Annotated in this window: 24 protein-coding genes and 4 pseudogenes; 8 read left to right on the forward strand and 20 right to left on the reverse strand. The window is 69.4% G+C overall.

What is annotated here, in order from left to right; all coding sequences use genetic code 11:
- Positions 1–250: hypothetical protein (locus ABZ570_RS21715; RefSeq protein WP_358066398.1), on the forward strand; the 250-nt coding region annotated here is incomplete at its 5' end.
- Between the two features lie 1,115 nt (positions 251–1,365).
- Here the strand turns inward: ABZ570_RS21715 and ABZ570_RS21720 are convergent.
- The 3 genes and pseudogenes from ABZ570_RS21720 to ABZ570_RS21730 form a co-directional block, all read right to left on the reverse strand.
- A complete protein-coding gene (locus ABZ570_RS21720) occupies positions 1,366–2,124 on the reverse strand; it encodes a hypothetical protein (protein ID WP_358066401.1) in 759 nt (252 codons plus the stop codon).
- A 715-nt stretch (positions 2,125–2,839) separates the two neighbouring features.
- On the reverse strand, positions 2,840–3,793 hold the full coding sequence (locus ABZ570_RS21725; protein WP_358066404.1) for a hypothetical protein: 954 nt from the start codon (positions 3,791–3,793) through the stop codon (positions 2,840–2,842).
- Positions 3,794–3,897: 104 nt separating this feature from the next.
- A pseudogene (locus tag ABZ570_RS21730) lies at positions 3,898–4,089 on the reverse strand (hypothetical protein); the annotation flags it as partial.
- Positions 4,090–4,987: 898 nt separating this feature from the next.
- On the opposite strand from ABZ570_RS21730, the gene ABZ570_RS21735 reads away from it, so the two are divergent.
- Both ABZ570_RS21735 and ABZ570_RS21740 read left to right on the forward strand, forming a co-directional pair.
- Positions 4,988–5,781 (forward strand): IS5 family transposase gene (locus tag ABZ570_RS21735; RefSeq protein ID WP_358066465.1). Its coding sequence is split into 2 segments (ribosomal slippage): positions 4,988–5,321 and positions 5,321–5,781, totalling 795 coding nucleotides; the frame shifts between segments, so codons are not numbered across the junction.
- A gap of 245 nt (positions 5,782–6,026) precedes the next feature.
- Positions 6,027–7,238: a hypothetical protein gene (locus ABZ570_RS21740; protein WP_358066407.1), complete on the forward strand. Its 1,212-nt coding sequence runs from the start codon at positions 6,027–6,029 to the stop codon at positions 7,236–7,238.
- A 161-nt stretch (positions 7,239–7,399) separates the two neighbouring features.
- Here the strand turns inward: ABZ570_RS21740 and ABZ570_RS21745 are convergent, their stop codons facing one another.
- From ABZ570_RS21745 to ABZ570_RS21785, 9 genes are all read right to left on the reverse strand, one after another.
- Positions 7,400–10,159, reverse strand: a complete 2,760-nt coding sequence (locus ABZ570_RS21745; protein WP_358066410.1) for a DNRLRE domain-containing protein — start codon at positions 10,157–10,159, stop codon at positions 7,400–7,402.
- A gap of 21 nt (positions 10,160–10,180) precedes the next feature.
- A complete protein-coding gene (locus ABZ570_RS21750) occupies positions 10,181–11,578 on the reverse strand; it encodes a DNRLRE domain-containing protein (protein WP_358066413.1) in 1,398 nt (465 codons plus the stop codon).
- 11 nt (positions 11,579–11,589) lie between these two features.
- Entirely contained in the window at positions 11,590–12,648 is a 1,059-nt protein-coding gene (locus ABZ570_RS21755; RefSeq protein ID WP_358066417.1) for a dihydrodipicolinate synthase family protein, read from the reverse strand.
- The gene (locus tag ABZ570_RS21760; protein WP_358066420.1) at positions 12,648–13,691 is read right to left on the reverse strand and encodes an NAD-dependent epimerase/dehydratase family protein; all 1,044 of its coding nucleotides are present in this window, start codon (positions 13,689–13,691) and stop codon (positions 12,648–12,650) included. Before ABZ570_RS21760 ends, ABZ570_RS21755 begins: the two co-directional genes overlap by 1 nt.
- A complete protein-coding gene (locus ABZ570_RS21765) occupies positions 13,672–15,222 on the reverse strand; it encodes a beta-N-acetylhexosaminidase (RefSeq protein WP_358066423.1) in 1,551 nt (516 codons plus the stop codon). The genes ABZ570_RS21760 and ABZ570_RS21765 overlap by 20 nt, the downstream gene beginning before the upstream one ends.
- A complete protein-coding gene (locus ABZ570_RS21770; RefSeq protein ID WP_358066426.1) occupies positions 15,219–16,037 on the reverse strand; it encodes a sugar phosphate isomerase/epimerase family protein in 819 nt (272 codons plus the stop codon). Before ABZ570_RS21770 ends, ABZ570_RS21765 begins: the two co-directional genes overlap by 4 nt.
- Positions 16,034–17,062, reverse strand: a complete 1,029-nt coding sequence (locus ABZ570_RS21775; RefSeq protein ID WP_358066429.1) for a Gfo/Idh/MocA family oxidoreductase — start codon at positions 17,060–17,062, stop codon at positions 16,034–16,036. The genes ABZ570_RS21770 and ABZ570_RS21775 overlap by 4 nt, the downstream gene beginning before the upstream one ends.
- 124 nt (positions 17,063–17,186) lie before the next feature.
- A complete protein-coding gene (locus ABZ570_RS21780) occupies positions 17,187–18,047 on the reverse strand; it encodes a carbohydrate ABC transporter permease (protein WP_358066431.1) in 861 nt (286 codons plus the stop codon).
- Positions 18,040–19,008, reverse strand: a complete 969-nt coding sequence (locus ABZ570_RS21785; protein ID WP_358066433.1) for a sugar ABC transporter permease — start codon at positions 19,006–19,008, stop codon at positions 18,040–18,042. Before ABZ570_RS21785 ends, ABZ570_RS21780 begins: the two co-directional genes overlap by 8 nt.
- Positions 19,009–19,151: 143 nt before the next feature.
- Between ABZ570_RS21785 and ABZ570_RS21790 the strand changes: the two genes are divergently transcribed.
- On the forward strand, positions 19,152–19,439 hold the full coding sequence (locus ABZ570_RS21790) for a transposase (protein ID WP_358066436.1): 288 nt from the start codon (positions 19,152–19,154) through the stop codon (positions 19,437–19,439).
- A gap of 21 nt (positions 19,440–19,460) precedes the next feature.
- A pseudogene (locus ABZ570_RS21795) lies at positions 19,461–20,288 on the forward strand (RNA-guided endonuclease TnpB family protein); the annotation flags it as partial.
- A 121-nt stretch (positions 20,289–20,409) separates the two neighbouring features.
- Here the strand turns inward: ABZ570_RS21795 and ABZ570_RS21800 are convergent.
- Both ABZ570_RS21800 and ABZ570_RS21805 read right to left on the reverse strand, forming a co-directional pair.
- Positions 20,410–21,729 carry a sugar ABC transporter substrate-binding protein gene (locus ABZ570_RS21800; RefSeq protein ID WP_358066439.1) on the reverse strand — a complete coding sequence of 440 codons (1,320 nt, stop codon included), beginning with the start codon at positions 21,727–21,729 and terminating at the stop codon, positions 20,410–20,412.
- A gap of 97 nt (positions 21,730–21,826) precedes the next feature.
- Positions 21,827–22,942, reverse strand: a complete 1,116-nt coding sequence (locus ABZ570_RS21805) for a substrate-binding domain-containing protein (protein WP_358066442.1) — start codon at positions 22,940–22,942, stop codon at positions 21,827–21,829.
- Positions 22,943–23,104: 162 nt separating this feature from the next.
- On the opposite strand from ABZ570_RS21805, the gene ABZ570_RS21810 reads away from it, so the two are divergent.
- Positions 23,105–24,319, forward strand: a complete 1,215-nt coding sequence (locus ABZ570_RS21810; protein WP_358066445.1) for a dipeptide epimerase — start codon at positions 23,105–23,107, stop codon at positions 24,317–24,319.
- 813 nt (positions 24,320–25,132) lie between these two features.
- Here the strand turns inward: ABZ570_RS21810 and ABZ570_RS21815 are convergent.
- Positions 25,133–25,720 carry an SHOCT domain-containing protein gene (locus ABZ570_RS21815; protein WP_358066448.1) on the reverse strand — a complete coding sequence of 196 codons (588 nt, stop codon included), beginning with the start codon at positions 25,718–25,720 and terminating at the stop codon, positions 25,133–25,135.
- A gap of 472 nt (positions 25,721–26,192) precedes the next feature.
- On the opposite strand from ABZ570_RS21815, the pseudogene ABZ570_RS21820 reads away from it, so the two are divergent.
- A pseudogene (locus tag ABZ570_RS21820) lies at positions 26,193–26,315 on the forward strand (integrase core domain-containing protein); the annotation flags it as partial.
- 128 nt (positions 26,316–26,443) lie between these two features.
- A pseudogene (locus tag ABZ570_RS21825) lies at positions 26,444–27,006 on the forward strand (IS5 family transposase); the annotation flags it as partial.
- 252 nt (positions 27,007–27,258) lie between these two features.
- On the opposite strand, the gene ABZ570_RS21830 reads toward ABZ570_RS21825, so the two are convergent.
- The 5 genes from ABZ570_RS21830 to ABZ570_RS21850 all read right to left on the reverse strand — a co-directional run bounded on the left by ABZ570_RS21830 (position 27,259) and on the right by ABZ570_RS21850 (position 44,291).
- Positions 27,259–32,856, reverse strand: coding sequence for a neuraminidase-like domain-containing protein (locus ABZ570_RS21830; RefSeq protein ID WP_358066450.1), 5,598 nt, complete (start codon positions 32,854–32,856; stop codon positions 27,259–27,261).
- 846 nt (positions 32,857–33,702) lie between these two features.
- Positions 33,703–41,394, reverse strand: a complete 7,692-nt coding sequence (locus ABZ570_RS21835; protein WP_358066453.1) for a SpvB/TcaC N-terminal domain-containing protein — start codon at positions 41,392–41,394, stop codon at positions 33,703–33,705.
- Between the two features lie 205 nt (positions 41,395–41,599).
- Complete coding sequence (locus tag ABZ570_RS21840) at positions 41,600–42,301, reverse strand: peptidoglycan-binding domain-containing protein (RefSeq protein WP_358066456.1); 702 nt, start codon at positions 42,299–42,301, stop codon at positions 41,600–41,602.
- A 1-nt stretch (position 42,302) separates the two neighbouring features.
- Positions 42,303–42,476, reverse strand: coding sequence for a hypothetical protein (locus tag ABZ570_RS21845; RefSeq protein ID WP_358066459.1), 174 nt, complete (start codon positions 42,474–42,476; stop codon positions 42,303–42,305).
- Positions 42,477–43,157: 681 nt separating this feature from the next.
- On the reverse strand, positions 43,158–44,291 hold the full coding sequence (locus ABZ570_RS21850) for a VCBS repeat-containing protein (protein ID WP_358066462.1): 1,134 nt from the start codon (positions 44,289–44,291) through the stop codon (positions 43,158–43,160).
- Positions 44,292–44,494: the final 203 nt, after the last annotated feature.

Here is a 44,494-nt window from a genome sequence, read left to right on the forward strand (position 1 = left end):
CTGTCCCCATGATCAGCCGGGGTCGATGCCGCCGCCCAGCAGGTTAAAGATCAAGCTAGCCGTCGCCGGCGCCAACGACGAACAACTCGATCACCTCTACGCGGCCCTCGGACAACACCTGCTGCCCGACGACCCAACCGATCGCTTCATCACCCTCTGCTCACAGCTGATCCACGACCCCAACCCAATGATCAGGACCGGAACCCAGCGGCTCCTCACCTGGATCAAACCGTGGGCACCGTCGGCATGACCGCCCCGGCTACCCTCACGATCGAGAACTTGGTCTAGCCGGACGTGTTACGGATCAAGTGACACTGATCCGTAACGCATCAACTGGAGCCCGACATCGCCGGCAGCCGGCCGGTGTGCTGGCACGAGACGTGGTCGCATCGCATCGCCCTCGGTGTCGCAGGCTCGGTCGGGCGTCGCATGCTGGGTCTACTGTGATCGCGTGACGCGCCAGCAACGCACCGAGAGTTCCGGCCCTCTTTCTGGTCACGTGCGGAAGGGGCGGCGATACCTTTCGCCGCTCGCCGCGACCGGCGTACTGCACATTGGCGATTGGGTGCGAGACGATCTGCCGGATTTGCTGTGGCCAGTCCTCGCGCTAGCCGAACTTGGATCTTCCGAGGCAGTGAGGTTCGTTCAGTGGCAGGGGGCGGTCCAGCGCGACCTTGCGGGACGAGCGGAGTCGAAGGTTCTGGCTGACGGCCTGGACGGCAGGCTGACAAGCCTTGACCGGCTGGTCGAGCAGGTCCCCGACGCCCAGCGCGTCATCAAGGACCGAGCCGCAGAGTATGGACTCCTGCCACAGTCCGTCGCTAGGGCCCTAGCTTCGTACCCTGAGCGACCAGCACCTTGGCTAGTGGATCTTGACCTTTCGCCGCCAGGTCAGGCTGAAGTGGATTTGCTGGCACGAGCAATCTCTGAGGCGATCCGCGATGGTCATCGAGAGGCGATCATCAAATGCCTCCCAATCTGGAGCGCGGTCCAAGCAGGCACTTTTCGAAGCAGTTCGGCCACAATCGACCTACTCAAGCCCTACCCAAACGATCCTGCCACTCGCTCGCAAGCGGACTCCGCTATCCGCGCCATGTGGGGTGCGCGAAAGGGTCTCTCCCTAACCGAAGAGGCAACGGGATTTGAGGCAGCAATTAGATGGGCGAAAGTGTTTTGGGGGATCAACTCTATGACGACGCGCTGCGTGAGAAGTCGGGATGGAAATGCCCAAGGATCCGGCGAACGAGATCGTGGTGGCGACTCCAGTCCCGGGACCGCCCCCGAGGATGGGGCACACCTGCGGCAATTCGCGATGGACTTGCTGTCGAGCTACGTTGAGGCCCTAGAGACGTCCCCGGCCCGCCTCTATGACCAGGAGCGGCAGGAGGTCCATTCGGGACTGAGGCCTTTGAGGAACGCAACTGAGTAGGCGCTGGCGAACAGTCCGCCCGCCAGGCTGGCATACCGGGTTGCCATCTTGATCCGCTGGTCGACCTTTATGTCCGCGGTTGCGCCTGGGTACTTGCGCTGGAGGTACTGCCAGTCGACATTTTGGGTGTACAAGCTCACCGCCTGCACGACGAGTTTGGTGAACCAACTGCCCGAGTGCAGTTCGTCTCGGCTCAGCCCGGCGGCGAAGTCCTGCATCTCAGCGTGTTCACGCTCGACGGCTTTGCGATCGGCATCGTCGTCGCCGCCGTTGACGGCCTCGATCGCACCTTCGGTCATGGCGAGTCCTCTCAGCGGTTCGGAGCCCAGCCAGAGTGCCACACGTTGGGCAACCTGTTCATCTGCCGCTCCGGGTGGGCTGGTGTGCATCGCCGCTGGTGGCGCAGCCACGGTGATCCGCGTTCGCTTGGCGGAAGGAACCCGGCTCTCCGTGGTCACGATCGACATCGACCCGCACAAGTCCCTCTTGACCGCTGTCGCCCTCGACGAGACCGGCCGCCTGCTGTCGACCAGGCGGATCACCACCAACGCCGCCGCCGCATACAAGACGCTGACCGACTGGGCCGCCCGCTGGCCGCAACGCCGCTTCGCTGTCGAAGGCGCCCTGGGCTGGGGCGGGGCATCGCGCAACTGCTGGCCGCCGCCGGCGAGCACGTCGTCGACGTCTGAGTTCACCCTGGCCGCTCGAGCTCGACTGCTGGACACCGGCGGCACCCGCAAGACCGGCGCCGCGGATGCCGCCAGCGTCGCTCACGCCGCCATGCGGCACCAGCGGTGGCCGGGTTCGTCGGCGCGGAGTTCACCTCGGCGTACGCGGCGGCGAAGTTCGGCCTTGAAGGCTGGATGGAGTCGTGACGCCGGAGGTCGCGCCGTTCGGGATCCGAACCATGATCGTCGAGCCCGGCTTTTGCCGCACCGACCTGCTCACCCCGGAGTCGACCCGCTACGCCGAGCGCACCAAGCAGACCGTGGACGCGTGGAAAGGCACGAACGGCCTGCAGGGCGGCGGCCCCGCCAAGCTCGCGGCGGCGCTGGTCCAGCTCGTCGGCTCCGCTGAGCCGCCGGTGGGCTGGGTGGCCGGCGCTGACGCCGTCGCTGCCCTGGAGCAGAAGGCGAAGACCCTGCTCGACCAGCCCGGCGCGCAGCGAACCTGTCCTCGTCGCTCGCGCACGACAACGCCTGAACGGCTACCTGCACACCGATCCGGAGGACCGGCGTCGCCACGCAACTGCGGCTGTACGACCTCAGCCGGCGGCGCACCGTGGCGGTGGCCGAGGGGGTGGGGCTGGTGTTCTGCCGGGGCGACGTGCTCTGGTGGTCCACCAGCGGGCGTACCGCCTGGCAGACCCTGGCCTGCGCACTGACCTGAGCCGGGCGGTGCCCCGGCCGGTCAGACGTTCACGTGGAAGTGCACCGCGAAGTAGCCGGTGTTCGCCGTGGAGTTGGACGCCTCCACGCCGACCCACCCGTGGAACGTCCCAGTGTCGCCGATCACCTGGAGCTGCGGCTTGCGGTGCGAACCACCGGTGTAGCAGGTGCTCGACGTCAGGCAGGTGCACCAGTGCTCGTAGAAGTTCCGCCGGCCCGCTCCCGCGAGGTAGTAGCGGATCGGGGCGGAGGTCGCGCCGTTCGGGCAGGACGAACAGGTGGCGGTCGGGGGGCTGAGCCAGCTCAGGCAGTTCCCGTTGCATCGGGCGAACGACCGGAGGTCCATCCCGCTGGGGCCGGCGGCACCGGTGCTTCCGCTGTAGCCGGCGTACCGGCCGGTGTACTGGGCCAGCGGGATGTTGCTGACCGGCGTGTACGCGTCGTTCGAGGCGGAACTGCCGAAGCCCCAGCCGACGGTGACCCCGTAGTTGGAGCTGACGAAGTCGAGCCGGGCCAGGTCGCTGGCGGGCTGGCTGACCGCCCAGGTTTCCTGGACGCCCCCGCTCCAGGTGATGGTGATGCTGTCACCGGAGTTGGTGTACGTGCCGCTCAGGGACTTCACGACGCCACCGGGCTGGAACCCGGCGGCCGTGCGCACCTCGCAGTCGTGGCCGGTGCAGCCGGTCGTCCGGACGCCCGTGCCGGCGGCCCCGACGGCGGTGGCCCGGTTCCAGTACCAGAAGCTCTCGGTCACCGTGCCGTTGCCGAAGAAGTAGTAGGTCGCCAGCCGGACCCAGACCGGATCGGTGGCGGGCGCGCCGGCGGCGGGGATGGCCCCGAGCGCGACGCTGTAGATGCGCCGCCCGCCGGGGTAGTCCACCGCCTGCGCGGGCGCCGGCAGGACGACCGCTCCCATCGTCAGCGCCAGCAGCGCGGCGGCGAGATACCGCCAGGTGATCCTCCGTCGACGCCCCATACGTCACTCCCCCCCTTGTGACCGACCGGTCAACATATCGTAGCTCATCGATACCGACCGGATGGTCCCGCGGCGCGGGACGCCCAGGGAAGCCGCGCCGGGTCAGGGGCCCACGGGTCGGTCCGACGTTCCAGGAGTTCGTGCAGGGTCTGCTGGATGGTCTCCCGGACCTGGTCGGCGAGGTTGAACACGACCAGTGGATCGTCGGCCGAGTCAGTCAGATGCGCGGTGGGGATCGGCGGGCAGAATTCGATCAGCCACTTGCTCGGCAGCGGCACCAGGCCCAGCGGCCCGATATCGGGTTGGACCGCTCGTCGATTCGAGCTGGGCGCGCTTGTTGCGGATGTGTCGCAGGCTCTCCTCGAGCGCGGCGACCCTCGCCGAGCCATTGGCATCCGCGGGCCTCGGTGAGTCGATCTTTCGTGTTGGCTTCGATGGTGTCCAGGCGCGGTGTCTGGGCGGGGTCCAGGCGGAGGAACGGGCAGCGGATGCAGGCGTGCTCGTGGACGCAGGGTGTGCCGTAGAGGCGGAAGCAGTTCTGGTCCGACCAGTTGGACCGGCCGGAGCCGCTGCCGTACGTGCAGGTGGAGCCGACGGTGGTGGCGAAGATCGACGCCGATGTGGCTTTTGAGCACGGGCGCTGGCGTCATCGGGTTCGGTATGCGCGCGTCCGGGCGGACATGTCGGTGTAGGACGTGCCGCTGCTGCTCGGCGAGGAGGAGGGCTACTTCGGCGACCTGGGATGAGCATCCGCGGGCCTGCCGATGAGCAGCAGGTGCTTCCGGATCCGCCGCAGGCACGCCTTAGCCTGGATCCACCGATAGGCATCGGGTTGCGTCGGCGCGGTAGGCAGGAAGATGCCCCTCTGACCTGGGAAAATGGGAGTTCTCGAAGCTTCCATCAGCCTGATCGAGAGGGCATCTGTCAGGTGCGATTGTTGCATGGCCGACGCGGCGTGGACGCGGTGTTTGATGATCCGAATTTGGTGTCGTGTGCCGGGTTGGTCCTGGTGATGCGCTTGGCCGAGCAGGTGGACCTTGCTGGCATGGTCGCCCGGCGGGTACGCCCTGACCTGTCGACCGGAGCCAACGCTGGAGGTAAGAGTTCCTAACAAAATGATCTCTGGGCCTGGCGTCCCTTATAGAGAGCGATCTACGATGTCGGGCCGTGAGGCGTGGTGAGCAGCCGCCGTGGATCGTGCCGGACGGGCTGTGGCAGCGCATCGAGCCGTTGCTGCCCAAACCTGAGCGCAACCCGCGGCACCCGGGACGCAAGCGGATCCCGGACCGACAGGTGCTGTGCGGGATCTTGTTCGTGCTGCACACGGGCATCCAGTGGGAGTTCCTGCCCCAACAGCTCGGGTTCGGCTCGGGGATGACGTGCTGGCGGCGGTTGGAGGAATGGAACCGGGCCGGGGTGTGGCAGCGGCTGCACGAGCTGCTGCTGGCCGAACTGCAGGCGGCCGGGAAGCTGGACTGGTCCCGCGCCGTGATCGATTCCTCACACGTGCGGGCCGCCCGACGTGGCCCAAAAGCGGCCCGAGCCCGGTCGACCGCGCCCGCCCGGGCTCGAAGCACCACGTCCTGACCGAGGGCGCCGGCATCCCCCTGGCCGTGTCGCTGACCGGCGGCAACCGCCACGACGTCACCGAACTGCTCCCGCTGATCGACAAGATCCCGCCCGTACGCGGGCGGCGCGGTCGGCCCCGCCAGCGCCCGGATCAGGTCTTCGGCGACCGCGCCTACGACCACGACAAGTACCGTCGGGCGGTACGTGCCAAGGGCATCCGCCCGCGCATCGCCCGCCGCGGTCAACCCCACGGCTCGGGTCTGGGTGTGTTCCGGTGGGTCGTCGAGCGCACGATCGCCTGGTACCACGGCATGCGACGGCTACGCATCCGCTGGGAACGCCGCGACGACATGCATGAAGCCTTCCTCGGCCTCGCAACCTGCATCATCACGTACCGACACGTCGTACGACTCTGTTAGGACCTCTTGGTGCGCACTGGGACTGTGGTGGATGTGGTCCAGCGCGTGGCGGAGGTCGTCGGGTAGGCGCGGCGGCGGTGATGGTGCGGGCGCCGGCTCGGGTCTGGTGGTGCGGTAGTGGCGGACGGTACGCACGAACCGGGGGTATCGACCAGCCGGTGGTCTGTTTCGATCCGGCGGCTGATGGCTGCATCGATCGTCGAGGGGTACCCCTTGGTGGGCTCACCTCGTGGAGAATTCGGCGGGTGCGACTTAATCTGGACAGCATCGACTGGGCGTCGTTGACGCACGCGTACGGAAGTGCCGAGGATGTGCCTGGCCTCATCCGTGATCTGCGGTCATCCGTCGCCGAGGTCCGCAGCGCGGCAATGTACGAGCTGTACGGCAACATTTACCACCAGGGCACCCGCTACGAGGCCAGCGCATACGCGGTCCCGTTCCTGCTGGAGATGCTGGCCGACCCCGCCACGCCCGCCCGGCACGAAGTCATTCAGCTGCTCTCCTGCCTCGCTGTCGGTTACACGCCTTACGACATACCCGCCAGCGGCTTCCCCATCGCCGAAATCCGCAACGACGTGGCCCAAGTTCCCGAGGAGACCTGGCGCCGCTGGTCGCAAGCGATGAAGGACTGGTACGAGGTCGTTAGTACAGGGCAGAGGCAGCCGCTTCCGCTCACCAAGCCCGAGCGGCGCCCGCTCGAGACCCGGCACGCGCTCGCCGCGTACGATGCCGTCCGGGCCGGCGTCCCGCTGCTGTTGACCTGCCTGGCTGACCCCGACGCCGAGGTGGTCGGGGAAGCGATCCATGCCTTGGCCTGGTTTTCGGAGGAGATGACGTCGATCCGCCCCCGCCTGCTCGAAATCGCCGCCGACGACCAGCGTCCGGCGCAGATAGTGGGAGCGGCGCTGATCGCGTTAGGACTGGTCGGCGGTGCGTTGACGCAGCCTGTAGCGGACCTGCTCGACAGGAACCTTGCGGGTACAGATCCCGACTTGAGATGGGCGGCTGCTGTGGCATGGGCGCAGCTGGCCGGTGAAGAGGTGCCGGATTCGGCAATAGCCGAGCTACGCGGATGGGCGGCCATTCGCCAACAGGACACCGGGCAGACAATCTGGGGAGCGAGCCCCAGCAACGTGGCACTCGAAGTGCTCGACGTCTTCGCCGCGCCGGTGGCCGAGGAGGTGCGGTCGGACCTCGTTGCGGCGGTGCTCGCCGAGCAACCCACGTCGAACTGGCACAACCATTTCAACGTGGTGCTGGGGTACGCGTTTCCGCAGATGGAATCGGATCACGGCCGCGGCTTCGGAGAACTGACGGCGGCGCAGCGGGCGGTGGTCGCCTGGCTCATCGATAACCCGCATGTGTTCGGCTCTTCGGGGCCTCAAGGCCCGCTCCGCCAACACGGCCTGCCGACGACTCACGAGGCGCTACGCGCTTACGCCGGCCTGGATGGGTAACAAACACAGTGGGTTGGCTGGACAGCGGATTGCAGGAGGGTCTTGGTGCGCTTCACCCCTCGCCTCGTGGCGTCCTTCCGCGTGCTGGCAGTGCTCAGCTCACGGCGGGGTTCTGGCGCCCATCGATGTTTGGGGAGGGACGGGCGCCAGAGCCACCGACGTCAGTAGATGATCAGGTACGGTTGCTGGTCGCTTTCTCGGCTGTCCACGGTGAGTGGTCGCCCGGCAGTCGTGTCGTCGGAGAGCCGCAGTGTCAGGGCTCCGTCGGCCAGGTTGGCGTTGACCGCGCCGGTGACGTCGACCGAATACCAGCCGGGGCGCTCCACACGGACGGTGCCGAGTACGCTGCTATCCGCGCTGGACGGGCGGCTGTTCCAGGTCACATCGCCCTCGGACCATGAGTCGTCGGCCAGCGCCCGCACCGTTACCGGTACGGCGCCACTGCCCGGGGTCACTGAGCTGACATGGAAGTACAGCCGGGCGGAGACAGTCGCAGTGCCTCGATAGCCGTCGAGTCCGGTCTTCAGGTAGGCGATGCGGTCGCCGTCCGGGCTCTGCGCGTTGGGTAGGTCAGCGACCTCCAGTTGGCTGGCCGAGCCGTAGGTGGTGTCCGCGTACGCACCGGCGCGTATGAAGGTGTCGGCGATCACCTGGGTTGTGGTCTGCCACCTGGTCTCGACGTTGCGGGCTTGGTCGTGGGCGGATGCCCAGTAGTAGCCGGGGGCGGTGATTCGCAGTGGTTGGAAGCCCACCTCGCCGGCGCGGGAGTCGATTGTCTCCGAGACGCCGGATGCCTGGCCGTCCGAGTTCGCGTTCATCGTCAGGTAGCGGCCCGCCATCTTGGTGAACCGGCCATGGATGGCCGCCGTTACCGGCTTCCCGGTGACCATCTCGGTCACGCGGATTCGCACGGTCGCTGGGCCGCCCGCGGCGGTCACTGTCAGCTCGGAGACGATAAGCGGTCGCAGGTCGGTGCTGGCGGTGGTGGCGGAGACAGGCGGCGAGGCCGGCCCGACGTTGCCGTGGATGTCCACGGCGGCGATGCGGTAGTGGTAGGTGGTGTCCGGCAGCAGGCCGGAGTCGGTGAAGGTCAGGCCGCGCGACTGCGCGGCGAGGTTTTTCGGGTCGGGCGTGAAGCGCGGGTCGGTGGACCGGTAGATGTTGTACTGCTCTACCTCGGTGTCGTCGAAGGCGCGGCCGTAGGCGAGGTCGATGCTCTGGTGGTTGAAGGCGCTCGCCGTCGGTGGCGAGCTGACCGCGCTGGGCGGGCCGGTGTCGGCCGGCAGCGGCGTGTACACGGCGTTGGGTCCCCACACCGACGGCAGCCAGCGGATGGAGTCGTAGTGGTGCATCGCGATGCCGCCGAATGCCGGGCTGTCGGCGAAGGCTTCGTACACCTTCTGCAGCTCGCGCTCGGCGACGGCGCGTCCTTCCTCGCGGAAGGTGATGGTTTCCGGGTCGCCGCTCCAGGCGATGTCGAGTGTCTCCACTCCGATGACGACCGAGTTCGGCTTGCCGATCGCCTCGGCGTACGTAATCTCGGACTGTGCCTGGGCGATGATGCCGACCGACCCGTCCGCGGTGTCCCGGTAGTCCATGATCGAGATGTAGTCGGTCATGTCCTGGATGTGTTCGCTGAGTGGTTTGGTGGCGCCCTTCCATGTGATGCCGGTGCAGCAGGTGTTGACGTCTAGCCAGCGCGGGATCGCCGGGCCGAACGCCAGCGGCGAACCGGCGGCGTTCCTGCGCTGGATCATCTGCTCCAGGACGTTGAGCCACTGCAGTTGCAGGGCCGGCTTTTCGGCTGCGAATCCGGGGTAGATGTAGGGCTCGATGTCGACGTTGACCCCGTCGAACCGTTCCCCCGGTCGGGAGGCGAGGTTGTAGTTGAGGATTTTTTCCATTTCTCGGACCGCGTGAGGGTGGTAGCGCTCCAGCCCGCCGAGGAACGGTGGTTGGGTGCCGCCGGCGATCGTGGCGTACACCGTGAAGCCCTGCGCGTGGGCCCAGCTCACGAAGTCCCGTACTTCGGTGCGCTTGTCGTAGAGCATGTCCAGGTCGCCGTACCGGTCCACGCCGAGGTAGAGCGTAGTGATCGGTCGCGAGCCGAAGGTGTCGACGTCGTGGGCCGTGGTCGAGAGCAGCCGGCGGGATCCCGGGTTCAGGATCAGGCCGTACGATGCCCGCTCCCAGATCCACATCGCCCGGTCCTGTGGGCCGACTCGTACGGGTTCGGCGGCGCCGGCGCCGACCGTGACGTAGACGGTCGGGCTGTAGCCGGTGTTGCCGTGCGCGTCGACGGCTCTGGCTTCGATGCTTGCCATGGCGTCACCCAGTTCGCGGGGATCCCACAGATAGGTGTAGGTGCCTCTCGCCCCGGCCGCCTGTAGCCAGGGCCCGCCGTTGACGCGTACTGACACCTCGCGTACGGCGTTACGCGCGGCGACCGAGACGCGGACCGGTGTCGGGTGCCGCACCGTGCCGCCGTCCCCGGGACTGGTCACCGTCACGATCGGGACGTTGGCGGCAGGGTTGTCCACCTGCAGTGTGACGAATGGGGACCAGACGCCGTACCGGGTGTCGGTTCGCTTGGCGCGCACCGCGATGTCGATTTCACCGTCCACGCCGGTGGTGTCCAGGTCGTAGTACCAGGTGCCGGTGTCGTCGCCGTCCGGGTCCACGGTGTGTACCGGGGGTGTGCTGCGTCCGTCGAGCACGATGCTTAGTTCGTACGCGTCGGTGTAGGTCCCGGACAGGCGGACCGTCCCTGCGGGCACGGTGTTGCCGTTGGTATGCGAGTCGATGGTGACCGAGGGGCCGGCGGCGGAGGCGGGCTGACCGGGCGGTAGCAGCAGTGCGGCCAGCACGGCGGCGGACAGCGCCAGCCGGGAGCGCCAGGATCTGCTTCGGGTCAGGGACAAGGGGTGCTCCTTTCTAGGGGGTCAGGAGATGAGGAGGTAGGGCTCGGTGCCTGCGCCGTACTCGCGGGAGTCGATGACCACCAGCCGGTCGGTGACCGAGTCGTCGGCGAGTCGGAAGGTGATCTGGCCGTCGTTGAGGTTGCTGTTCACGGCGCTGGTGACGTCGATCGTGTACCAGCCGGGTGCCGTCACCTGCAGCGTGCCCAGCAGGGTCGCGCCCGCGGTGGGCCGGTTGTTCCATGTGATCGTCGGCTCGGACCAGTTGTCGGCGGTGAGCGCGCGGACGCTGATCGGGACCGGACCGGTCCCCGGGGCGACCGAACTGACGTGTAGACAGAGCCGGGCGGTGGTGGCCTGCCCGCCGGGAAGGCGGGCTTTCAGGTAGGTCAGCCGGTTCACGTTGGGATCGGCGATGTTGGGGGCGTCCTTGACCTCCAGTCGGGTGGCCGACCCGAAGTTCGTGTCGGCGTGCGTGCCGCTTCGCGCGTGTGCGTCGGCGGCGACCACGGTCCGCGGCACCAGGGTGTCGCGGCGCGGGATGCCGTCTGCGCGGAGCCCGGCGACGGCGGATTCGACCTCCGTCGTGGTGAGCGAGGCGTCCCGGGCGTGGTAGACCCAGTCGACGTCGAGGAAGTACCTGCGGTTCGTTGACGAGGAGATTAGGCCGCCGTTGGCGAACCACACGGCGTACTTGAGGAACATGAACGCCTCGGGGGTGTATTCACCGCGGTGGCTGGCCACCAGCACGCCGTCGATGTAGTACCGCACCTCGCCGCCGGTCACGTCGAGTTTGAGCAGGTGCCATCCGTCGTGGCTGCGGGACAGGAGGGTTTTCAGCGCGCGGGGATCCCACGGGTTGTCCTGATACGTCTCCCAGGTCACCATTTGCAGCGCGGTGCCGGCCGACCCGAGGCCCCCGTTGGGGAGGTATTCGTACTCGAGTTCGCTGTAGTTCGGGTCCAAGGGGTAGTTGAGCTGCGAGATGGTGTAGAAGGTCTGGACCACCTGGTCGCCGTCCGGTCCGCTCTGCGGGGCGTCGGAGAACCGGATTCGGGTCGCGTAGGTGCCCTCGAAGAACCGCTGCTCCTGGGCGACCGACGCCTGGGTGGTCGTCTGGCCGGTGCCCTGGCTGGTGGCGGCGAGCCGCATCACCCGGTCGGCACCGGAGCCCACCATGGAGACGTTGTCGGCGCTCCAGGTGGCACCCGACACTCCGGGACCGCCGCCACCGGTGCGCGCCGTCCAACCGGACGCGGCGAACGCCGGGTCCGCGGGGTGGGCGTAGCTGAAGTCGTCGAAAAACCCCTGGGGCGTTGTGGCGGTGGGTGCCGGCGCCGGGTGTGTCCCGGAGGGTGTCAGCGCCAGCGGCACCGACGCCACCGCCAGCATGGCGGCCAGGGCGGTGTGGGGGACGATCATGGCTGCTCCTGCTATGTGTCGAGCCAGCGGTCCAGGTGCTCGGCGACAAACGCGTCGTCCTGCAGGTCGGGATAGGCCCGGATCACGCGGTCGAGTTCCGCCGCCTGCCTGGGCGAGAGGCGCTCCTGTTCGTCGAGCAGCCGTACGTTGTCCAGCAGGCCCTGGCGCCGCAGCACCTCATGGATACCGGCGACGCAGCCGGCGAAGCCGTTGGCGACGTCGAAGACGGCCGCGTTGGCGTCGGTCAACCTCGCGGCCGTCGTGAGAAGTTCCTCGTCGAGCTGTCCGGTCCGTGCCGCTTCGCGGGCCTGCTCGAACAGCTCGACTGCGCGGCGGGTCCACACGGCGTACTGGCCGAGCAACCCGCCCACGATTCGCTTGCTGACCTGGCCGCCGTTGACCGGGAAGCGGTACGTGGTGAGCAGGTCGACGAGGATGTTGTCGTCGTTGCCGGTGTAGAGCGCGATTTCCTCCGCGCGTGAGGACTCGCAGACCGCCCGGACCACGTCGAGGGTGCGGTACCGGTCGAACGGCGCGATCTTGATCGCCGCCACGCAGGGTAGTTCGGCGAGCCGAGCCCAGAAGTCGTACCCGAGTGTGCGACCCCCGACCGCGGGCTGGAGGTAGAAGCCGAAGACCGGGAGCACCTCGCCGACCGCCGCGATGTGCGCGATGAGTTCGTCGTCCGTCAGCTCCGCCAACCCTCGCAGGATCACCATGGCGAGGTGGTAACCGAGGTCGGCGGCGAGCTTCGCCTCGGCGACGGCCTGGTCGGTGGTGCCGGAGACCCCGGCGACCAGCACCACCGGCCGGTCGCGCGGCGTCTCCCGCACCGTGTCGACGGCGATCCGTAGCACCGGTTCAAGAAGCCCGGCCTCCCGGATCGCGAACTGGGTGGTGTGCACTCCGACCGCCAGACCGCCCGCCCCGGCCTCCAGGTAGTACCTGCTCAGCGCGCGCTGTCGGCGCTGGTCAAGCTGCCCCGTGGCGTCAAGCGCGAGCGGATGAGCCGGGATCACGACTCCCTCGCGCAGCGCCGCGCCGACGTCCACCGGTAGTGCTGCCGACATTAGAAACGCCCCTCTCGCTCCTGGAAGTGGGTGTCCTTGCCGTGGGTTTCGCCGCTGGCGAGCACCCATTCGGCGGTCCACTCGATCAGCGTGCGCAGTGGAACGCCGGGGTAGCCGAACAGCTCGTTCGCCCGGGCGGCGTTGGAGAGCAACGCGGTGGTCTCCTCTGCTCCGGTGAATGTCGCGGGCACCCCGAACAGCTCGCCGAACCTCTGCGCGATCCAGCGCACGGACGCGGTCTCGGGGCCGGCCAGGTTGAGCACCAACGGCGGCGCCGCGCAGTGCTCGAACAGCCGGAGGGTGGCGGCGTTGACGTCGCCCTGCCAGATCACGTTGACGTTGCCCATCCGCAGGTCGACGGGCTCGCCCCGGTACACGGCACGCGCGATCTCCAACAGCACTCCGTACCGCAGTTCCACCGCGTAGTTCAGCCGTACGATCGCCATCCGGATGCCATACCGGTGGGAAAAGTGCTCGAACACCCGCTCGCGGCCTAGGCATGACTGTGCGTACTCGCCGACCGGGCCCGGTGGCGTCGCCTCGTCGGCGCCGCCGCTGACCACCGGCACCAGGGGATAGACGTTGCCGGTGGAGAAGGCGACGATCCGCGAGTCGCGGAACCGCTCGGCGACCCGGCCGGGAAGGTAGGTGTTGAGCGCCCAGGTCTGATGCTCGGCGCCGTCGGTGCCGAACTTCCGGCCAGCCAGGTACACGATGTTCGCCACGTCCGGCAGGCCGGCGAGCGCCGCGTCGTCGAGCAGGTCGGCGCGGAACAGCTCCACTCCCCCGTCGCGCAACCGCTCGACCAGCTCGGGTCCGGGATTGCGGGCCACCCCGATGACCCGGGCCTGCCGGCCTGCCCGGTCCAGGGCGCGCCGCGCCATCAGGGCCAGCTCGGGTCCCAGCTTTCCGGCGACGCCGAGGAGCATGAGGTCGCCGTCCACCCGCGTGAGGCTTTCCACCACCTCCTGGCTGGGCGTCGAGAGGGCGTCCCGCAGGGCGGCCACGGTGCGGGTCGGGGCGTCAGCCGGGTGAATGAGCATCGGTCGCTACCTCCTTCAGGGGTGGCTGTGGCGCGGTGCGGGGTGCCGGGACAGCGTCGAGCGGCTGGTACGTGACGCCCGCCGCGGCGAGGCGGGCCAGGTGCGACTTGAGCCGGCCGCGGAAGCTGGCGTAGGAGTGCCGGGGCGGGGTGGACCAGACGGTTTCGCTGAACGCGCAGAGCCGGGGAAAGGCCATGCGCTCCACGTCCTGCGGCCGTGGCATGTACTCGGTCCACAGTTGGCACTGTGCGCCGAGCGCCCCGGCGGGCTGGTCGGCGTCGAACTCGTACACCCGCTCCAGCGGTGTGTAGCCGCCGATCGCGAGCGGTTCGGTGTCCCGGTCCTGGCTCTGGTAGTAGTCGAGGTAGAGGTGCTCGTGGGAGGCGAGCACCACGTCGTGGCCGTCCTGGTGGGCCGCCCGGGCCGCGCCGTCGCCCCGCCACGGCATCGCGATCGCGTTCGGCACCCGCAGTGCGGTGTCGGTGTCGGTGTCGTACCAGAAGACGGGACGGCGGCCGCGGGCCGTGACGTGCCTGGCGAGCTGCCCCACGTGCCAGCCGAGCAGGGCCCGCTCGTCGGGCAGTCCCAGCTCTGCTACGCGCGCCGTGACGGCCGGGTTGGCCCGCCACTGCCCGGTGGGGCACTCGTCGCCGCCGAGGTGCAGGTAGTTTCCGGGGAAGAGCGCCATCACCTCGTCGAGCACTTCGCGGTAGAACTCGAGCGTCGTCTCGGAGATGTCGAGCACGTGCTCGCTGATGCCCCAGTCGGTCCAGACGTCGAGCTGCCGGCGGGTGTTGCCGAGCTGCGGGTACGCCGCTATCGCCGCCTGCGAGTGTCCGGGGCCTTCGATCTCGGGCACGACGGTGACGAACCGCGTCGCGGCGTACGTCACGATTTCCCGGATGTCCTGCTGCGTGTAGTAGCCGCCGTGCCGCACCCCGTCGTACCGGCGGGGGGTCTGCCGGGCGTGTCCGATCAGGGTGGCGGCGCGCCACGCCCCGATCTCGGTCAGCCGCGGGTAGCGCGGAATCTCCAGCCGCCAGCCCTGGTCGTCGGTGAGGTGCAGGTGCAGGACGTTGAGCTTGTGCAGCGCGAGCAGATCGATGAAACGCAGCACGAACTCCTTGGGCATGAAGTGCCGTGCCACGTCGAGCATCGCGCCGCGCCAGCCGAACCGGGGGGCGTCAGCAACCTCGAGGTACGGGAGGCTGACGGTCTGGCCGGACGCGCCGTCCGGCATCAGCTGGCGCAGTGTCTGGGCGCCGTAGAACACCCCGGCGGTTGCGCCTCCGGTGATCTCCACACCCCGCTCGTCGACGGTGAGCCGGTAGGCCTCCGGTGCGAGGCGGTCGTCGAGGGCCAGGCGCACCGGGGCGTTGGGCACCACGGCGCGGGTGAACCCGGGCACCTGTGCGAGCCAGTCGGCGACCCCCTCGGCCTCTGGGGCGGCCGCGACCGGCACCGGCCCGGTGACCCGCAGCGTACCGGGATGGCGGCGGACCGCTGCGGGATGCGGGATCAAGGAGGTCATTCCGCCGCCTGGTGCGCCGCGAGCACCGCCCGGAACGCGCCCAGCGCCTCGTCCAGCGGTGGTGCCTCCGGGAACCAGGCCCTTTCCCACTCGAGGGACAGCCAGGCCCGATAGTCGAGGCGGTCCAGCTCGGTGAGGATCTGGCCCAGCGGGACGGTGCCGTGCCCCGGCAGCACCGGAGCCAGGTCGTCGGTCGCGTGGACGTCCTTGAGCTGCACGTGCCGCAGCCACGGTGCCAGCGCGTCGGCCGCCTCGCGGGGGCTCTCCCCCACCCGCCACGGGTTCACCGCGTCCCAGAGGGCTGCCACCGCGGGCGAGCCGACTTCGGCCAGCACCGCCGCGACGGCGCGCGCTGAGCAGAACACGTCGTGGGTCTCCAGCAGGACCGTCACCGGCCCGCCCTCGATCCTCCGGGCCACCTCGCCGAGTCGCTGCACCGCGGCCGGATGCGGGTCGGCCTGGCCGTCCCGGCCGCCGAAGACCCGCACGTAGCTGGCGCCGAGTTGCTCGGCGATCTCGACGTGGTGCAGCAGGTCGGTGACCGGATCCCCGTCCGGCGCCGCGATGCGCACGTAGGAGGCGACGCAGATCGGCTCGACGCCGGCGTCCGCGAACTGCTTCCCGATCTCGCGCAGCGTCGCGGTCGGGGTGTCGGGCGCGACCGGCTCGCCCTCGGCGCAGCGAAGCTCCACCCCGTGGCAGCCGGTACGCCGGGCCAGCTCCAGCACCTGTTCCACCGGCTCGGCGGAACAGCCGAGGGTGCTGAACGCGAGCCGGCCCGCCGCCCACGCGGGTACCGTGTCGATGCCGCTCACGCCGCCACCTCCGTGTTCAGACCCGGGATCCGCGCGGAGTCGGCGCGTTCGGCCGACGCGTACAGCGCGAGCGCGGTGGCCACGACCGACTGCCCGTACGCGGCGTCGACCGCCGGCGCGCGGCCGTCGCGGCAGCTCGCGACGAAGTCGGCCAGCTGCTCCCGGAAGGCCGCCACGATGTCGTCCTGCTCGGGCGTGACCACCTGCACCGCCTCGTCCCCTCGGTAGGTCCACAGGCCGTCGCGTCGGGACAGCCGCAGCGCGCCGTGCTCGCAGACCACCTCGGTCTCGTCGTGGAACGGCAGGCCGGTGCCGGTGACCGAGAGCACGACCCGTACCCCGTTTGCCAGCTTCAGCAGGCCGACCGACTCGGTTTCGACCTCCACGCCCGGCTGGTTCCAGACGTATCCGTGGACGCTGGTGGCGGCTGCGCCGCCGAGCCACTGGGCCTTGTCGATGCTGTGGGTGCCGACGTTCATCAGGATGCCGCCGCCGGCGAGTACCGGGTCGAAGAACCAGTCCGGCCGGGACCCGCGTTCGTACCGCGCGGTCCGCCGCTCGGTGATCACCACTGGCCGGCCGAGACTGCCCGACCGCAGTATCCGCCACGCCTCGCGTACGCTCGGCAGGAAGTGCAGCACGTGCCCCACGGCGAGCCGTACCCCGTGGGTCGCGCAGGCGTCGATCATCCGCTGGCCGTCCTCGAGGGTGGTGGCCATCGGCTTTTCCACCAGGACGTGCAGTCCGGCCGCGGCGGCGTCCACGGTGATCGGTGCGTGCAGCGAGTGCGGGGCGGTGATCAGCACGCCGTCCAGGCCGCCGGCGGCGAACATCGCGGTGTGGTCGGTGTACGCGCGGGCCCCGAACCGGGCTGCGAGCTGTTCGGCAGCCGAAAGCCGCACGTCGCAGACCGCGGCGACCTCGACCTCGGGCAAGTCGGCGGCGGCGTCGAGGTGCAGCGCGGCGACGCTGCCCGCACCGATCACCCCGACGCGGAATGGTCGGTTCCCCCATGTTTCGGTCACTGCACGTTCCTTTCGGTCAGGACAGGTGTTGTCGGTAGGGACGAAGGCGGTCAGGGTGGACCGGCCGCTCGGGGCGGTTTCTCCCCTGCGCTTCGTCGAGGTCAGCGCGGCAGGCGGCCGCTGATCAGCCCTTGAGACCGCTGGCCATGGCGCCGCGGACGAAGTAGCGCTGGGCGAGCAGGAACAGCAGCAGCATGGGCACGAGCGACATCAGCGCGGCGGCGGTGACGAGCTGGTCGTTGCCCATGAACTGGCCCTGCAGGCTCATCACCCCGATGGGCAGGGTGTACTTCTCCGGTGAGGTGAGGTAGATCGTGGGCTCGAGCACGGCGCCCCAGGACGTCATGAACGTGAAGACGCCGAGGGTCGCGAGTGCGGGCTTGGCGAGCGGCATGTGGACCCGCCAGAACACCTGCCACGGGTTGGCCCCGTCGAGCGCCGCCGCCTCCTCGAAGTCGCGCGGGATCGCGAGGAACGTCTGGCGCATCAGGAAGATTCCGAACGGCGTCGCCAGCCAGTACGGCACCACCAGCGGCAGCATGGTGTCGAGCCAACCGAGGTGCTTGTACAGGATGAAGTTGGGGATGATCGTGACGACGGTGGGCAGCATCAGGGTGCCGAGCGCCGCGGCGAGCAGCACGTCCTTACCCGGCAGTTTCATCCGGGCCAGCGCGTGGCCCACCATCGGGCTGGTGACCACGTTGCCGACCACGGCGAGGGTTGCGATGAGGAAGCTGTTCCAGGCGTACAGGCCGAAGGGCGCGCGTTCCCACACCTGGCTGTAGTTGGACCACGTGGGCGGGTCGGGGACCCAGATCGGCGGCACCGCGACGTACTGCGCGAAGTTCTTCAGCGAGTTCGCGACGGAGGCGACGAACGGGACGACCATCACCGCCGCGCCGAGGCCGAGGAACAGATACGCGATCCACTGCCCCGGCCGGCTGCGGCGCGGCCGGGCCCGGCCGCGCTGACCGGTCTCAGGCATAGTGCACCCACTTCTTCTGCAGCCGGAGCTGGACCATCGTCAGGACGAAGATCAGCGCGAACAGCACCCACGCAACCGCGGACGCGTAGCCCATGTTGAAGAACCCGAAGCCCTGCTGGTACATGAAGAGCACCGTCATCTCGCTCGCCCCGTTCGGCTGACCGGCGGGCTGGCCCCGCATCGGTCCGGTCATCACGTAGACCTGCTCGAACGCCTGCAGGGTGGTGATCGTCGAGAGGACCAGGACGAGGAAGGTCGTTCCGGAGATCCCCGGCAGGGTGACCCGGCGGAACCGCTGCCAGGCAGACGCGCCGTCGATCTTGGCGGCCTCGTACAGCTCCTCGGGGATGTTCTGCAATCCGGCGAGGAAGAGCACCATCATGTAGCCGACGCCCTTCCACACCGCGACCAGAGCGAGTGTGGGGATGACGAGCACCGGGCTCTGCAGCCAGGTCGCCGGGGGCAGGCCGAGCCACCCCAGTACGGTGTTGGCCATCCCGAACTGCGGGTTGAAGACCGCGTCGGCGACGTACCCCACGACGACCCACGACGACACGACCGGCACGAAGTACGCGCTGCGGAGCCACGAGATCCATCGCAGGCGCTGGTTCAGCGCGACCGCGAGCAGCAGCGCGAGGATCGTCTGGGTGGGCACGAACAGCACCGCGAAGTAGGCGGTGTTGAGCAGTGACCGCCAGAACGCCTCGTCGCTGAACAGGCGGCGGAAGTTGTCCAGCCCCACCCACCTCGGGGAGGAGAGCGTGTCGTAGTCGGTGAGGCTGAAGTAGGCCAGCGCCAGTACGGGCCACGCGGTCAGCACCACCAGGTGTGCCAGGTACGGGAAGGCGAACACGGTCGCCCAAGCCCGCTGACCGAAGCCCGGCCGCTCGCCCCCGTCTCTCCTTCGGTCACCGAGGGAGGGGCGACGCCCCTGTTCCACTCGGTCCTCGATGGTCGTCACAGCGCGCCACCTCCTCCCTCGGCCTGGCGGGGCTGACTCATTCGGAATTGCGGCGTGGAAACCCGGCCGTTCAGGGCCGGGAGGACACGCTGCCCCCTCCCTTCGATGATCGTCTTACATGGACGGTTGTTAGGGTGTGGGGCGTGGGTGAGGTGGTGAAGCGGGTTTACAAGTACCGCTTCTACCCGTCTCGCGAACAAGCAGAGCAGCTGAACCGCATCTTCGGGTGCGTACGTCTGGTCTACAACCGGGCGCTGGAAGCCCGCACCCGGGCGTGGGCGGTCCACCGCCAGCGCACCACCTACGTTCAGTCGTCGGCGTGGCTGACCGAGTGGAAACGCACCGATGATCTGGCGTTCCTGAACGAGGTGTCGTCGGTGCCGTTGCAGCAGACGCTGCGGCATCTGCAGACCGGGTTCGTGGCGTTCTGAGAAAAGCGGGCCCGGTATCCGAGGTTCAAGTCCAAGCGCAAGTCTCGGGCGTCGGCGGAGTACACCCGCTCCGCGTTCCGCTGGCGTGACGGTCAGCTCACCCTGGCCAAGATGAACGCGCCGCTGGCCATCGTATGGTCGCGGCCCCTGCCCGAGGAAGTGGAGCCGTCCACGGTCACGGTGTCTCGGGATGCTGCGGGCCGCTGGTTCGTGTCCCTGCTGGTAGAGGACCCCACGGTGAAGCCGCTGGCGCCGGTCGCGGGCGAGGTTGGTGTGGATGCGCGTATCACCAGTCTGCTCACCCTGTCCCACCCGATGCCCGCGGTGAGCGACGAGCAGGGCAAGGTGGCCAACCCGCGTTACGGGCAGGCCGACCGGCGCAAGCTCGCCAAGGCGCAACGGAACCTGGCCCGCAAACAGGACGGTTCCGCAAATCGGGCGAAGGCCCGACTGAAGGTGGCCCGGATTCATGCCCGTACCGCCGACCGGCGTCGGGACCACCTGCACAAGCTGACCACCCGACTCGTCCGTGAGACCCAAACGGTCGCGATCGAAGACCTCAGCGTGTGTAACATGCTCCGCAATCGCCGTCTGGCCCGTGTCATCTCCGACGCGGCCTGGGGTCAGTTCCGCAGGATGCTGGAGTACAAAGCCGACTGGTACGGGCGTAAGGTCATCCCCATCGACCGGTGGCTGCCCACGTCCAAAACCTGCTCGGGGTGCGGTTGGATCAACACCGCGCTCGCCCTCAACGAGCGCTCCTGGACGTGCGCGGATTGCGGGGTCGAGCACGACCGGGACATCAACGCTGCCAAGAACATCCTCGCCGCCGGGCTGGCGGAGAGGTAAAACGCCTGCGGAGCTGACGTAAGACCTCAAGGGAAAATCCTCCCGGAAAGGCAGTCGGCGATGAAACAGGAAACCTCACGGGCGACCGTGGAAATCCCGGCCCTTCAGGGCCGGGAGGATGTCAATTGTTCGCGTAGAACCGGTCGATGATCTGTTGAGCATCCCGTTGGGCGTCGGTCAGCGCGTCACCGACGGGCTTTTCCTTGGCCAGCGCTCGGTCGATCTGGTTCGCCACGGCCGTGGTGTACTCGGTCCACACCGGGTTGAGGCCGAGGTCGTCGGCTTCGGCGAGGGCGTCGAGGAAGGCCTGCCGGTTGGCAGGCGGGGTACCTGGCTTCAGAAATGCGTCGGACGCGGCCACCTTCTTGTTGATCGGGATCGCCTCGCCGATCCCGGCCCAGGTGGTCTGTGGTTTCTCAGAGGCGAAGTAGGTGATCCACTTCCAGGCGGCGTCGGCCTTCCGCTGGTTCGCGGCCTTGTTGATCACCCAGGAGTTCGCGATCGCCACGTGGCCGCGGCCCGCCGGGCCCTTCGGCATCGGTGCCACGCCGAGGTCGATCTTGGCTTCGTTTGCCGGGATGGTGCGGGCGTAGATGCCGAACTGCATGGCCACGCGGTTGCTGGCGAACATCGTGTGTGGGCTGCCCAGCGCCTTGGTCGTGACCACGTCCGGGCCGGCCTTCTCGGTGTACATCGCGTTCAGCATCCAGTCCAGCCCCGCGCGGCTCTGCGGGCTGTCGATGACGACCTTGCGCCCCCCGTCGGCGACGATGTCGCCGCCGAATGCCTTGATCATCGGCCACCAGCTCTCGGTGAAGCCGGGCGAGTAGACGCGCATTCCCCACACGTCGGGCTTGCCGTCACCGTTGGTGTCCCGGGTCAGCTTCTTCGCGGCGGCGGTGAGGTCGTCGTACGTCCAGTCGCCGGTCGGCTCGGCGACGCCCGCGTCGGCGAACATCTTCTTGTTGTAGAGGAGCACCGGGGTCTGTGCGCCCTGCGGGAAGCCGTAGAGGTGGCCGTCGGAGTCGCGGTTGAGGTCCACGCCGTAGTAGTCGTCGGTGTTGATCGTCTTCACGAAGTCGCTGAGGTCGCGCAGGCTGTTGCGGCCGGCGTACTCCTGCACCAGCACCCCGTCGGAGAGCCACACGTCAGGGCCCTTGCCGCCGGCGAGCTGGGTGCGTAGCCGCTTGAAGAAGTCCGTGTACGGCGCCGCCTCCAGCTGCAGCTTGATGTCGGAGTTCGCCTTCATGAACTCGTCGGCGAGCGAGCGCATCGTCTTGTCGGCCGGGCCGCCCGCCTCCGCGTAGTAGCCCAGCCTGATGGTCACCCGGCCGCCGCTCTCCTCGGAGCCCGCGCCGCAGCCGAACATGGTGGCTGCGAGCGCCACGACACCTGCCAGGGCGACGAGACGCCGGCCTGGCGAGAAGCGTTGCATCCTCATCGTGGTTCTCCTTGTGTTGGTCGCCCGGCGGGCAGCGGCCTCGGGTGAACGGCGGTCACCGCCCGGACGGTGTGCCCGGCCTTCGGCCGGTCACGGACTACCGGTCGCGGGTGGTGGCGCCGCACGAGGCCCGGATCGCCAGGCGTGGTTGCAGTTGGATCTGGTGGACGGGAGCCGAGGCGCCCTGCTCGATGCGTCGCAGCAGCATCTCGGCGGCGAGCTTGCCTACCTCGGTCTTCGGCGGGGAAATGGCGGTGAGCGGCACCTCGCCGAGGTCCGCGACCTCGTCGTCATAGGCGATCACCGCCAGCCGGTCGGGCACGGTCAGGCCGAGCCGGCGGGCGTGCGGCAGCAGTCCTGCGGCGTCCCGGTCGCCGAGGCAGAACACTGCGGTGATCTCGTTGTCCTTACAGGTCTGTGCGTATGCCGCGAGCTCGTCGGGCGACCACTCCTCGCGCCGCGCCACAGCGGCCGGGATCCGCGGCAGGTTGAGGTCTCTGACCGCGCGGTCGAAGCCCTCGGCCACCATGTCGGCGGTCGCGGTCCGGATCCGGCCGAGGTGCCCGATCCGCTGGTGCCCCAGCTCGACGAAGTGCCGTACCGCGGCGTAGCCCCCGCCGAGGTGGTTGGTGCACACGTACGGTGTCGCATCGTCCGGTGCCGGATCCGGCGGCCGCCGTTCGACCAGCACGTACGGGACCGGCAGCCGGTGCAGCCGGTCGACGTACCGCTGCGGGTTCTCGATCAGGTGCAGGTTGGGTACGAGCAGCAGGCCGTCGACGTCCGCGGCGAGCAGTTGGTTGATCTGCTGTGCCTCCAGGTCCGGGTCGTACTCGGAACTGGAGAGGATGATCCGGACGCCGGCAGCGGTCATCACCCGCTCGATCCCCTCGATCACCCGCGGGTAGAAGTACGAGGTGGACGGTACGAGCACGCCGACGAAGCGGGCGCTGCGCCCGACCTGCGTCGGTATCGCCACCACGTAGGTGCCGGAGCCCTGACGGCGGCGTACTAGCCCTTCGTCCACCAGCAGGTTGATCGCGCGCCGGACCGTGTTGATCCCCACCTCGTGGGTCTGCGCGAACTCCTGCTCGGTGGGCAGGCGCGCGTCGACCGACCACCGACCCTCGGCGATCTGTTGCCGGAGGTGGGCTGCCAGGGCTCGGAATTTCGTCCCTTGAGGGAATGAATCCAAACCATCGTTGCCGGTCATGGCTGTCGATTCTTAAGGAGTAGGCATCTCTGCGTCAATCCTCTCTTCACAAGAACTTTCCCTGCTTCACAGGGCTCGCTCGAGCGGTAAGCTTCCGGATGCCAGCGATCGCATGGCATGAATTCATTCCTAAATAGATGCCTGGAAGAGGTGGAGTACGGCATGCCGACTCATGGGCCCGCGCGCGCCGGGGCACTCGACGATCTCCTCGTGGAGCGGGTGGAGACCTTTGTGGTCGAACTCCCGACGATCCGTTCGTTCGAGATCGCCGGCGGGACCGTCGCGACGGTCGGGAAGCCCAGCCGGCGGGTGCTGGTGAAGGTGACCGCGGGCGGAGTCGCCGGCTGGGGTGAGGCCACTCCGACGCCGTCCTGGACCTACGAGACCACTGAGAGCATCGTCACCACGATCGACCGCTACCTGGCACCCGCGATCCTCGGTGCCCCGGCGTGGAACCTCGACGCGATCGCCGCCACGTTCGACCGGGTCATCAACCGCGGCTTCACGATCGGCGCGCCGATCGCGAAGTCGGCCGTCGACATCGCCCTGCACGATCTCATCGGACGGGCGGTCGGCGTCCCGCTCGGGGCGCTCTGGGGCCAGCGTCGCGCCGAACGGATCCCGCTCGGCTGGATCATCTCCGCCAAGACCCCCGAAGCGGTCGCCGACAGCGTCACGGAGGGCCGCGCCCTCGGATACACGGCGTTCAAGGTCAAGATCGGGCTGGCCGAGATCGAGCAGGACATCGCATTCGTCGAGGCCGTACGCGAAGCGGCGCCCAGCGCGGCGATCTGGGTGGACGCCAACCAGGCGTACCAGGTCGACCAGGCACTACAGGTCGCCCGCCGGCTCGCCGACCTCGACGTCACCGCGTTCGAGCAGCCGCTGCCGGCCAACCAGATCACCGGCCTACGGCGGCTGCGGGAGCACTCCCCCGTGCCGGTCGCGCTCGACGAGAGCCTGCGCCACCCCAGCGACCTCGCCACCTTCGTACGCCTGGACGCGGTCGATGTCGCGATCGCCAAGGTGCAGCGCAGCGGCGGCCTCGCGCTCTCCCGGCGCCTGTGCGCCCTCGCCGAAGACAGCGGGGTACGCCTGATGGGCTCCGGCCTCACCGACTCCGACCTCGGCTTCGCGGCGTCGCTGCACCTGTTCTCGGCGTTCGGCATCGACACGCCGGTCGACCTCAACGGCCGGCAGTTCATCCAGTCCACCTACACCGGAGGCCGGACGGTCGAGGTACACAACGGGCTCGCCGCGGTACCCACCGGACCCGGCCTGGGCGTCGACGTGGACGAAGCCGCGGTACGCGCCCTGGCCGTCGACGTACTCCGCGCCGATGCGCAGGCCAGAACCCCGGCACAGCCGGTCAGGTAACGCCGAGTAGGTCCAGCGGGCGGCTGATGTTGCCGGCATCGTGCCGCTGCGCCGGATCACGGCCTCTGCTCTGCGAGCGTGGAACGACGAAGCGGTTGAGCGGCGCTTCCTCAGAGAGGATTTGATCGCGATCGGTGGGCCAGAAATGCCCGACCTGTCGGTATGGCCGGGAGATGAGCCGGTCCTGCGAATACTCAGGGCGGCGCTGCCTGAGCGGCCGGAGCGGGCATTCCCCGTATTTGTGAGGTACTGGCGATCTTTCAGGCTGGACATGAGGCCTAACGATGTGGTCGTTGTGCCGATGCGACGGGGCCGCGCCGCCGTAGGGGTGATCGTCGGAGACTACCGGTTCCAGGCTGATGAGGACGACCCCTTACCTGCGGCATCGCCGGCAAGTCCGGTGGACGGCCGAGATAGACAGATCGGTCCTCGACGACAGCGTGCGCAAGGTTGTAAACGCACCGGGCACGCTGGCCCGGCTCCCGTCGGGGTGGGCTTGACCCGTTTCGGCGGACATGATCGATGTGTTGATCTCACGGTACGTTGATCGCCGCTGCAGCAGCATGGAGATCCTGGTGGCGTCACCGCTTTGAGGGTGACCATTGGCCCTGCGGCGCGCTCGTCACCTCCCATGTAAGCTTGGTCACTGCCGTAGTAGCCGCCGTCTTGTCCTCGGTCGTCGTCATAGCCAAGCCTGAATGCCGCAGACCTCCATGGAGCACCAACGGCGGCTACCTGCCCGCAAAATGCCCAGGCAGAGCAGCATTGGGCTCGTTCGCAGCGCGTCGAAATCCGGGATCACGGAAGATCGATTTACAGCCTCGACAGTATCTCGGCCTTCTTTGCGGCAAACTCCTCCTCCGTGAGGATGCCCGCATCGCGCAACTGGCCGAGCTGACGCAGCTGTTCAATCGGATCCGGTGCTGCAGCGGGTTGTGGCATCGGGGTGGCCGGAGCAGGCTGTGGTGCGGGCGCCACGGGTGGCAGTCCAGCGTAGATGCGGGTGTTCATTCGCTGCTGCTCGATCAATCGTGCATCCTGCACGGCCTTGTTGATGATCGGCAAGGCGTTACGTGGATCCGGAACGTCCTCCAGGGTGACCCACTCCACACCGTTTGAGCGCTGCACCTGCACAACGATGTTCCCGACACCGCGGCTCTTCTGCACCATCGATTGGCGCAAGTCCACGTCGAGCACATGAGCAAGCGGCACCTGCTGCGCGTTCGTCGACAACACGCCCTTTTCAAAGAACAGCATCGTGGCTGTTAACTTGTACCGGCCTCCCCCGATACCGGTAAGCGGCTGGCCCTTGGCTGCCCACAAAACTCCTGGTTCGAACTGCGGCTGGGGTGGCGACGGTGCGGCCTGCGGTGGCGGGGCAGAAACGGGAATGCCGGTCAAGGTGACCACGTGAGGTTGCGCGTCTTGCCTCGTCACCTCTGAGGGAGTCCGCAGCGCAGGCAGATTAGAGGACCCTGAGCTCACCGGCCTGGGCGGGCGGCCGTCGTCGATGAAAAGCTGCCAGCCCTCCGGCGGAGCCGGCCACGAAGGGTCCGGCTGCCACCCGGCCGGCGGAAGCCAACCTTCGGGTGCTGGTGGCCAGCCCGGTGGAGTATTGAACCGAATTGCCATGAAGTGGAGCAGCCTTATCTGACCTTTTCCAACCGATTGCCCGGTGAAGCCTACTCGCCATGAGGCCTCCTGTGACTCCGCCGAATGACTGGTCCCAGACGGCGGGTGTCCACTCACCACCACCGCTCGCACATTCCTAACAGGACGAACTGGCCGAGCTTTGCACAATCCGGACGGTACAGGCCCTTTGACAGACCCAGCATGCGCACGATCGTCACGTGGAAGAGGTGGTCCGGAGGTGCCGTGGCGCAGCCTCGCCCAGGTCGAGCTGGCCACCGCCGAATGGGTCGACTGGTACAACCACCGGCGGCTGCACTCCACCCAAGGATACCTGCCACCAGCCGAGTACGAATCCGTGTTCTACGCTCACCACCAACCCGACCAGGAAGCCCTGGTCACAGTCATAGCCGCCATCAAACCCCGGGCGGTTCACTCTGCAGCGTCCCCTGTTCGGCACCGAGGTCAGCGGCTGGCGTCAGGCAGCTCCAAGGGCTGCACGAGGTCCTGCTGAGCAAGCTTCGGGCCGCCGGTCAACTGGACATGTCCCGGGCGGTGATCGACGGCTCCCACATCCGGGCGCTCAAAGGGGGCCCAAAACCGGTCCGAGCGCGGTCGACCGCCGCCGCCCGGGCTCGAAACACCACGTCATCACCGACGCGGGCGGCATCCCCCTCGCCGCGACCCTGACCGGCGGCAACCGCCACGACGTCACCCAACTGCTGCCCCTGGTCGACAAGGTTCCCCGGATCAAGGGCATCCGCGGTCGACCACGGCAGCGACCCGAGCGGATCTACGCCGACCGGGGTTACGACTACGACATCTACCGCCGCCAGCTCCGCGACAGGGGCATCACCCCGGTCATCGCCCGACGCGGCGTCGCCCACGGCTCCGGCCTCGGCACCCGACGGTGGGTAGTCGAACAGACCATCGCCCTGCTGCACTGGTTCCGCCGGCTACGCATCCGCTGGGAGATCCGCGACGACATCCACGAAGCCTTCCTCACCCTCGCCTGCGCCATCATCTGCTGGCGACGACTCCAACGCTCAAAAAGTTAGGAGCTCTAACGCCACCCGGGCGTCGCCGGCCACGCGGGGCAGCGGCACCCGCGCCTCGACCACTGACGCTCCGCGCGTTTTGGTGTCAGCGACCCACGTGGGCCATCGACGGGCTGGCGGAACACTTTCTGGTTCGACCGTTGCGCGGGCCAGCCTATGACCCGGCCGTCCTGCGCCCCGCACACGGTCCAGGTGCGGTGTCTGGTGCCGTAAGGTGCACCCGGATGTCGTCGGTCATGCGGTCCATTCCGTTCATCCGGGCCAGGCGGGAGCCTGGCCAGTCCAGCCGACGATGATAAGTACGTCCTGCAGCCCTCCGCCGCCGTTGAACAGCGCGTCGTTGCGCACGGTCAGTTGCCACTCTCCCACCGGGCTGGCGCCGAGTAGACCGGTCCAGGCCGGCGCGTTCGCGAGCCGGGAGCTGGCGTACCCGTTGGTGGTGGTGGCGTCGCCGCCGCTGGTTCCCCGCCGGAGTCCGACGACCGTGGCGGGGACGGTGGCACTGTCGATGAGGTGAACGCCGACGGCCGCGGTTGTCACCGACGTCATGTGCATCGGGAAGTCGACGTCGCGGAGCGTGAGCGTGATGGTTCGGTCGCCGGGCGTCTGCGGATTGTTCAACGCCCACCACTGGTCGGGGAAGTCCCGGGCCAGGCTGAAGATGCAATCCGCGGTGCGGAGGCGATCTGAGTTGAGCCGCTCGACGACCTGGCTGCGGTAGCCGGCGTCGGCGAGTGCCGTGTACTCGACGGTGAGCAGCACGTCGGCGATGGATCCAAAATCGAACGGGTTGGCGGCCTTCGGCAGCTGCAGCTGCCAGGTCGTGTCCACACCGGACCCCTCGAACGGCAGCAGCATGTCGGCCTGCATGTCCATCTCGAAGACGCCGTTTGCGTTGACCGGCGAGGTCAGAGCGACCTGGGTCGGCTCACGGCGCAGGACGATGTCGGTGAAGCCGCCGCTGGTCGGCGCCGTGACCCGCGAGACGCCGTTGGAGGCCAGGGTGGCGCGGATGCCCCGGTTGGGTGGGACGAGGGCGACGACGCTGAGCCGGACCTGGCGGATGAGGCGCAGGTAGTGGCCGGGGAAGTCCCGGTCGAACAGGGCCATCGGGGTGCTGAATGCCAGCTGCCCGGTTCGCTGGAAGTCGGCGAACTCTGCCGGCATGAGGGCGCTCAGTGACAGCGTCTGTGAGAGGTTCATGCGGCGCTGGTCGGTGGTGAAGGCGTACTGGTCGAGCTGGCTGAGGTCGTCGGCGAGCCGTCCGGCACCGGTCAGCCCGCCGCGGTCGACGGTCTGCCCGGCCGCGTTCCAGTATGAGTCGCCGATCACTCGTTGGGCTGGTTCGGCGCGCTCGAAGGCGAGTTGGGCTTGGGCCAGCCGGGCGACGGAGGTGGCCTGCTGGAGCAGGCTGCGGTAGATCTGGCCGAGGGTGGTCGCCATCCAGCGGTAGAGGTCGGCGTTGGTGAACTGCGTGGTGAGCAGTGTCAGGGTCGCGGCGGCCTGTGTGTTCTGCAGGGTGGCGAGGGCCAGCTCGCGCTGGGCGATGTCGGACTGATCCTTGGCGATCTTGACCTGGGCGGCGGCGATGAGGGAGTCCTGGGCCGCGGATGCCTTTTGCAGGCGCCACTCGGAGCGGCGTTGTTCGACGCCGGCCATCAGCTGGTTGGCCTGCATCTGGGATTCCATGTTGTTGAGGACGAATGAGGTGACGCCGCGGGTGATGTGGCCTGCGGCGACGACGCTCTGCGCAAAGGCCACGCCGCCGAGGCTGAGCGCCTGCTTGTCTATGCCCATTGCGGTCGATGCGGCGTTGGCGACGCCGATGGCTGTGTCGGCGGCCGCGATCACGTTCTTCGCGTCGCGTATCGCGGGGTACTGCTTCAGCAGCGTCTGCTCGTAGACGTTCGGTGGGGCGTCGATGCGGCGCTGGTACTCGGCGGCGAGCGTGTCGGCCCTGGTCTGCTGTGCGACGGCGGCGTCGATGGCGTCGTTCGCCGCGGTGACCTGGGCGGTGTGAACGGCGACCTGCGCGCCGGCGACGTCGAGGGCGTTCTGGGCGTCGGTGAGCTGCAGGGTCTTCGCGTCGTACTTCTCCAGCGCCGACAGGTACTCCGACTCGACCTGCGTGGCCAGGGCGGTCAGCTGCCGGGCTCGCTCGACGAGGGTCTTGTACCGGTATGGCGTGGGCTGGTTGATCCCGGTGACCGTGGACGCGTTCTGCACGCGCGGCAGGCCGGCGATGTTGCGGCCCTGGCGGACCTTCGCGAGCTGGATGGCGGCACGGGAGTTCAGCTCCCCGAGTATCGGCAGCGGCAGCGCGGACTCGCCGGGGTTCGACGGCTGCAGCGCCTGCAGCGCAGGGTGTCCCAGCAGCTGTTGGGCGGTGGTGTAGAGGGTGCGGGCGCGGGCCACCGAGGTCTCGGACTCCCGGGTGAACTCGCTGTCGGCGGAGTCGAGCAGGCACCTGATCGTCGCCAGGAGGGTCGCCCGCAGATTCGGGAACGTGCGCCCGAGCACGAACGGGTCCAGTCGGGTCAGCCATCCGGGTGAGAAGGTGAGGTCGGGCCGGATCGGGGTCGTGGGCAGCTTGTTCACCGCCGTGAGTTCGGTGTTCATCGCGGCGAGAATCGACCCGGCGCCGGTCTGCGGCAGGTCGTAGGAGTACAGCATCCAGTACCAGTCGAGCGCCGCCAGGTACTCTCCGGAGGTTTGCAGCTGCTGTGCCAGCAGCATCGGCACCGCCCACAGCGTCTCCCGCGCCTGGTCAGCCGAGAGCGGCAGAGCGGCGAGCGAGTTCTGCGCGGCCCGGTTGCGCTGCCCGACCGGATAGCTGAAGGTCGGGAAGCCGGAGATGACGGCTCGGCAGCTGGCAAGGTAGGCATTGGCTTGCGCGATCGCGTCCGAGGGCCGGAACTGCCCCGATCCGCGGATTGCCTGCCACAGCGCCGTGAGCGGCGTGTTCGCCCCGGTCAGCAGCAGGGTCGGATCCCGGTACTGCTCGGGGAAGAGGAACGCCTGCGTTGCCGACTGCCAGCTCCCGTACTGGCCGATCCACCGCCAGGAGGCGTCAAAGGCGGGCTGTCCCTGTGTCAGGGTCCAGCCCTTGGCCGGGTGCCCGGTGGGCAGCTGCCCGGACCGGATGGCGAAGAGTAGTGACTGCACGCTCTCGGTGGCCTGGTCCAACCGGGTGGTACGCAAAGACCCTGCCGCCTTCATGTCCACCTGGAACTGCTGGGTCAGCTGCTCGGCGACGTCCCCGGAGAGACGTTGGGCGGCCGCGATGTCGGCGACCAGGCCGTCGCGCAGGATCGGCAGGGCCGCCTGCTCAGCCGCTGCGACCGCGTCGGCCGCCGCGTCCAGCAGCGACTGGCGCTGGGCGATGCGCGTACGGAGCAGGTTCTGCCAGTCGGTGCGGGCCAGCGGGTGCACACGGTACGCGTTGGTCGCCGGTGACGGTTCGGCCACCACGAACTGGTCGGGCCCGACGACGATCGGGGTGGACCCGGGCAACGCCCGTGATTCCTCGGTTCGCCACGTCGGGTAGAGCAGCTGTTTGCGGGCGCCGACCAGGACGGCTCGGGCGCCGTCCCACTCCGGCGCGGTGACCGGGCCGGTCGCGGCGAGCCGGGCGATCTGCCGCAGGTACGCGAAGCCGGACTGGGTGAGCCCGACACCCGCAAGCGAGGTGCTGATGTCGCCGCCCTGCCGCTGGGTGTTCTCCAGCGCGGCGAGGTCGACGCCGGGTGTGGCCTTGGCAAGCATGGCCGCCAGACCAAGCGCGGGTGTGGCTGCGCCGGTCTGCGCGGTTTTGAGCTCGTTGTCGTACGTCGACAGCACCGTCCGGCGGCTGGACAGCAAGCCGGTGATGGTCGTGGCAGCGGATCCCGGGGCCACATCCTGGGTCTGCACTACGTCCGGGTCGAGCAGCGCACCGAAGGTGCGGGTCGAGCTGGGTGCGGCGTCCTGAGCCGCCCACATCTGCGCCTGCGCGGTCTTGCGCAGGGCGTAGATCTGCCCGCCCGGCTGCAGGTCGCGCAGCGGATCGGGCAGAGTGGGCGAGATCGGAACGTTGGTGGTGGCGGGAAGCCCGAACAGCGTCTCCAGAGCGGGCTCGGTGATGGCGGCTCCGGTGAGCAGAAGGGTGTCGAGTTCGTCGGGGCGGTTGCCCGACAGCCGGATTCCCAGCCGCGCGGCCAGCGCCTGCCGCTCGGCGTCGGTGGCACCCCGCGCCAGCTGGAGTTCCACCGGGGTGGTGCCGTACGCGGCAAGCAGTGCGGTGTAAGCCGCCGAGGTGTATGCCGCTTGACCGGTCGTGGCGGTGATGTTCTTGGTCGCCATGTGCTTGCGCATCACCTCTACTGGCACTCGTAGCTGGTTGATCTGCCGGCGGCTGATCTCGGCCTCCCGGCTCAGCGGCTGGCTGATGCGGTCGACCGGCTGGTTGAGCGCACCGGCCACCAACGCGGTGACGAGCGCGCCGGAGTTCGTGGTGACCTGCTCGTTGGCGAACTCCAGCAGGCTGCCGAGGTAGGCCCGCTCGTCCAGCCGCTCTGCCAGCGTCGACGCCGCGTACCCGGAGATGACTTGGAACGGCACGGCGAGCGGCGAGCCGGTGGACATGGCGTTGCCGGCAGCGTCGGTGGCCCAGACGTAGATCGTCTGCGAGCCGAGGCCGGTCACAGTGACCGACGCCGACCAGGTGGAGAAGTCGCGGCGGCCGGATGCGGTGGCCGGCCCGGTCGGGGTGGCGTTGACCGGGGTGCCGGTCGGTGTGAGCGCCCAGCGCACGTTCGCGTTGCCGTCGATCATGCCGCTCTGGTCGTCCGCGGCGGTGCCGGCGAGGGTGAAGGTGCAGGTTTGCGAGCCGACCGGGGTGGCCGCGATCTTGCCACCGGCTGCGGGGTACGTCACTCGAACGGTCGGCGCGGTCACGTCGGTGCCGACGACGGTGACCGTCTTCTGGCTGGTGCTCCCGGTGAGGACGTCGGTGCAGGTGACGGTCAGGACGCGGCTGCCCAGAGCGGTCGGGGCGAGGGAGACCAGGCCCGTGCCGCCGGGCATGGGCACAGTGGACGTGCCACCGGCGACGGTGAACGTGCGAGGCCCATGCCCGGGCGTCGTCGACGCCGAGACGCTGATGGTGCCACCCGCGGGCAACGGCAGCGGCACGACCGTCCCGGACGGCGGGGCGGTGATCGAAAAGATGGGCACGGCACTGATAAGGCTGATGTTCACGGTCGCGCTCGCGGTATCGGAGATCGCTGCACCGTCGAGGTCCTCGGCGGCGGCGTAGACGGAGATCGCGTTCGCTCCGCCGCGCAGCGCACGGACGGTCGCCGACCAGGTGCCGCTCTTTTGCCCGAACGAGCCGGCAGCGGAGTAGGTGGTTCCGGCGAGCGTGACGTTGACCAGCGTGGCTGTGGAGCGGGTGCAGCTGAAGGTTCCAGAGATTGTGAACGAGGCGCTTGGCTCGTCGGCGGTGAAATACCCGACTCCCCCGCTGAGCGCCACGCCGTTGATCGCGGTGATCCGCACGGTGATCGTGCCCGGCAGCGGTGTCGGGTCACCATCTGGTGGCAGCATCTGAGCGCGCAATCCCGGTGGCGCGTCGACGACGGGCAGCAGCGCCCGCTCCACCGCTGGTTCTTTGACCGGCGCAGGTGCCGGAGTGGTCGCCAGCGATCCCCCAGCGGACCGCTCTTCAGCAACCGCCTTCTCGGCGAGGTCCGCCCCGTTCAGCGTCCGCTTGATCGGGTCGGCGGCTGGCTCACGCGCGTCCTGGTCTGGCGATGGACGGTCCCGGGGCACGAACGAATTGGTTCGGCTGAGGTCATTGAACTCCGCCATCGGGGCTCCTAGGAGGGGGATCGCGCGAGGCAGCGGGCAGATGGCCGCGTGCCCATCTCTAGCACGGCCCCTGGCCATCACGAACCGCGTTTATCCGGTAACCGACAGCCCTGCCGCGTGCCATTAACGTGTTGGCTCAATTGATCGGCCGGGAGGTCAGCGGTGAGACAGCCGAAGAGACAATGTGGCCGCAGCGGACGCTGGCGACTTGATCAGTCTGCCGAAGGGCGGCGGCGTGCAGAGCGCTGCACCGCGGTCACCCGAATGATCGAGGCGCCGCGCGAGACGGTTGACGAGGCTTAACGGCCACCTGGGTATCCAACATGTCCGTACGTCGTCGACTCAGCTCATCGTTACGCCGCATTAGCGCGCGGTTCGCGGCAGCGAGTTTGTTGCCCACGGCTCCGGTGGCCGCAGCCATCCCTTCTTCGCGGGGTTGCCGCAGCGGGTTCGCCGGCCAGTCGAGCTGGATGATGGTGAGGGCGTTGCCCTCGCTGTCCTTGAACCAGGCATTCTTTACCTGCGGGAGCACTTCCGACGCGAGGGCCGGGGCGGGGAGGGCCGATGCTGAGGCCCTCGCCGTCCTCGACGTCGTCGTCGGCCGGGCGCCGCGCCCGACCTTCGTCGCCCGGGTGCGCAGCGGCCGCCGCGCTGCGCTGACCCGGCCTCGAGTGCTTCACGGCCCCGGCGCGGGGATTTGCAGCCACGCCGGGGCCGGGTCGCCGGGCATGTGCGCGACCGCCCCTCGTGAGGCCGGGGAACCGGGTGAAACGTTGGCGGGCGGAGTTCGCCCGCGTGCGCCCGGGGACTGGATACGGCGGACCCGGCGTCACAGCAACCGGACTTTCAGGGGGTCACGGCGGCCGCGACCAGGCTAGCCCCCGCAGTCTCCGGCGCGAGGACGACGGCGAGCACCCACTTTCCCACGAGCCAGAGGCCGTAGCCGGCGGCAGCGACACCGACAGTGGCGAGGGCGGCCTTCGTCCCGTTACTGACGACCGAACTCTCAGAGGAGGAGTCGGCATGCCCCGACGACTGGACCACGTTCGATTCCGGCAGCGGGTCGGTCGTGGGGAAGGGCAGCACTGTCGGGCCCTGCTGCGGCGTGATCGGCGTGACGAGGATCGTCGGCTTCGAGGCGCCCGGGTGCGCGGGGAAGACGGTGGCCGTTGGCAGCGGCGTCACGGGACGGATGACCTCGGGCCGGTTGTCCTGCTGATGGATGGGCTGCGGCAGCACGCCGTTGTCGACCGGCGGGGTCTGCACCCGCTTCTCGTGCAGGGGCTCGTGGAAGATCTCGTGGAAGCGTTTGGGCAGCGGAACCGCGATGGGGCCGCGGTCGACGTGGTGGTGGTGCAGCTTGTCGCCTTCGAAGAGGTCGTGCTCGTGGTGCTTGAGCCATTGCTCGTCCACGAGCGGCGACCGGCCGGCCTGGATTTCCTTCTTGTTCTCCTTGCTGAACCACTCCGGGTGCTTTTCCAGCAGTTCCGACCAGAACCAGCGCGCGTTGCGCGGATAGCCCTGTGTTTCGCCGGCCCGTGGTGCCGTCCGCGGTGATCCCTCGGGCGCGTTTCGCATGTCCACACCGGCCCTCTCGTCCATGACGTCGTGGCGCGTCCCAGACGTCACGGGCTCGGCGGCATGGCCGGTGCGGTCGACCGCGTCGGTCGGCGTGGCGTCGGCGTAACCGTAGGGCGCCCGCGTCGTGGCCACCTCGGGGTCCACGCTCATCCAGCGCGCCAGCCAGGGCGCGTAGGAGCGGGCGCGGTGGTGGGCCAGGCCGCTCTCCTCGTCGCGCTCCTTGCCCGTGAATCGGAAGCGTTTGCGGGCGTAGCTTCCGAATGACGTCTCCCCGTAGGGCGTGTACTCCTCGCGGTTGAGCGCGCTGCCGTCGGCCGCCAGGGTCCTGGTGACGCTGCCGAGCCGGTCGGTGAGGGCATAGCGGACCGGGTGGCCGTCCAGCGGGTCGTCCGGCAGCGCTGCGCCGCGCCGGATGGACACGACGGGCTGGTCCCGGTCGGTGAGGTGCAACTCGTCGAACGGGGTCAGGGTCCCTCCCACCGTGCCGCGCAGGACGCGTTCGAAGCCTCCGATGGTCACGGTGACCAGGTCGGGGCCGCTGCTGCGGCGCACGATCTTGAGCACGCGCTCCCCCGTCGTGTCGTACCGGTACTGGGCGTAGACGCTCGGCTGAGCGCTGCCAGCCTGGTCGCGGAAGGTCGCCAGCCGGTTACCGGCATCCCACTCCAGGAACCTGTTGTCGGCCTCGGTCAGCAGGTTCCCGGAGGCGTCGTACGCATAGCCGGCGCTCCACGACCCGATCTGCACCGACGCCAGCCGGTCGCTGTCCGGCGCCGACGTGAAGGTCCGCGTGTACGCACCCGTGCCGCTGGTGTCGGTCGCGTGCCGTAGTTCCAGCACGTTGGCCACCGCGTCGTAGGCGTACTGCTCGGTGTAGGCCCGCGCAGTCGTTAGGTCGGTGCTCCTCGGCACGTCGAGCCACGGCCGGTCGGGCGCCCGGTCGGTTTCGCGGCCGGTCGCGGAGACCAGCCGGCCGAGCGCGTCGTGGCTGAACTGCCGGTCCAGGCGGTCGGGCGTGGGCGCAATGCCGCACCCCGGCGTGCGGTCGGCGAGGGTGACCAGGCGGCCCATCAGGTCGTATCGGAGGGTGTGGTCCTGCAGCACCGGGCCGTCGCATGTCCAGGTGGCACCGGTGACGGTCGCGTGTTCGGCTCGCACCTGCCTCAGCTGCCGGCTCCGCACGTCGTAGCGGTAGCGGAGCAGCACCCCGTTGCCTAGGTGGGCAATGGTGCGCCGCCCCTGGGCGTCGTAGGCGACCTGCTGCAGGTGAGCGATCCCGTCGACGGTGACCCTGGTGACGCCGCCCCCGCGGCCGTAGGCGAAGGCGATCCGCGCCCGTTGCCCGGTGACGTCGGTGGGCGCCATGGTGGCGATCCGCCGGCCAAGCGCATCGAACATCCCGCCGACCGCGTAGTCCGTGCCGTCCAGCAGCGTGGCCGCCCGGTCGGCGACCGTCTGACCGACGCCCGGCTGCCAGTCCACGGCGTAGGCGGTGCCGGCCCACGCACCCGGGCCGGGCAGGCCCGAGAGCAGGAGGTCCGGCCGGAGCACGCGGCGGACGGTCGAGGTGGGGTTGCCGTCCAGGTCGTAGGACTCCGTGCGGTTTCGGCCGGCCTCGTCGTACTCGACGACCACCCGGCCGAGGGCGTTGACCGCTCGCGCCTGTTCCGGCGTGAGGCCGCTCCTCTGGGGGTCGTCACCGTAGCCGGTGACCAGCCGTAGGCTGGCGGCTTGTCCGGCACGGTCGGCCATCCACCCGGCCACGGTCCGATGGGCCCGGTCGTAGCCGGTGAGCGTGAGCGCCCCCTTGTCGTCGCGCCGCTCGGCGATGCCCCCGGCGGCGTCGTACACGGTTCTGGTGGTACCGGCGTTCAGGTCCCAGCGGGCGCACGCGCGGCCCGCCAGGTCGTACACGGTCGCAGAGCTGAGCCGGCCGAGTGCGTCGGTGACTGACAGCAGTCGGCCGTCGACGTCGTACTCCGAGGTGGTGACCACGTCCTGTGCCAGTCCCCGCTTCACCGTCCGCACGGTGCGGCCGAGGGCGTCGTACTCCACGCTGCTCGGCGTGTTCCACCGGGCGGCCGTGTCCAGGGACTCCGTGGGGTGGGTGCGACCGGCGGAGTCGTCGGCGTCGTAGGTCCACGTCTCCCACGGGGTGGGGGCAGCGGTCAGGGGGTCTGCCGGGTCGGCGGGCCGGCCGTAAACCACCTGGGTGCGGCTGCCGTCCGGTGCCACGGTCACCGTCGGCCGGCCCTGGGCGTCGTGGTGCTGCCGGACCGCGGCGAGCCTCGCCAGCTGGTCAGCTGTGGGTGGTGAGTAGGCCCAACCGGTGTCGCGGAACGGCTCGAAGACGACGACGGCGCGGCCCTTGTCGTCGTAGCGCGTCCAGCCGCTGACCACGACCGGCGGTCCATCCAGGGCCGGATCGGCGGTGACGGTGCGCGCGGCCGCAGACAGATCGCCGCGCAGTCCGACATCGGAGACGGCGAGCTCGTCGGCCTGTCTGCGGGTCTGCAGCAGGCGGCCGAGGCCGTCGGTGAACTCGACGGCGCGCACGAAGCGCTCCGGGTGGTCCTGCTCCTCCGTCGCCGCGAGGGCGGCGACCTCGTCGGCGGTCAGCGCTGGGAGCCCGGCTTGCGCGCGGCGGGCGTTCTCGCGATCAACCACGGCCCACCGGTGGTCCACGCGGCGCACCGTTGTCACGCTCATGGGCTGCGGGGTTCCCCCTGCGGCGGTCGACCGGTCGTAGGCGCCGAGGTCGTACTCGTACCTCACCGTCGGCTGCTCGATGGTGTCGCCGTCGGAGCCGCCCGCCTTCCCCAGGCGGGCAGTCCAGGCAGGCATGCCCAGGGGTGTGTAGCCGATCGCAGTCCGGTTACCGTTGGGATCGGTGATCAGCGCGGGCTTGAACACCCGGTAGTCGTTGCTCACCGACGTCGTCAGACCGACCGCGTTGGTGGTGCTGGCGGGCAGCAGGTCGTAGGCGTCCCAGGTGGTCGTCGTCTCGCCACCGAAGGAGTCCCGGGTAACCAGCGGCAGCCCCCGAGGCGACCTGCCGGCGACAGGGGTGTGGACGTCGTAGCAGCTGCGGCTGCTCGGCGCGTACCAGCCGGCCGCCATCGGCCCGGCCGCGTCGTGCCAGACGAGCCCGAGGTGGTCACCGCGCTCGGCCGGAGCCTGCACGACCACGTCGCGGAAGGCAGCGGGGTACTCTGCTGGCCACGCGACGACCGTCGAGGGGCTGCCGTCAGCCGCCAGGTAGGGCGGGACGGTGCCGCTGCTGCCACCGGGCACGACGGGGGCCGCGACACGGGCCAGCCGCTCCGGAGTGAGCACCAGCTGCTCGACCCGGGTGGGCAGGCCGTGCCTCCCGAGCTGCCCGTAGGGAAGGCCGGTGAACGCCGGGCCGTCGTACCACGTGAGCTCGAGCCCGCGCAGGGCACCGCTCTCGGGTGTGGTGAGCAGGGCGGCGACCAGATCGAGGACCGGGCCGGTGCCCGGGTCGGCGATCTCGTACCGGGCGGTGCGGGCCACCCGGTCGAGCAGGTACAGCGTCGCGTCGTCGCGGCTGGCGGGGCCGGTGACGGTGACCGTGCCGAGGCAGGCAGCGCCGGGCCCGCGCGGGTCGCGGCCGCGGGCGACCCCGAGCGCGACGGTGACGCGCGGCCGCCCGTACTCGTCATGGCCGCCCGAGCCGGTGACTCGGACCATCGGCTCCTCGCCGCGGTCCCACGTCGCCTGGCGCGAGTGGACGTCGAGCACGGTCACCACGGGGTGAACCAGCCACGTGGGGTCGGTGACCTCTCGGCCGTCGAGCACCGGGACGACGTCGAAGGCCGCGTCGTGCACGTCATGGGGTCGGCTGCCGCGGACAGGATCCCCGTCGTCGACGTACACCTCTGTCCGGAGGACCCGCCCGCGGAGCGCGCGCACGGCCTCGCGCAGCACCGGCCGCGGCGTGCCGGCCGGCAGTGCGCTGAGGTCGACCGGCGTGCGCAGCGGGAGGTCCTCGGTCCAGTACTCGGTGCTCGGGTCGACCGCCGTCCACTCGACGGTCGTGGGCCCGACCGGGCCCATCGCGAACCAGGTCACCGTCCGCACCGGCGGGGTGCCCACCGGCTCGGCCGGAACATCGTCGGCGCGCACCCAGGCGTGGTCGAGGAAGAACTCGGCGCCACCGGTACCGTCCGCGGCGACGACGAGCCGGTTGGCCGGTCCGCGCCCGTTGCCGGCACGGACGAGCACCCAACCGCCGGGACCGGCGGTAGTGGTGGCGTCGACGGCGACGTCGGCGCCGTCCCCCGTGCCGATCCGTACCGCGCCGCGTACGACCCGCACCCAAACCGAGGCCACGACCCGCTCAGGCCCGGTGCCGGCTGGCAGGAACGGCTGGGCGACCCCGCAGCCGGCCCCGTCGGTTATGACGTGCAGCATCCGGCCGCCCCGCCCCTGCGGCAGGTCGCTGACGACCAACTCGGTCAGGGTCGTCGCCGCGGTCGTGTTGACGGCGGTCCACTCCGCCGCGGCGGTGTCACCGGAGCGCTGTGGCTGCGCTTGCGTTGTGGTGAGCGTCGTGGGACCGCTGCCCCGTGCGGTGTCCAGGCTCCAGTTGCGCAGCATGTTGCCCTGCGTGGCGGGGTCGAACCCGGCCGGTACCGGGGCGGCGGGCGTCAGTGGGTCGAGCGGGGTGAGCAGGGCCGGCGTCGGGGCGGCGGGTTGCGCGGCGGTGAGCGTGTCGGTCTGCTCGACCCGGCCGAAGCCGCGGAACTCCCGGTCAACTGGGTCCCAGTACCCGTCGGCGTAGCGGAAACCGGTGGTGAGCACCGTCTGCGCGAACCGGTCCAGGGTGCGGCTGCTCGCGACGACGTGCACCGGGAAGGGCAGCGGCGTTCGCCAGGGCCGGCCGGCAGCCCGGGCCGCGGAGGCGTAGGCGGTCGACGTCGACCAGGTCAGCTTGGTCACGGCGCCGCGGTGGTTGTCGATCTCGATGAGCAGGTGGGGTTTGGAGCCGCCGGTGAGGTCGAGGAAGGCCCACTCCCCCATTCGGCCGAGGCCGCTCCACAGCACGCCGCTGACGCCGATGCCGTCGACGTCGGCCAGCCGCACGGCGCTGCGCCCATCGACTGGTGGGGTCCCCCGCACGACCACCGGCGGCGCGAACCCGTTGCCCGACCGGTTGACCCACACGGTCACCGACCCGTCCCCGACGTAGACCACATCGGCAGCGCCGTCGCCGGTCACGTCGCCGAGCAGGAGCCGACGCGGGTCGAACCTGAGGGCGGCGTCGGCCCCGGCGTCGCGGAGGCGGGGGGCGTCGGTCATGCGCACGGGCGGCCCGAACCGTCCGCGGCCGAGGCCCGGCCAGTAGCGCACCGCGCCGTCGTACACCTCCACCACGTCGGTCAGCCCGTCGCCGGTCATGTCGGCAAGCTGCACGTGGGGGTCGGTGAGGTCGGCGAGCGGCGGCCTCCCCTGCACCCGGCGGAGCCGGCCGAAGCCCCCGCGGCCGTCGCCGCAGGCGAGCAGCGGGGCGGCTCCGGCGAGCAGGAGGTCGGGCACGTGGTCGCCATCGAGGTCGATCAGCCGCACCTGCGGGCTCCCGGGCTCGACGCCCGACACCGAGCGGGTGACCCGCGGCCGGGTGACGAAGCCGGCCTGGTCCGACCCGGGCGCGGGGGTTGCCAGCGGCCAGACCGTCGTGCGGTCGCCGGCGGTGATGGTGAGTTCCGGGCGCCCGTCGGCGTCGATGTCGGCCAGGGCCACGCCAGGCGTGCCCAGGGTGGCGCCGCTGGGCGTCGACCGGAGCGGTCGCGCGGCGTCGAAGCGGCCGCCGCCGCGGTTGCGCCAGTACCGGGCGCTGCCGTTGAGCTGCAGGATCGAGGGCAGCCCGTCGCCGAACAGGTCAACGAGCTCCAGGCCGGGACCGAGCGGCACCGGCGGGAGGGTGGCCGGGAGCCGTCGAAAACGGCGGGCGGCTGGGTCCCAGGGCCGGTAGTCCAGCTCCAGGGGCGGCAGCGACTCGGTCCGGCCCGTGGTGGCGTCCTGGCCGGTGACCTGGATGGAGGCCAGCAGAGACAGCCCGCTGGCCGGAGCGGGTCCCGGGCCCTCGTCAACATAGCGCAGGTCGACCACGGTCGGGGGCGCACCGCCGTCGCCGATCGTCGAGACACTGATTTGCCGCACCCGCAGAGTCGTCCGCAGCTCGAAGCCCGGCCGGCGGTCGCTGAACGGGTCGGGGCGCGGTGAGGTCGCGTCGCTGTAGGCGATCCGAACGGTGACTGCGTACGACGGCGCGGCCGTGTTGCCGAAGTCCGCGTAGGAAACCGTGTGGAGGTAGCGCTGGGCACCGCCGTCGCCGCGGTATCCGTAACGGATGGAGTTGCCGAACTGATCGGTCGTGCTGCTCAGCAGCCAACTGAAGACACGTCCCTCCGGTGTCCGGACGGCCGCCGGGTCGGTCCAGTCCGCAGGCGCGTCGGGCGGCCGGGGGGTCCCGTACCGGCTGCGCAAGCCGGTCCGCGCCCACACCTCCCAGTAGTCCTGGCCAGGTCCGACGACGTGGAGGATACGGGCGAACCCGGCCTCGGTACGGGGGCGGTAACGCATCACCACGGCATCGGCCGGGAGGTCTGCCGGCACCCCCGTGCCGAGCGGCACTGGCACCAGTTCCTCCGCGCCGGAGAGGACGAAGACGTCTGCGTCGTCGTCGTACGAGGGCACGCCACGGTCAGTGCGCCGGGAGATCCGCGGGGCGGTGAGCGTCCAGCCGAGGCCCAGTGGGCCGTTGCCGGAACCGGACGAGTAACTCAGGGCCAGCGTCGGGGTCAGGGGACCCCGCCCCGGTGGCAACGGGACCGGGACAGTAAGGTTGCCCGTTCCGGTGTGCAGGTCGGGCTGGAAGGTCTCACCGATGCCGGTGAGAGCGCCGCCGCCCTTGGGGACGCTGATCTCAGTCATGCCGGCTCTTCCTCGGTCCTCGTGGGTGGGGTCAGCGCGGCCGCGCCGGGTCGCCGGACCGGCCGACGACGAACAGCACGTCGGCCACGGTCCCGGCGTCCAGGAGCGCGCCTGCGGTCGGGTCGAGGGTCAGCATCCAATCGCCGAGCGGGGAGCTGCCGATCCTGGTTGATGCGGCCCGTTTCCCCCGCCGGGTCGGGTGCGCCTACCGGATGGCGTTGAGCAGTGGCCAGGTCTTCGGCCCGCACATGCCCAAGCCCTGCAGGCCGTGGCGCTTCTGGAACGCGACGACCACCTTCTGCGTCTTTGGGCCGAAGTCGCCGTCGACCGCCAGCGGCTTACCACCCAACACGGCATGCCTGTTACCCGCGGCGAAGTTCAACCGAGCTTGGATCCACTTCACGTGATCCTTCTTCGGGCTGTTCAACCCGACCGGCGTGCCCGGGTAGGGCCGGTCCGCGACCCCGATCGCCGCGGCGCCCAGGAGGCCGCTGCCGAGCCCCTCAGCAAACCCGAGGGCCTTGAAGTGGGCCTTCCAGATTCCCGTCGAGAACCGCCGAGTGATCGGTTTGCCTTCGGCCGCGCACAAGATCCCGGACATGAAGCCGGAGCAGTCCCCACCCTTCTTCGGCGGCGGGGCCAGCACCGGCACCGCCGCCCACACGTAGGTCAGGCCAATGCAGCGGTCCGCCCACTCTTTTGCGGCCTTGGCCTGCGCGTCGGTCAGGACCCGGTGGAAACGATGCTTGAACAGCGGGTGGGCGGCCCCGCGCGCGGCGGAGCCCTTCAGACAGCCACGGCCGCCGCGGCTCTCGTAGTTCACGCCACCGAGCGTGCACGCCACGTGCCCAATCCCGGAACGCATCTCGTTTGGATAGACGATCCCGATCTGCAACAGCTTGGCCACGTCAGCTCACCTCGGCGTCCGGATCTGCGGTATCGGACTCGGCTTGGCTGGCCATGATCGCCGCCAGTTCGTCATCGGTGAAGTCATCGTCGTCGGGCGCCTCTTCGCCGACGTCGACGTCCTCATTGTCGAACAGGCCGACCTCCGAAGCCTGCACCGTCTCGTCACCTGGCATGCTCATCCCCCCTGGTCTGTACCTAGCAGGGTCTTCCCAGGGTGCCGCGGCTGGCAGCCGGGTAGGCGACAGAATGTCGATCCGCTATCACTACCACCGAATCCGCACCCGCCACCGGTGTCATCGATCAGCAACTACCGCGACCACATCTGTCCGACCGCCTACCAGACGAGGTCACCACCCGATCCACGATGACGCATGGGCCAGACCTGCGAGAACGACGACCCCAGGTACGGCGAGGCGACCAGTTGATGCCCTTGAGTACGCCCGGCTGCTCCCAACCCGCTCCCGCCCGCAGCCACCTGCCTAACGAGCAGGCCGCGCTCACGGAACGAGGGGCACCGCATCCGGTGGTACCTGGCGCAGTCGACCAGCCGGCCGACCGGCCACGGCGGTGACGTTCGCTAGAGCGGTCCGCCGTCCACCTCGTCCTGTCCGTCTGACAGGACACGGCACCACCATGGGCTGAGCGAGCCGTCTGAGCGTCACAGTCGGCCTGGCGCATTGCTCGGGCGGCAGGGGCGAGACTCCTCCCGGGGGGCCGGGGAGGGGGTGGGTGTCCCACCCCTGCCGCGCCGTGGATGCGCGCAGCGCATCCGTCATATATGCGTCTACACCGGGATTACTGTTACCATCCTTCCCGGTACGGACACCGGGTATGTGGTCCACAGGCGGCGAGTGTCAGAGCTGCCGCAGGATGGCCACCTTGTCGTACGCGACGGCAACGACGTCTGGCTTCCCGTCCCCGGTGACGTCCCCGATGGCCAGTGCGTCCGCCTGGGGTCCAACCCCGTCGACGCGGTTCGTCGTGTACCCGCCGAGCGTTCCGGTCGACCGCTGCAAATAGGCGCTCACCGTGAGCCAACTGTTGTGCGCTACAACCAGGTCCTCGCGACCGTCGCCGGTCAGGTCGCCGACGACGAGACCTGCGGCGCAGTCGTAGGCGGGATACGTGTTCGGCGCGGTGGCGAGCCCACCCGTGCCCTGCGCGAACACCTGAACGGCGGCGTTCGGCTTGTTGCCGTCGATGCTGGTCACCAGGTCGACCCGGCCGTCGCCGGTCACATCACCGACCGCCGCGCCGAGGCCGGGACGACGGTAGCCGTTACCGTCCGCCGGCGTCCGGTAGGTCGTCGCCGGCCCATAGGAACCATCCGCGCGGCGCAGCCGCACCCACGTGCCGTGGCCGTAGAACTGCGCGACGTCGATCCGAGCATCTCCGTTCAGGTCCGCCGCGAATACCTGGTTCACCGGTACGCCCGCGGTGAACGGCCCGGTGACCGTCGTGTACGCCGGGAAGGCGTGCGTCGCGGTCTGCGCGTAGACCCTCACCTCGCCCTGCCGCGCGCCGACGACCAGGTCCGGCCGTCCGTCCCCGGTCAGATCCTCGATCGCGACGTCGCCGGCGCTACCGGGAACCAGCACCGGCGCGGCGAGGCGCCCGCTCCGCTGGAACAGCACATCGACGCCTGCGGACGACGACATCGCCACGTCCGTACGACCGTCGCCATCGATGTCGGCGACCGCAAGTCGTACGTCGCTGTTGTAGCCGCCGTGTCCGATGATCCTCGTGGGAGCGCCGTAGCTGTGGTCGGCTTGCTGGGCGAAGACCAACACGGAACTCGTCTGCGTGTTGTCGACGGCATCGACGCCGACGACGATGTCAAACCGCCCGTCACCGGTGACGTCGGCGACCTCTACTGCGTTGGTCCCAGTCGACCCCGTGGCGAGATACTGCGCGGGCGCGAACGTCCCTCCACTCGCAGCCCCAGCCCGCACCGGCATCGCCATTCCCGCCACTACGGCGAGCGTCATCGCCAACCCTGCCCTGACAGATCCGTCCATTATCCCCCGTCCTTTGTGATGCCTAGTTGATGACCGGTCACGCGCCAGGTGCCCTGACCGCCGGCACCGCAAACCCCTTTGTCAACAGCGGCTGGGCCTCGAATCTGTGGGCTTATCCCCTAGATGATTGAGTCCGAAGTCTGGGCTGTACGGCAGCGCGGGCTTGACTGGAG

The sequence above is a fragment of the Micromonospora sp. NPDC007271 genome (genome assembly GCF_040634005.1).
In the GTDB taxonomy this organism is placed as follows: Bacteria; Actinomycetota; Actinomycetes; order Mycobacteriales; family Micromonosporaceae; genus Micromonospora.

Bases quoted from the DNA above. Each gene is read 5' to 3' on its own strand.
- ABZ570_RS21800 (WP_358066439.1), bottom strand. From the start codon at position 21,729: ATGAGGATGCAACGCTTCTCGCCAGGCCGGCGTCTCGTCGCCCTGGCA.
- ABZ570_RS21835 (WP_358066453.1), bottom strand. From the start codon at position 41,394: ATGACTGAGATCAGCGTCCCCAAGGGCGGCGGCGCTCTCACCGGCATC.
- ABZ570_RS21755 (WP_358066417.1), bottom strand. From the start codon at position 12,648: ATGTCGGCAGCACTACCGGTGGACGTCGGCGCGGCGCTGCGCGAGGGA.
- ABZ570_RS21830 (WP_358066450.1), bottom strand. From the start codon at position 32,856: ATGGCGGAGTTCAATGACCTCAGCCGAACCAATTCGTTCGTGCCCCGG.
- ABZ570_RS21760 (WP_358066420.1), bottom strand. From the start codon at position 13,691: ATGCTCATTCACCCGGCTGACGCCCCGACCCGCACCGTGGCCGCCCTG.
- ABZ570_RS21850 (WP_358066462.1), bottom strand. From the start codon at position 44,291: ATGACGCTCGCCGTAGTGGCGGGAATGGCGATGCCGGTGCGGGCTGGG.
- ABZ570_RS21725 (WP_358066404.1), bottom strand. From the start codon at position 3,793: ATGGGGCGTCGACGGAGGATCACCTGGCGGTATCTCGCCGCCGCGCTG.
- ABZ570_RS21765 (WP_358066423.1), bottom strand. From the start codon at position 15,222: ATGACCTCCTTGATCCCGCATCCCGCAGCGGTCCGCCGCCATCCCGGT.
- ABZ570_RS21750 (WP_358066413.1), bottom strand. From the start codon at position 11,578: ATGATCGTCCCCCACACCGCCCTGGCCGCCATGCTGGCGGTGGCGTCG.
- ABZ570_RS21805 (WP_358066442.1), bottom strand. From the start codon at position 22,942: ATGACCGGCAACGATGGTTTGGATTCATTCCCTCAAGGGACGAAATTC.
- ABZ570_RS21780 (WP_358066431.1), bottom strand. From the start codon at position 18,047: ATGCCTGAGACCGGTCAGCGCGGCCGGGCCCGGCCGCGCCGCAGCCGG.
- ABZ570_RS21810 (WP_358066445.1), top strand. From the start codon at position 23,105: ATGCCGACTCATGGGCCCGCGCGCGCCGGGGCACTCGACGATCTCCTC.
- ABZ570_RS21845 (WP_358066459.1), bottom strand. From the start codon at position 42,476: ATGCCAGGTGACGAGACGGTGCAGGCTTCGGAGGTCGGCCTGTTCGAC.